The sequence below is a fragment of the Phormidesmis sp. 146-20 genome, from assembly GCF_052939475.1.
This window is the reverse complement of sequence record NZ_JBJPHT010000017.1, coordinates 23,746-81,416: the sequence shown is the minus strand read 5'-3', so window position 1 is coordinate 81,416 and position 57,671 is coordinate 23,746. Positions and strand designations below refer to the sequence as shown.

54 protein-coding genes (1 of these 54 running past the window's edge) are annotated in these 57,671 nt (G+C 49.1%); 26 read left to right on the top strand and 28 right to left on the bottom strand.

Annotated features, from left to right (window positions below; all coding sequences use genetic code 11):
• On the top strand, nt 1-29 hold the final stretch of the coding sequence (locus ACKFKH_RS15535) for a hypothetical protein (RefSeq protein WP_446859221.1). The gene continues 139 nt to the left of window position 1, outside the view; only the last 29 of its 168 coding nucleotides appear in the window; its start codon lies beyond the left edge, outside the window; its stop codon occupies nt 27-29.
• A gap of 5 nt (nt 30-34) precedes the next feature.
• On the opposite strand, the gene ACKFKH_RS15530 is transcribed toward ACKFKH_RS15535, so the two are convergent.
• The 8 genes from ACKFKH_RS15530 to ACKFKH_RS15495 form a co-directional block, all read right to left on the bottom strand.
• Entirely contained in the window at nt 35-388 is a 354-nt protein-coding gene (locus ACKFKH_RS15530; protein WP_446859220.1) for a type II toxin-antitoxin system PemK/MazF family toxin, read from the bottom strand.
• Between the two features lie 2 nt (nt 389-390).
• Nucleotides 391-624: a hypothetical protein gene (locus tag ACKFKH_RS15525; RefSeq protein WP_446859219.1), complete on the bottom strand. Its 234-nt coding sequence runs from the start codon at nt 622-624 to the stop codon at nt 391-393.
• On the bottom strand, nt 621-833 hold the full coding sequence (locus tag ACKFKH_RS15520; protein WP_446859218.1) for a hypothetical protein: 213 nt from the start codon (nt 831-833) through the stop codon (nt 621-623). The genes ACKFKH_RS15525 and ACKFKH_RS15520 overlap by 4 nt, the downstream gene beginning before the upstream one ends.
• A 4-nt stretch (nt 834-837) precedes the next feature.
• Nucleotides 838-1,113, bottom strand: coding sequence for a helix-hairpin-helix domain-containing protein (locus ACKFKH_RS15515; RefSeq protein WP_446859217.1), 276 nt, complete (start codon nt 1,111-1,113; stop codon nt 838-840).
• A gap of 5 nt (nt 1,114-1,118) precedes the next feature.
• Nucleotides 1,119-1,508 carry a VOC family protein gene (locus ACKFKH_RS15510; RefSeq protein WP_446859216.1) on the bottom strand — a complete coding sequence of 130 codons (390 nt, stop codon included), beginning with the start codon at nt 1,506-1,508 and terminating at the stop codon, nt 1,119-1,121.
• Nucleotides 1,509-1,732: 224 nt separating this feature from the next.
• Nucleotides 1,733-2,401 (bottom strand): ABC transporter ATP-binding protein, encoded by a 669-nt coding sequence (locus ACKFKH_RS15505; protein WP_446859215.1) that lies wholly within the window; start codon nt 2,399-2,401, stop codon nt 1,733-1,735.
• Between the two features lie 43 nt (nt 2,402-2,444).
• Complete coding sequence (locus ACKFKH_RS15500; RefSeq protein WP_446859214.1) at nt 2,445-3,722, bottom strand: ABC transporter permease; 1,278 nt, start codon at nt 3,720-3,722, stop codon at nt 2,445-2,447.
• Nucleotides 3,722-5,224: an efflux RND transporter periplasmic adaptor subunit gene (locus ACKFKH_RS15495; RefSeq protein ID WP_446859213.1), complete on the bottom strand. Its 1,503-nt coding sequence runs from the start codon at nt 5,222-5,224 to the stop codon at nt 3,722-3,724. Before ACKFKH_RS15495 ends, ACKFKH_RS15500 begins: the two co-directional genes overlap by 1 nt.
• A 247-nt stretch (nt 5,225-5,471) precedes the next feature.
• On the opposite strand from ACKFKH_RS15495, the gene ACKFKH_RS15490 reads away from it, so the two are divergent.
• Nucleotides 5,472-6,092: a hypothetical protein gene (locus ACKFKH_RS15490; protein WP_446859212.1), complete on the top strand. Its 621-nt coding sequence runs from the start codon at nt 5,472-5,474 to the stop codon at nt 6,090-6,092.
• 457 nt (nt 6,093-6,549) lie between these two features.
• Here the strand turns inward: ACKFKH_RS15490 and ACKFKH_RS15485 are convergent, their stop codons facing one another.
• The 6 genes from ACKFKH_RS15485 to ACKFKH_RS15460 form a co-directional block, all read right to left on the bottom strand.
• Entirely contained in the window at nt 6,550-7,773 is a 1,224-nt protein-coding gene (locus ACKFKH_RS15485) for an EAL domain-containing protein (protein WP_446859211.1), read from the bottom strand.
• A gap of 49 nt (nt 7,774-7,822) precedes the next feature.
• Complete coding sequence (locus tag ACKFKH_RS15480; protein WP_446859210.1) at nt 7,823-9,169, bottom strand: AAA-like domain-containing protein; 1,347 nt, start codon at nt 9,167-9,169, stop codon at nt 7,823-7,825.
• A 716-nt stretch (nt 9,170-9,885) separates the two neighbouring features.
• Nucleotides 9,886-11,565: a chaperonin GroEL gene (gene groL, locus ACKFKH_RS15475; RefSeq protein ID WP_446859209.1), complete on the bottom strand. Its 1,680-nt coding sequence runs from the start codon at nt 11,563-11,565 to the stop codon at nt 9,886-9,888.
• 290 nt (nt 11,566-11,855) lie between these two features.
• Nucleotides 11,856-12,266 (bottom strand): hypothetical protein, encoded by a 411-nt coding sequence (locus ACKFKH_RS15470; protein ID WP_446859208.1) that lies wholly within the window; start codon nt 12,264-12,266, stop codon nt 11,856-11,858.
• 29 nt (nt 12,267-12,295) lie between these two features.
• Nucleotides 12,296-12,460, bottom strand: a complete 165-nt coding sequence (locus ACKFKH_RS15465; RefSeq protein WP_446859207.1) for a hypothetical protein — start codon at nt 12,458-12,460, stop codon at nt 12,296-12,298.
• 276 nt (nt 12,461-12,736) lie between these two features.
• Entirely contained in the window at nt 12,737-13,459 is a 723-nt protein-coding gene (locus ACKFKH_RS15460; protein WP_446859206.1) for a substrate-binding periplasmic protein, read from the bottom strand.
• A 381-nt stretch (nt 13,460-13,840) separates the two neighbouring features.
• On the opposite strand from ACKFKH_RS15460, the gene ACKFKH_RS15455 reads away from it, so the two are divergent.
• The 7 genes from ACKFKH_RS15455 (at nt 13,841) to lpxB (ending at nt 21,633) form a co-directional block, all read left to right on the top strand.
• Nucleotides 13,841-14,143: a hypothetical protein gene (locus tag ACKFKH_RS15455; protein WP_446859205.1), complete on the top strand. Its 303-nt coding sequence runs from the start codon at nt 13,841-13,843 to the stop codon at nt 14,141-14,143.
• A gap of 444 nt (nt 14,144-14,587) precedes the next feature.
• Nucleotides 14,588-15,319 carry a phosphoribosylaminoimidazolesuccinocarboxamide synthase gene (gene purC / locus ACKFKH_RS15450; protein WP_446859204.1) on the top strand — a complete coding sequence of 244 codons (732 nt, stop codon included), beginning with the start codon at nt 14,588-14,590 and terminating at the stop codon, nt 15,317-15,319.
• A 239-nt stretch (nt 15,320-15,558) separates the two neighbouring features.
• The gene (locus tag ACKFKH_RS15445; RefSeq protein WP_446859203.1) at nt 15,559-18,036 is read left to right on the top strand and encodes a BamA/TamA family outer membrane protein; all 2,478 of its coding nucleotides are present in this window, start codon (nt 15,559-15,561) and stop codon (nt 18,034-18,036) included.
• A complete protein-coding gene (gene lpxC / locus ACKFKH_RS15440; RefSeq protein ID WP_446859202.1) occupies nt 18,036-18,899 on the top strand; it encodes a UDP-3-O-acyl-N-acetylglucosamine deacetylase in 864 nt (287 codons plus the stop codon). Before ACKFKH_RS15445 ends, lpxC begins: the two co-directional genes overlap by 1 nt.
• 24 nt (nt 18,900-18,923) lie before the next feature.
• Entirely contained in the window at nt 18,924-19,436 is a 513-nt protein-coding gene (fabZ, locus tag ACKFKH_RS15435; RefSeq protein ID WP_446859201.1) for a 3-hydroxyacyl-ACP dehydratase FabZ, read from the top strand.
• 125 nt (nt 19,437-19,561) lie between these two features.
• The gene (gene lpxA / locus ACKFKH_RS15430; protein WP_446859200.1) at nt 19,562-20,377 is read left to right on the top strand and encodes an acyl-ACP--UDP-N-acetylglucosamine O-acyltransferase; all 816 of its coding nucleotides are present in this window, start codon (nt 19,562-19,564) and stop codon (nt 20,375-20,377) included.
• Nucleotides 20,374-21,633: a lipid-A-disaccharide synthase gene (lpxB, locus tag ACKFKH_RS15425; protein WP_446859199.1), complete on the top strand. Its 1,260-nt coding sequence runs from the start codon at nt 20,374-20,376 to the stop codon at nt 21,631-21,633. Before lpxA ends, lpxB begins: the two co-directional genes overlap by 4 nt.
• A 124-nt stretch (nt 21,634-21,757) precedes the next feature.
• Here lpxB and ACKFKH_RS15420 read toward each other — a convergent pair whose 3' ends face one another.
• Complete coding sequence (locus tag ACKFKH_RS15420; protein ID WP_446859198.1) at nt 21,758-23,158, bottom strand: hypothetical protein; 1,401 nt, start codon at nt 23,156-23,158, stop codon at nt 21,758-21,760.
• A gap of 155 nt (nt 23,159-23,313) precedes the next feature.
• On the opposite strand from ACKFKH_RS15420, the gene ACKFKH_RS15415 reads away from it, so the two are divergent.
• Together ACKFKH_RS15415 and ACKFKH_RS15410 are read left to right on the top strand one after the other, a co-directional pair.
• Nucleotides 23,314-23,523, top strand: coding sequence for a hypothetical protein (locus ACKFKH_RS15415; RefSeq protein WP_446859197.1), 210 nt, complete (start codon nt 23,314-23,316; stop codon nt 23,521-23,523).
• Between the two features lie 47 nt (nt 23,524-23,570).
• Complete coding sequence (locus ACKFKH_RS15410; protein WP_446859196.1) at nt 23,571-24,239, top strand: GvpL/GvpF family gas vesicle protein; 669 nt, start codon at nt 23,571-23,573, stop codon at nt 24,237-24,239.
• A gap of 1 nt (nt 24,240) precedes the next feature.
• On the opposite strand, the gene ACKFKH_RS15405 is transcribed toward ACKFKH_RS15410, so the two are convergent.
• The gene (locus ACKFKH_RS15405) at nt 24,241-24,591 is read right to left on the bottom strand and encodes a zinc ribbon domain-containing protein (protein WP_446859195.1); all 351 of its coding nucleotides are present in this window, start codon (nt 24,589-24,591) and stop codon (nt 24,241-24,243) included.
• A gap of 149 nt (nt 24,592-24,740) precedes the next feature.
• Here ACKFKH_RS15405 and ACKFKH_RS15400 point away from each other — a divergent pair, with 149 nt between their 5' ends.
• Nucleotides 24,741-25,265 carry a GrpB family protein gene (locus ACKFKH_RS15400; protein ID WP_446859194.1) on the top strand — a complete coding sequence of 175 codons (525 nt, stop codon included), beginning with the start codon at nt 24,741-24,743 and terminating at the stop codon, nt 25,263-25,265.
• Between the two features lie 62 nt (nt 25,266-25,327).
• On the opposite strand, the gene ACKFKH_RS15395 is transcribed toward ACKFKH_RS15400, so the two are convergent.
• The gene (locus tag ACKFKH_RS15395; RefSeq protein ID WP_446859193.1) at nt 25,328-25,657 is read right to left on the bottom strand and encodes a TIGR03792 family protein; all 330 of its coding nucleotides are present in this window, start codon (nt 25,655-25,657) and stop codon (nt 25,328-25,330) included.
• A 209-nt stretch (nt 25,658-25,866) separates the two neighbouring features.
• Here ACKFKH_RS15395 and ACKFKH_RS15390 point away from each other — a divergent pair, with 209 nt between their 5' ends.
• The 5 genes from ACKFKH_RS15390 to ACKFKH_RS15370 all read left to right on the top strand — a co-directional run bounded on the left by ACKFKH_RS15390 (nt 25,867) and on the right by ACKFKH_RS15370 (nt 29,771).
• Nucleotides 25,867-26,181, top strand: a complete 315-nt coding sequence (locus tag ACKFKH_RS15390; protein ID WP_446859192.1) for a phasin family protein — start codon at nt 25,867-25,869, stop codon at nt 26,179-26,181.
• Nucleotides 26,182-26,224: 43 nt separating this feature from the next.
• Complete coding sequence (locus ACKFKH_RS15385) at nt 26,225-26,782, top strand: FKBP-type peptidyl-prolyl cis-trans isomerase (RefSeq protein WP_446859191.1); 558 nt, start codon at nt 26,225-26,227, stop codon at nt 26,780-26,782.
• Nucleotides 26,783-26,897: 115 nt separating this feature from the next.
• Nucleotides 26,898-27,746 (top strand): S-formylglutathione hydrolase, encoded by an 849-nt coding sequence (fghA, locus tag ACKFKH_RS15380; protein WP_446859190.1) that lies wholly within the window; start codon nt 26,898-26,900, stop codon nt 27,744-27,746.
• 47 nt (nt 27,747-27,793) lie between these two features.
• On the top strand, nt 27,794-29,323 hold the full coding sequence (locus ACKFKH_RS15375) for an AAA family ATPase (RefSeq protein WP_446859189.1): 1,530 nt from the start codon (nt 27,794-27,796) through the stop codon (nt 29,321-29,323).
• A 37-nt stretch (nt 29,324-29,360) separates the two neighbouring features.
• Nucleotides 29,361-29,771 carry a DUF1257 domain-containing protein gene (locus tag ACKFKH_RS15370; RefSeq protein WP_446859188.1) on the top strand — a complete coding sequence of 137 codons (411 nt, stop codon included), beginning with the start codon at nt 29,361-29,363 and terminating at the stop codon, nt 29,769-29,771.
• A gap of 222 nt (nt 29,772-29,993) precedes the next feature.
• On the opposite strand, the gene ACKFKH_RS15365 is transcribed toward ACKFKH_RS15370, so the two are convergent.
• The 5 genes from ACKFKH_RS15365 to ACKFKH_RS15345 form a co-directional block, all read right to left on the bottom strand.
• Nucleotides 29,994-30,977, bottom strand: coding sequence for an RNA polymerase sigma factor, RpoD/SigA family (locus ACKFKH_RS15365; protein WP_446859187.1), 984 nt, complete (start codon nt 30,975-30,977; stop codon nt 29,994-29,996).
• A gap of 863 nt (nt 30,978-31,840) precedes the next feature.
• Nucleotides 31,841-33,556, bottom strand: a complete 1,716-nt coding sequence (locus ACKFKH_RS15360) for a helicase HerA domain-containing protein (RefSeq protein ID WP_446859186.1) — start codon at nt 33,554-33,556, stop codon at nt 31,841-31,843.
• Between the two features lie 63 nt (nt 33,557-33,619).
• The gene (locus ACKFKH_RS15355) at nt 33,620-34,261 is read right to left on the bottom strand and encodes a retron system putative HNH endonuclease (protein ID WP_446859185.1); all 642 of its coding nucleotides are present in this window, start codon (nt 34,259-34,261) and stop codon (nt 33,620-33,622) included.
• The gene (locus ACKFKH_RS15350; protein ID WP_446859184.1) at nt 34,258-35,505 is read right to left on the bottom strand and encodes an AAA family ATPase; all 1,248 of its coding nucleotides are present in this window, start codon (nt 35,503-35,505) and stop codon (nt 34,258-34,260) included. The genes ACKFKH_RS15355 and ACKFKH_RS15350 overlap by 4 nt, the downstream gene beginning before the upstream one ends.
• Nucleotides 35,506-35,558: 53 nt before the next feature.
• The gene (locus tag ACKFKH_RS15345; protein WP_446859183.1) at nt 35,559-36,353 is read right to left on the bottom strand and encodes a glutathione S-transferase family protein; all 795 of its coding nucleotides are present in this window, start codon (nt 36,351-36,353) and stop codon (nt 35,559-35,561) included.
• A 277-nt stretch (nt 36,354-36,630) separates the two neighbouring features.
• Between ACKFKH_RS15345 and ACKFKH_RS15340 the strand changes: the two genes are divergently transcribed.
• The 5 genes from ACKFKH_RS15340 (at nt 36,631) to ACKFKH_RS15320 (ending at nt 41,337) form a co-directional block, all read left to right on the top strand.
• Complete coding sequence (locus ACKFKH_RS15340; protein WP_446859182.1) at nt 36,631-37,590, top strand: hypothetical protein; 960 nt, start codon at nt 36,631-36,633, stop codon at nt 37,588-37,590.
• A gap of 257 nt (nt 37,591-37,847) precedes the next feature.
• Complete coding sequence (locus tag ACKFKH_RS15335; RefSeq protein ID WP_446859181.1) at nt 37,848-38,765, top strand: 50S ribosomal protein L11 methyltransferase; 918 nt, start codon at nt 37,848-37,850, stop codon at nt 38,763-38,765.
• Nucleotides 38,766-39,040: 275 nt separating this feature from the next.
• Nucleotides 39,041-39,817, top strand: coding sequence for a superoxide dismutase (locus ACKFKH_RS15330; RefSeq protein WP_446859180.1), 777 nt, complete (start codon nt 39,041-39,043; stop codon nt 39,815-39,817).
• Nucleotides 39,818-40,147: 330 nt separating this feature from the next.
• A complete protein-coding gene (locus tag ACKFKH_RS15325; RefSeq protein ID WP_446859179.1) occupies nt 40,148-40,858 on the top strand; it encodes a hypothetical protein in 711 nt (236 codons plus the stop codon).
• A gap of 26 nt (nt 40,859-40,884) precedes the next feature.
• Nucleotides 40,885-41,337, top strand: a complete 453-nt coding sequence (locus tag ACKFKH_RS15320) for a surface-adhesin E family protein (RefSeq protein ID WP_446859178.1) — start codon at nt 40,885-40,887, stop codon at nt 41,335-41,337.
• A 176-nt stretch (nt 41,338-41,513) separates the two neighbouring features.
• Here the strand turns inward: ACKFKH_RS15320 and ACKFKH_RS15315 are convergent, their stop codons facing one another.
• The 3 genes from ACKFKH_RS15315 to ACKFKH_RS15305 form a co-directional block, all read right to left on the bottom strand.
• Complete coding sequence (locus tag ACKFKH_RS15315; protein ID WP_446859177.1) at nt 41,514-41,990, bottom strand: hypothetical protein; 477 nt, start codon at nt 41,988-41,990, stop codon at nt 41,514-41,516.
• Nucleotides 41,991-42,016: 26 nt separating this feature from the next.
• Nucleotides 42,017-42,409, bottom strand: a complete 393-nt coding sequence (locus ACKFKH_RS15310; protein WP_446859176.1) for a hypothetical protein — start codon at nt 42,407-42,409, stop codon at nt 42,017-42,019.
• Nucleotides 42,410-42,997: 588 nt separating this feature from the next.
• Nucleotides 42,998-44,281, bottom strand: coding sequence for an FGGY-family carbohydrate kinase (locus ACKFKH_RS15305; protein WP_446859175.1), 1,284 nt, complete (start codon nt 44,279-44,281; stop codon nt 42,998-43,000).
• Between the two features lie 104 nt (nt 44,282-44,385).
• Between ACKFKH_RS15305 and ACKFKH_RS15300 the strand changes: the two genes are divergently transcribed.
• The 3 genes from ACKFKH_RS15300 to ACKFKH_RS15290 all read left to right on the top strand — a co-directional run bounded on the left by ACKFKH_RS15300 (nt 44,386) and on the right by ACKFKH_RS15290 (nt 46,828).
• Nucleotides 44,386-45,279 (top strand): aldo/keto reductase, encoded by an 894-nt coding sequence (locus tag ACKFKH_RS15300; RefSeq protein ID WP_446859174.1) that lies wholly within the window; start codon nt 44,386-44,388, stop codon nt 45,277-45,279.
• Nucleotides 45,280-45,696: 417 nt separating this feature from the next.
• Nucleotides 45,697-46,521 carry an Npun_R2479 family HD domain-containing metalloprotein gene (locus tag ACKFKH_RS15295; protein ID WP_446859173.1) on the top strand — a complete coding sequence of 275 codons (825 nt, stop codon included), beginning with the start codon at nt 45,697-45,699 and terminating at the stop codon, nt 46,519-46,521.
• Nucleotides 46,522-46,609: 88 nt separating this feature from the next.
• Entirely contained in the window at nt 46,610-46,828 is a 219-nt protein-coding gene (locus ACKFKH_RS15290; protein WP_446859172.1) for a chlorophyll a/b-binding protein, read from the top strand.
• A 551-nt stretch (nt 46,829-47,379) separates the two neighbouring features.
• On the opposite strand, the gene ACKFKH_RS15285 is transcribed toward ACKFKH_RS15290, so the two are convergent.
• From ACKFKH_RS15285 to ACKFKH_RS15275, 3 genes are all read right to left on the bottom strand, one after another.
• Nucleotides 47,380-49,800 (bottom strand): sucrose synthase, encoded by a 2,421-nt coding sequence (locus ACKFKH_RS15285; RefSeq protein WP_446859171.1) that lies wholly within the window; start codon nt 49,798-49,800, stop codon nt 47,380-47,382.
• Between the two features lie 247 nt (nt 49,801-50,047).
• Nucleotides 50,048-51,124: a tetratricopeptide repeat protein gene (locus ACKFKH_RS15280; RefSeq protein ID WP_446859170.1), complete on the bottom strand. Its 1,077-nt coding sequence runs from the start codon at nt 51,122-51,124 to the stop codon at nt 50,048-50,050.
• Nucleotides 51,125-51,426: 302 nt separating this feature from the next.
• Nucleotides 51,427-52,305, bottom strand: a complete 879-nt coding sequence (locus ACKFKH_RS15275; RefSeq protein ID WP_446859169.1) for an alpha/beta fold hydrolase — start codon at nt 52,303-52,305, stop codon at nt 51,427-51,429.
• Between the two features lie 229 nt (nt 52,306-52,534).
• Here ACKFKH_RS15275 and ACKFKH_RS15270 point away from each other — a divergent pair.
• Nucleotides 52,535-57,671, top strand: a 5,137-nt coding sequence (locus tag ACKFKH_RS15270; protein ID WP_446859168.1) for a DUF4347 domain-containing protein, incomplete at its 3' end; no start/stop codon positions are given.

Here is a 57,671-nt window from a genome sequence, read left to right as displayed (position 1 = left end):
CATCAAGAGAAGTCTTAGCAACGTTGTAGTTATCTTACGAGTCATATCCTAAAGTTAGCAAAACCACTTCTTCCAAGGAAACAATGACTTCTAAACTCAGTTGTCCAAGCCTGCGAATCATACGAGTTTTGTCCAGCACCCGCATTTGAAAACACAGGGCAACAGAATCTTGGCTGAGTCCGCCATCACCTTGTTTGATCAGTAAGCATATGGGCAGGGCGGCGCGACGTTGGTTGGTCGTGAGGGGAATGGCAATAGTCGTGCTTGAGAATTGAGAAACAAGGTCATTTTGAAAGATGATGACGGGGCGAATGCCTGCTTGCTCAGAACCTTGAGTCGGATTGAGATCGGCCAGCCAGATTTCACCTCGTTTAAGCAGGTTGCTCATATTTAGTCTTCCTGACTGAGCATTGCTGCATAGTCATTCATGCCTGCTTCGGCAAGAGCGCGGTCTTCGTCAGAAAACTCTGTAAATAGGGCAGCCAGTTGTTTTGGGTCGAGGATGGCCTGACGGTGACGCTGATCGCGAAACTTCAGAAAAGCAATGAAATCAGCCACTTGTTGAAGTTGCTCAGGAGTCAGTTGATCTAAATCTTGTTTGAGGGCTTCAGTAGTAATAGTCATAGCCATAGGAAAAATAACCGATAAAAGATTTCTCTATTGTATGAACTCAGTCGCGATTTCAACTCACTCAAAAGCTCTTGACTGCGCTCCTGCTCAATCATGCAGGCAACAGAACGGCTCAAATCAGCGGCGGCAAGTAACCTCAAACTCAGCACCAGTGACTTTCGACCGTCCGCTGCATTTGAATTGTTGTGCCGCGCTGTTGACATTTATCTACTCTTCTAACTCCCTGTCTTTCCAATTCCACCACTTCAACAGTTCTGGGTCAGGTTCACTTGCAGAAGCATAATAAACTGCACATCGAAATACATAGAGCATACAACGATCAACGTGCTTCCGTTGATAAATACATAGTTGATTGTAAAGTTCTTCTGGTTTTTGCCCTTTTAGGTCTTGGATTGATCGAATCCCAACATCTACAAAATACTGAGCGATCGTCTTGCCAACTCCCGGAATTTTTTCTAATTCACAAATTGTATTTGGTTTCATAGCAACTACACCGGGGTACAAATCTCAATCAAAACACCATCTAAATCCCGCACATAAGCAACTGTTTGCCCCCAAGGTTTAACCTTCGGTTCTACAACAGCAATAGCACCAGCCTCTATAGCATATGCATACGCTGCTGGTACGTCATCTGCTACAAAACCAACTTCAATGCCAGCAGGTGGATTGGATCGATCGTTTTCTAAAAAGCCTTGCGGAAGATTTGACTTAGCAAGTTCATTAGCGGCAAAAGAGAGCGTCGTTCCACCTGTCTCCATCTCAGCATACTGTTTACTTTCATGAACAAAACGCTGCTTTAAGCCAAATGCCTTTTCATAAAAAGCGATGGTTTGAGGGACATCTTTAACATAGAGAATTGTGTAAGAGAACTTAACCATTTTTGTCTCTCCTCCAAGGTGACTGAAGCAAGTATAGTACACTTGTACAGAATGTTCAAGCCTTAATGGGGCGATCGTTCTATTGACAACTTTGAAAGGACTTAACCTTAAAACCAACAAATTACGTTTGAACAACTTTCCTAACCGATAACTTAAGCGGCACAACAACTTTTTGAGCAAACGATCGCTCCCATGTTCCACAAGCTCAAACAGTTGCCTCACCCCTATACCACCAGCCCATCTTTAACGTGAATGGTGCGACTTGTCTGGGCGGCGACATCGGGTTCGTGGGTGACAATGACGATCGTAATTCCTTGATTGTTCAAATCAGTGAGCAGAGACATGACTTCTTCAGACGTTTGAGTGTCGAGCGCTCCAGTCGGTTCATCTGCCAATACGAGCGCGGGACGGTTGACCAAAGCACGGGCGATCGCGACTCGTTGCTGTTGTCCTCCAGATAGTTGACTGGGACGATTGGAGAGCCGTTCTGCCAAACCGACACGAGACAGCGCTTCTTGTGCTTTACGCCGCCGCTCAGATTTGGGAATGCCTGCATACACCATTGGCAACATGACATTCTCTAAAGCCGTCGCACGCGGCAGCAAATTGAACTGTTGAAACACAAAGCCAATGCGCTGATTGCGAATGTAAGCCAACTCATCATTTTCTAGCGTCGTCAAGTTTCGGCCTTCGAGAATATAGTGGCCGTCTGTGGCGCGATCGAGACAACCAATAATATTCATCAATGTCGATTTACCTGATCCTGACATGCCCATAATCGCCACATATTCACCTTCTTGAATGTCAAGATCAATGCCCTTTAACACAGGAACATCGACTTCACCCAGTCGGTAAGTTTTGGTGATGTTCTCCATCCAAATCATTGTTGCCATCAGTTTAATTACTCTGAGAATAAGATAATGTTATTTCCCGATCCTAATCACTTCTCAGGGCGGCGATCGGGTCAAGTCGGGCCGCATTTCGAGCTGGAATTACGCCTGCAATCAGTCCAACGGTGAGTGCGAGAACAATACCTGCGACGATCGACCCCACCGAAATCACAAACGGAAAGCTAAATAGCGATGAGGCGGCGAATGCTAAACCAATTCCGATCGCCACGCCTGCCGCTCCACCCAGTAAAGAAACGAGAATGGCTTCGGTAAGAAACTGATTGAGAACAGCGCTGTTGGTGGCTCCGATCGCTTTGCGAATGCCAATTTCACGAGTTCGTTCGACGACTGAAACGAGCATGATGTTAGCAATTCCGATGCCGCCGACGACGAGAGAAATTCCGGCGATCGCACTGACCATCACGGTAAACAAGCCCACAATGTTGCTAAAAGTGTTGATGATGTCTACTTGGTTGCTGATGCGAAAGTCGTCTGGTTTGGGGGGATAGATGTTGTGGCGAATTCTCAGTAAGTTTGTCACTTGAAACTGCGCCGCTTCTAGCTGTGCCTGATCCTTGGCTTTGAGCCAAAACCCACTGATCGCTTGACCATTTACCGACGTATTGCCCACCAGTTGAGACGACATATTGGTTAAGGGAACGTACACCCGATCGTCTTGATCTTGTCCGCCCACTGATCCCTTTGCCTCCATCACGCCAACGACTGTGTAGCGACCATTTTGCACCCGCACCGTTTCTCCGATCGCAGGGGCACCCGGTGGAAACAAATCACTCCGCACTTTGCTGCCCAAAACGACGACCGAACTTGCATTGTCCAAATCTTGTTGTGTGAAAAACTGCCCTTCTTGAGGATAGATTTCTTTGACGTTGGGATAATTTAACTCCACGCCCAAAATTGAAGTCGATTCGTTTTGATCGCCGTATACGACCTGGCCGCCTCGCTGCAAATAAGCCGTCACCGACTCTGCCGCGGGAACTTGTCGGGCGATCGCTTGTGAGTCTTCCCAGGTCAACGTACTTGCAGTGCCCGACCCTTGACTAATGCCGCCCGTTCTCGCAACGCCTGCCAACACCAGCATCACATTCGTTCCCAAAGCTTGAATCTGCTGTTCGGTTGCTTTCTGCACGCCCTGCCCAACTGACGTTACTGTAATCACCGAAGCGATACCAATCACGACACCCAGCATGGTCAAACTGGTTCGTAGTCGGTTACTCCACAGCGCTTCCACTGCCATTGTCAAAACTTCCATTAAGGAAATCTTGGTCGGTCGAATCGGTGCAATTTTTTCAATCATCTTGTCCATTAGCTGCCTCCTCGTCTGCTGCCGCCCGACCCACCCGGAGAACCGCCGCCCATTCCAGGAATCACGGAAGGCGTTCGCGAGGCTGGCCGTTCGCCTTGAGGAAAGCTGAGTAGCACTTTGTCACCTGCTTTTAGCCCCGAAACGACGACGGTTTTATCTTCAAATGAGGCACCTGTCGTGATGGGTTGAAACTTCGATCGCCGTTCGTCTCCGCCCGCCAGCAAAACCCCCGTTCCCTGTTCTTGTCGCACGATCGCCACCGTGGGAATTACCAGCGCATTGTCCAAAGTGCCGACCTTGAAATTTACGCTGACATTCATCCCCGCTTGCAGTTGATTTTTGGGATCATCCAGCGACATTTTGACTTCAAAAAAGGTGACATTTTGTTCGACCGTCGATTGCGTCGCGACCTGCCTGACTTTTCCTGAAAATGACTGACCGGGGAAGGCATCGGCGGCGATCGTGACATCCATTCCCACTTTGATTTTAGAAATGCTGCTTTCGGGCACTTTAGCCACAATCTGATTGGTCGAAGCCAGAGACAAAATCGAAGAAGAAGTCGCCGACGAAACCGAACTACCCGAAGTCGTCGGAGTCACAAACGCACCCGGATCGGCAAATTTGCGCGTGATCACCCCATTGAAAGGAGCGCGAATAACGGTATCGTTTAGCTGTGACTGCACCGTTTGCAACGCGCCTTTCGCATTCATCACTTGAGCGCGGGCCGTGGCGATATCTTCCTCGCGGGAGCCAGATTTTTGTAAACTGAGCGCCTGTTTAGCCTGTTCGACTTGGGCGCGGGCGGTGGCAATATCTTCGGGACGAGACCCTACCTGCTGCAAGTTTAATCCTTGTTTGGCTTGTTCGACCTGTGCTCTGGCAGTGTTGTAGGCAGTGCGAGAGGTGTCAAATTCGCGTTGGGAAAGGGCACCTGCTGCATAAAGCTGCTGATTTTGGTTAAAGGTGAGGCTGGCTTGCTGCAAACTGGCTTGCGCCGAGGTCAATTCTGCTTGCGCCTGAGCGACTTCTTGAGGACGATTGCCCGCCAGAAGTTTGTCCAAGTTTGCCTGAGCCGATGCTAATTGAGCCTGAGCTTGCGCGACTTCTTGAGGACGATTGCCTGCTAGAAGTTTGTCCAAGTTTGCCTGAGCCGATGCTAATTGAGCCTGAGCCTGAGTCTGCTGTCCTTGAAGATTGGAGGAATCCATGTAAGCAAGCACCTGACCCGCAGTGACGCGATCGCCCTCCTTAACGAGCAGTTGTTTGAGTACGCCGGAGTTTTTGGGACTCATATTCACCGATCGTTCTGGCTGTACCGTTCCATTTGCAGAAATGGTCACAGGCACCGTAAGCCGTTCTGCTGTGGCGGTTTGCACGTTGCGTCTGGCTTGCTGCTTGTTTGCCTGAGTGATTTGCCCATAGGCGACGTAGCTGACTCCTGACAGTAGCCCCACCGCTAGAAGCCCCAGCACCCACTTTGGCACCTTAAACTTGAACTTCATGCCATTCACCCGATTTAACTCCCTATAGGGTATTGGATTTTGAACTCGTCTGAGGATCTGTCTGCTTGATCCGTTTACGTAGATCTTAGTTAGACGGGGAGGAGCGATCGCAGGTTCAATCTGTCAGCAATCAACAGGGAGAAACCTGAATGCATCACACATTCTCCTTGGTGCAGATGTCAAAGTGAAAATGATTCGCTAAACTCAAGTTTCTCAAAAGTTGAAACACTCTTTGAATATAAAGTAGATGGCTAAGAAAAAATCAAAAGACAAGGATCAGAAGTTATCAAAAGCGACTTCAGAGAGAGGCGTTCTTGGCCCAAATATGCGGCAAGTGGGAACCGCGATTGCAGGTGCGGTGATTGGGACGGTAGTCGAAGCGGCGATCGAGCGAATTGCACACAAAAGCGCTTCAAAGCATGACAAAAGTCACACCAACGTAAATTCCACTGTCCCCGTTGATCAGAGCCATTCACACGCTCACAATCACGCTATTGAGAATGCACCAGTGATAGCAACCGACAGCCTTGAGAATACTGCCACGATTGCTAAAGATGGTATTCAGTCTTTGGTACAGGACGTTGCGCCTGCAATCCCCTCTGCAATCCCCTCTGCAATCCCCATTGTGGTAGATGCGCTCAAAGAAGTGGTTCAAAACTCAACTCAACAATCTGCAACGACTGAGGAAAATCCGATCATGAAACTTGAAGATGTGAACCTTACAGGAGTGGTTGATACTGTTAAGGAGGCAGTAGACACCATCAATCCTCTCAAGTCTGACAAAAAAGACAAGAAAGATAAGAAGGATAAGAAAGGCAAGAAGGACAAAAAAGCCAAGAAGAAGGGCAAGAAGAATAAGAAATCTTGATGGGCTGAGATTTTGAATACGATCGCTGCTTTGAAGACCGTTTGAGAAGATATCCCTTTAATGTCACTCTAGGCGAAGCAAAATTACTGAAAAGCAGCGTAACCTTTTCTCAGTGAGCGTTTTAGCATTCACAGTTTGTTTCTGTTCCCTTAAGGGAGTAGAAGCGCGAATGCTGAACAGATTGCTAGAGTGACTTTTCAGCGTTTAGAGTTCAATCTAATTTGCCTAAAGTGATTCGAGAGGGATGTTGTTTACAGTTCTCTATCTACAAAAGATTTGAGAAGGCGTTGCTGATTGGAGGGATGAATCTGTGGGAAGTGTCCATCTTTTCGCCCCCTAAATCCCCCAAAAATGGGGGACTTTGAACCTTGGGGTTCCCGCCGCTTTGGGGCAATTCATCCCCTGATTTAGCAGCGCTGATTTGAGAAAAAGATCGAAGAGGCTGCCTCATCCCTCTTTACAGCCAGTCGGGAATGTCGATCGCAGGTAGAGCCGGACTCCACAAATCGCCCTGGATCACATGGCAGCCTTCTTGAAACAAGCTTTCTAGCTGCTCGATCGTCTCCACACCTTCGGCCACGAGTTCGATTTGTAGGGTTTCGGACAGGTCAATCAGGCTCTTGACGATGGCACGCGCTTCAGGAACACCGATTTGTTGGACAAAGGTTTGATCGATTTTGATCTGATCAGGAGCCATTTGCTGAATCAGCGTGAGCGAAGCATAGTCGCTGCCAAAATCATCTAGCGCAATTTTGATGCCCATCTTTTGCAGGCTGCGGATCGTGGCGATCGTCTCCTTAAGATTTTGCACAGGAGTCGTGTTGGTAATCTCTAGCACCAGACACTCTGGCTTTACACCCGTTTCTAACAACACTCGCGTAATCGTCCGCTCAAAATTGACGCTTTCCATCTGCTGAAGCGACACATTCACCGCCAGTTTTAGCGAATCAGGACGCAACGCTTGCCACTGCACAAAATCGCTACAGGACTGCATCAACACCCAGTCCCCTAACGCCCCCATCAAATTAGTCGCCTCAGCAAACGGGATAAACTGCGCGGGAAGCAGTCGCCCCTGTTGAGGATGCTGCCAGCGTACCAGCGCTTCGAGACCCACCATGCGATTGGTGACTACATTGATCTGAGGCTGATATTCAAGCTCAAATTCGGCATTGGTCAGGGCCTGTTGAAACGCCTCCACCTCATCAGGCTGTCTGATCGGTAGGGGCGCGATCGCCGTTTCTGACAGAGACATCTCAGCCACCATCTCAGCGGGGTGCGACGAAGGAATCTTTTCTCTAACAGGCGCTTGGATTCGCAACAGCGATCGTTTGACCTGCACCAAAATCGTATCGAGCAGATCCTGAAAGGCGCACGATTTGGTCAGGTATGCATCGACTCCCAGCGCCATACTCTGATTAAGCGTGGTCACACTGTAATCAGGGGCTAAAAAGATAACTGGAATCGCCTCCGTGTCTGGGTTTTGCCGCAAAATCTCCAGCACGTTGTAGCCGTTCATGTCGAGCATCCACAGACTACACAGCACCACACTGGGACGCAGGGCGATCGCTTGAGCAATTCCTACGTAGGCTCCAGCAGCCCAGGTTGACTGAAAGCCATTGATCTTTAGTCGGTCAATCAGGTCTGAAGCAAACAGATCATCGTCGTCGATCAGGAGGAGCATAGGAAATTTCGCAAAAAAATAAGTGGGCAGATGGGCGAGTGCAGCAATTTTAAGCGATCGCAAATCGACAGGGCGCTTTGACTGTCAGCACTTGAGCAAAATAGTGGCGGTAGAGCGCACAACTAGGAACAGCCTGCTGACCTTTGAGGGTGATCAGACCTTTGTCTTCTAGCTTGAGGGCAACGATCGCATCCAGCGTCACCGGAGTCTCAGACAGCACCACCCGCCGCATCGCTTCGAGCAAATCTGTATGAGGTTGGAGGCTTGCCAATTGGCGACGCACATGGCTGGCAAAAATCCCGTCGTGGGCGACTCCTTGTGGGTAGCTCGACCCAACTGCCTGAGCCAGAGAAGGCAACTGAAGCGCTTGCGCCTGGATCGAATGAAGCGACCACTGCACCAGTTGAGGATGACCCCCCACAAAAGCCATTAACGCTCGTGCTGCGTCGGGGGGGCTTTCGTGACCGTAGCGCTGAGCTAAATCTTGAACTTGCTCTTGAGTAAAGCGGGGAAGCTGAAAGGTCAGACTAGCTTCGAGGGGGGCTTGCAGATCGTGAAGTTGGAGGTAGCTCTCTGCCGAGCAGACGATCGTTCGGAGCTTTTTCCAAAGGCGACTGCGCTCATCGCCGTAGTTGGCCAGTTCATACCAGGCACGCAGCAGACAAAAGAACTGAGTCGCCATGTCGGGGTGACGCTGGAGCACGTCGAGATCGTCGATCGCCAAAATCAATGGATTGTCCACTTCGCTGAGAAGGTAATTTTCAAAGTAGTGGGTGCAGTTATAGCTGGCGCTCATCTGCGGATTCCAGACTTTTTCGACGCGCTGGGGTAGACCTAAGCGATCGGTGACCACCGCACAGAGCCATTGATAAAATCGCTGCGAAGAAAAGACCGTTGCATCCACCAGTCGCAAGCTTAAAATGGCTGTCGTCAATCCTTGAAGTCTTGCCTGATCTAACACTTTGACGACCAGAGAAGTTTTGCCAAACTGCTGAGGCGCTTTGATCTGCAAAAAGGCTCCTGGATAGGTGAGCGCTTCAGAAATTTGCTCTTCTAGGGGGGATCGATAAACATAAAAGTCAGAATTGAGAGGAACCTGCCCCATCAAAGGAATCGTGGGATGATTGGCTGGGCCAGACAGAGAATGGGTGTAGTCTGTAGGGTCGAGCGTCAGCCCAAAGGCTTGAAGATACTGTTCTAGTGTGTAGCGATCGACCGCAATTTTACGCCCTCTTACTCTGGTCAAGGTATTTTGGCTCAGACCTGTCAGTTCGCTGAGTTCTTGAAGCGTGTAGGGATTATACTGCCGCTCTTTGAGGGTCTGCCGCTCTGCTTCTTGCAGTCGCTCCCAACCTCGGTGACTAAGAATCAATCCTCTTCTGCGCTTTAAACTCATGACGGTTCTCTTATAAATGTGGTGAATAAATAAGTGAATAGAGCACGTTAGGACTTAGCTCAGTTTCTAGCTGCTCTGCGACAAGTGGGGCGGTTTCACGGCACTTTAGAGGCAGTTTGTCGCACGGAATTGCGGCAGATTTTGAACTAAATTCACCTGCTTAGAGTATGGGCAAAAGATAAGGAACTTATAAGAATCAACAATAAAAAATCTGCAATTTATTCCTCTCAAAAACGCAAATGACTAATCGTTCAAAAGCTTGATTTAGAACTGATGCACTCGGTTGAGCGTCCCCTTTTGCGGCACCCTGAAGGAACCAGTTTTTTCTTTCTAAATTTCCCTTTAAAGGTCACGAATAATAAGCGCTAAACGAACCGGAGGGATACGTTAAAATCTATACACAAAATATCTCAACCGACAATGAGACAACGTTGCCAAGCGGCTTCTAATTAAGTAGCTAATTGAATGGCTAAAACAATAAATTAGGCGGCGATTAAAATACTATCAACATCAATTCAATGAATCCCTCCACTTGACGGCAACTCCGGGAACGACTCTCCAACTTTCCACCCGTGAGGGACTTTAAGCCAAACTGCTGATTTCTGAACTTCGCCAGACTTCTAAACTTTGCCAGACTTCTAAACTTTGCCAGAATGTGACACAAAAAAGCGGATAAGTCGATCGACCCATCCGCTGCAATCAAGTAATGGCAAAAACTACATCATGCCCATGCCGCCCATACCTCCCATGCCGCCCATACCACCCATACCGCCCATGCCGCCCATGCCGCCCATGTCAGGTGCACCCGCCGCAGGTTTTTTCTCAGGCTTCTCGACGACGAGCGCTTCAGTGGTCAAGACCATGCTGGCGATCGAGGCCGCGTCTTGTAGAGCAGACCGCACCACCTTGGCGGGGTCAATGATCCCAGAAGCAATCAAGTCTTCGTAGGTATTCGTCAAAGCGTTGTAGCCAACGTTAAAGTCTAATCCGCGAACTTTTTCGACGACGACAGACCCTTCTACGCCAGCGTTGTCTGCAATTTGTTTGAGCGGTGCTTCGAGCGATCGCTTGACGATATCGGCTCCGATCTTTTCGTCACCCGTTAGCGTTTCCTTAAGTTCTTCGATCTTTTGTTCGAGGTGAATCAGAGTTGTACCACCACCGGGAACAATTCCTTCTTGCACCGCTGCTTTGGTAGCATTCAGGGCATCCTCAATGCGTAGTTTACGGTTTTTGAGTTCTGTTTCGGTTGCGGCACCGACTTTGATCACGGCAACGCCTCCAGAGAGTTTCGCGATCCGTTCTTGCAGTTTCTCGGTATCGTAATCAGAATCAGTTGCGGCTAATTCTTTACGCAGTTGCTCAATGCGTTTTTTAACGTCTTCCGTGTTGGTTGCGTCAGTGACGATCGTTGTGCTGTCTTTCGTAATCGTTACTTTGCGAGCAGTGCCCAACATATCGAGCGATACGGAATCCAAACTGAGACCAATATCTTCAGAAATCAGTTGACCATTGGTGAGAACGGCGATGTCTTGCAGCATTGACTTACGTCTTTCGCCAAACCCAGGCGCTTTGATCGCAGTTACATTCAATACGCCACGCAAACGGTTGACCACTAGCGTTGCCAGCGCTTCTCCTTCGACATCTTCGGCGATAATCAGGAGCGGTTGACCCGATCGAGCCACCTTTTCTAAAACCGGGATCAGATCTTGAATGGAGCTAATCTTTTTATCACAGAGTAGGATGACAGCGTTTTCGAGTTCGGCAATCAGCCGCTCAACGTCGGTGACAAAGTAGGGGGAGAGATAGCCGCGATCGATTTGCATCCCTTCGACTAATTCCATCTCGGTGGCGAGTGACTTGGATTCCTCGACTGAGATCACGCCATCACGACCCACTTTTTCCATTGCTTCGGCAATCATCGCGCCCACTTCTTCATCGTTGCCTGAAGAGACGGTTGCGACTTGAGCGATTTCGTTGTTTTCGACGGGCTTGGCGACGGCTTCGATTTCAACCACAATTTTGGCAATGGCTTTTTCGATACCGCGGCGCAGACTCACCGGATTTGCCCCCGCTGCCACGTTTTTCAGACCTTCTCGAATCATCGCTTGAGCGAGCACGGTTGCGGTCGTGGTGCCATCTCCAGCCAAATCCTTGGTTTTGGAAGCCACTTCGCGAATCAGAGAAGCGCCTGCATTTTCGAGCGGGTCTTCGAGTTCGATTTCTTTGGCGATCGTTACGCCGTCATTCACAATCTGAGGCGTGCCAAATTTCTTTTCTAGCAGGACATTGCGCCCTTTGGGCCCAAGGGTTACCCTTACGGCATCTGCCAGAGCGTTGACCCCTTGTTCGAGCGACTGTCTAGATTCTTCACCAAAGACAATAATTTTTGCCATATTCTTCTCCCAGTTCTCCACCTAGCAATTTAGCACTCTAAGCGATCGACTGCTAAACGAGATCTGGATCGGAAAACCGAATAGGGCAATTTGTCGCCCAACAAGCATAGAGAATCTATCTCTGGTGAAGCGTACGTCTCCTACAAAAAACTGTGACTCAAGTCGTAAGGGGGGTCATTGCTACAAATTAGTCTTCTCAATTGTCAGGGTAATCGTTGATCAAGAGCGGCGATCGAGATCTTAGAATTCGTATTCCCACTCGCGATCGCGTTCTATAACTTTCCAATTCTCTAAGGCAAACAATCCATATAGGTTTCTACGTCCCAATTGCTGGTTGTGGCTAAGAATCTTTCCCATTCATCACGCTTATACCAGTGGTAGAGAGAATACATTTCTCCTGGCATTGAGGATTTGATCACGTCGTCATCCGCTAAACGATCGAGCGCTTCACCCAAAGACATGGGTAATTTTTTCACTTGCTTTCCGGCTTCCATTGCTTCGTACAAATTTCGCTGCTCAGGCTCACCGGGGTCGAGGTTGCGCTTGATCCCGTCGTCAAAGGCTTTGAGGATTGCCCCCGCCATGAGATAAGGATTGACCATCGAATCGACCGCCCGATATTCAAACCGACCGGGAGCCGACACCCGCAGACCACAAGTACGATTTTGATAGCCCCAATCTGAATAGACGGGTGCCCACAATCCAGTGTCCCACAGCCGACGGTAGGAACTTACCGGAATGGAGGGTTCGGGAACCCTCCATTCCGGTAATAAATGTATTGAATGCCCAGATCTTTGATCTTAGCTTTGACCTGTTTGACTCGTTCTGCGCGATCGTCGTCTGCGACATACTGTTCGAGGTCAGTTAGGGCGGCTCTTGTGAGAATTCCAGTCACGGTCGAACCCCCAGAGATACGTTTTGTTTGTTGTTTAACGTGAATTCGATAAATTTCACTACGGTTGTTAATCCAGGCAGCCCCCTAAATCCCCCACGAGTGAGGGACTTTGACTAGAGATTTCGCTTTAAAGTCCCCCAGATTGGGGGGTTGGGGGGCAGAAGTACCAAACAACGAAGTGAAAATTCATCAAGCTGGCGTTGTTTAAAGCTTGTTGTGTCTAGTAAATCCAACTCGTCATAACAGGTTTGTATCTGAGAATACGGTTAGCCTAATTTAACGATTTGTTGAATTTGAAAATGGAAACGGTTTCCAGGGAATCCATTCGGCCCATATGTTTGCCATTGTGCCATCTGCGATCGTCGCGTTCAAGCTTTCATTAATCGCTGTGAGTAATTCAGCATTGCCTTTCGTAACTCCGATCCCAAACGGAACCTGTGTCGGAATGGTGAACGCAAGCCGCAAATTGGGATCTTCGTCGGCGGCCACGACTAACACTAATTCATCGTCGATCAGGGCATCGATTTGGCGCGATCGCACTGCCTCCAACATCTCTGGTAACACTTTGTCGCTACCGGGATAAGGAATCGTCTGAACGCCCGGAAAGGTCGCTGCTAAAGCAATATTAGTGCTGTCTGCCAGTCCGCCGACTTTTAGACCAGCTAGATCGGATTGAGACTGAATGGAACTGTTCGATCGCACCAAAACCGCTTCGTCAAACAATCCGTAAGGCTGGGTGAAATTGACCCATTGTTGACGTTCTGACATGATGGCTTGATTGAACCAAACTACGTCATATTTTCCAGTTTGCAGGCTGGTATAAAAATCTTTCATTGCTCGATTGTGCCAGACAGGTTTTAAGCCCAATCGTGTGCAGATCAGCCGTGCTAACTCTGGCTCGTAGCCTGCTCGAACGCCACCATTAACATAGCTCATCGGACGCGCATCAAAATCGCTGGCAACAATGTGTAGATAACCAGACATAACCGTTGGCAACATCTTATGTTCCATCCTGACGAATAGAGTGTTGAATTCAGACGCAAATCTCAGGAAACGCTGTCGTTAACGTGAATTCGATGAAGTTTTTTGCTTCGTTGTTCAACGCTTCTGCCCCCCAAGCTGCCCATTCTGGGGAACTTTTAGATCAGTTTTTTGGTTCAAAGTCCCTCACTCGTGGGAGATTTAGGGGGCTGCCCAGATTAATCACCGTAGCGAAAGATTTCATCGAATTCACGCTGTCGTTAACGGTTCTTAAATACTAAAAACTTGATCAACTCGTAGCTCAAAATACACTTTTTCAAGCCAGCAAACTTACTATAACAAGTTAATACTTACCTCAAATCATTTAACTTAGCAGGTTTAACTTAGCAAGGGTGAATCATGACTTATCAGCCGATTCAACTGACTGACGTTCAGATTCAACAGTTTCAAGAAGATGGGTTTTTGATTGTCGAAAATTTCTTGCCGATCGACTTCTCAAATCGCCTGGTCGATCGCATGGAGCCTTTGTTTCACGGCCAGTTTGAGACGGGGATTTATCCAGATGAATGGCACTGGCGACCGGGGTTGAGCCTGCCCGATGTGACGCGAGAAATCTGTAACGGTTGGAAATGTGACCTGACGATCGCCAGCCTCGTTCTCTCTGCCAAAATCGGTCGCTTGACGGCCACACTGGCAGGCTGAGAAGGCGCCCGCATCGGACAAGACAGCCTGTGGATGAAGCCGCCTGGAGCCAAAGAAATAGCCATGCATCAGGACGGAGCCTACATGGACAAAAAACGGAGGACTATCGACCTTCCTAGCCGACTATTGCGAAGATGGATTGTTGTCGCGTTCCTATTCAGTGGTTTAGTCGATTGTTTAACCCAAATTCAACAAAATCTTTTGCTACGGTTGCAAATTTGGGAGAGCAAGCTAAATCCCCCACGAGTGAGGGACTTTGAACCAAAAAACTGATCTAAAAGTCCCCTAGAATGGGGGGCTGGGGCGATCGCTACCTGACCCCAGAAAAAAAGCAAAACGACTTGCCGATCGCCTGCGTGAATTGGGCGAAGACCCCGATCAGATTTGAGTGAGCGATCGCAGAGCGATACAATGATGAGGCTTTTTTGATGAAGCTTTATCACCATGTCGGTTGGACAAAAACTCTACGAAGGCAAAGCCAAGATCCTCTACACCACAGAAGATCCAGCCATTCTTTTGACTTATTTTAAAGACGACGCGACGGCATTTAACGCCCAAAAAAAAGGCAGCATCGTCGGCAAAGGAGAAATCAACTGCGCCATTTCTGCCCATCTTTTTAATCTGATGGAATCCAACGGCGTGCCCACACATTTTATCGATCGCCCCAAACCCAATGAAATGCGGGTCAAATCGGTCAAAATCATCCCCTTAGAAGTCGTCGTCAGGAACATTGCAGCCGGGAGTCTCTGTCTACAAACAGGTCTAGAACTAGGCACAATCCTCAAACAACCTTTGGTGGAGTTTTATTACAAAAATGATCAACTGGGTGATCCTCTACTAACTCACGATCGGCTGAAACTGCTTGATCTGGCCACCGATGATCAGGTGGATCAACTAATCAAGATGGCAACGCGGATCAATGACCTGCTTTCAGACTTTTTTCAGCAGTGTGACATTACATTGGTGGACTTTAAGCTAGAGTTTGGCGTTGATGCTGACGAGCAAATCTTATTAGCAGACGAAATCAGCCCTGACACCTGCCGCCTGTGGAACCAAAACGAAACCGACCCCGATCGCCGCGTCATGGACAAAGACCGTTTTCGTCGCGACCTGGGCAACGTGGAGGAAGGCTATCGGCAAGTGTTGGAACGAGTTTTGAGAAGGGATGAAGGATGAAAGGAGCAGTTGAATTCAGATTTAGATCTTGAATGATTTCAGGCTTAACTCTGAATTTAAACCCTTGTTTTTTCATCCCTCATCCCTCCTCGCGAAGCGGAACAAAGTTCTCCTTCATCCCTGCTCCAAGTTGCGGTAAAATTTCACGGTTTGAAGGTTTGTAACCGCTTCTTGATATTGTGAATAGAGTCTGCCCTGTGCAAGACCTGGTGTGAGACGTGCCAAACAACGAGAACAAAATGCGTTTATCTCCCGTTTTGATGGCAGCTTTTGCGGCTGTTACTACTGTCAGTTGGTCAAATTCGGCGCAAGCTAAAACTCCTGGTGCTGTCAGCAAACCAGAAGCAAGTCGCGCTCAAATCGTAGATGCAAACGTCGTCGATGTTTTTAGTGGCACTTCGATCGCACCTACCCCTCGATCGACCTCAGATGTCGTCGTCAAGACCATCAGTGCGCCTGAAACAGCGCTTCCAGAGCCGCTCAAAATTAAGCCTTTTCAGAAGGGGGTTGAGAAAGTTGCTCAAGGGGTCGGCGAAGATCAAGGAACCCCCAATCGGATTCAGATCAACACCTCTCCGACTCCAACGGTTCCTTCGACCAGTCCTCCACCCACGACTCCGGTTCCAGATCAGCCTTCCACACCAGAGAATGCGGCTCCCGGTACTCAGCCCACTACGCCAGAGAACGTGACTCCGGGCACTACGCCCACCACGCCAGAAAATGCAACTCCCGGCACTACGCCCACTACGCCAGAGAACGTGACTCCGGGCACTACGCCTCCGATCGCTCCCTTTGGCACGCCCGCTCAACCTGCGGCCCCCGGCACTCCCGGCGCTCCACCCACCACGCCTCCCGAATCTGCGGAACCCGAACCCAGAGTATTAGTCGGTGAAGTTGTAGTCACCGGAGCCGAAGGCGCGACCATCACACCAGAGCTTCAGGATGAGGTGTATCGAGCCATTCGCACCACACCAGGACGGACGACGACGCGATCGCAGCTTCAAGAAGACATCAATGCCGTCTTTGCCACGGGCTTTTTCTCCAATGTAAGAGCGACACCAGAAGACACACCTGTTGGCGTAAGAGTCACCTTTGAAGTGCAGCCCAACCCGGTTTTAAAATCGGTGCAGCTTGAAGGGGCGAAAGTAGTTCCAGCAAATGTGGTCAACGATATTTTTAGCCCCCAGTACGGCACAACGTTGAATCTGCGCCAGCTTCAGACGGGCATTCAGGCGCTCAATAAGTGGTATCAAGACAACGGATTTGTTTTGGCCCAGGTCGTAGACGTTCCTAAAGTCAATTCCGATGGAACGGTGACGCTGCAAATTGCCGAGGGCGTGGTCGAAAACTTGCAGGTGCGATTTATCAACAAGCAGGGCGAAGACAAAGACGCTAAGGGCAACGTGATTCGGGGACGGACTCGTGACTTTATCATCACCCGCGAATTTGAACTCAAACCAGGCGATGTCTTTAACCGCAAAATCGCCGAACAGGATCTACAACGCGCCTTTGGGTTGGGCATTTTTGACGACATCAGACTGTCTCTTAGCCCTGGGCAAGATCCGCGTCAAGTCGTCGTCGTCGTCAACGTGGCCGAAAAAAATACGGGCAACGTCGGACTGGCAGGGGGCTTTAGTTCCGCAAGTGGCTTGTTTGGCAGCGTCAGCTATCAGCAGCAAAATGTGGGCGGCAACAACCAGAAATTTAACGCAGAAGTGCAGATTGGTCAGCGGGATCAACTGTTTGACTTGAGCTTCACCGATCCGTGGATTGCCAACGATCCCTATCGGACTTCCTACACCTTCAGTTTGTTTCGCCGCCAAACGATTTCGCTCGTCTTTGATGGGGGCGACCCAGAAGTTGATTTGCCCAATGGCGATCGTCCCCGCATTCTCCGAACGGGTGGCGGGCTAACGTTCACACGGCCGCTGTCCAAAACGCCCTTTAAGCGATCGGAATGGACGGCTTCTCTCGGTTTGCAATACCAACGGGTTTCTGTGCGCGACCAAGACGGCGAACTCAGCCCCAGAGATGCATTGGGCAATCTGTTAACGTTTAGTGACAGTGGCAAAGATGACCTGCTGACAGCAAGACTGGGCTTTGTGCGCGATCGTCGCAACAACTTTTTGACTCCAACCAGTGGCTCGGTTTTGAGCTTTAGCACTGAGCAGTCAGCCCCCCTGGGATCGGGCAGCATCTTCTTCAATAGACTCCGCGCCAACTATAGCTTCTACGTTCCGGTACGGTTTACTCGCCTGACTCCGGGCTGTCGAGACAATCAGCGTCTGAGAATTGGCGAAAAACCTCCGACAGAGGGCTGTCCTCAAGCGTTGGCCTTCAATATTCAGGGCGGCACGGTTTTGGGCGATTTGCCTCCCTACGAAGCCTTTCCGCTGGGCGGCACCAACTCAGTTCGCGGCTATGACGAGGGCGAAGTGGGTAGTGGTCGCAGCTACATTCAAGCCACCGCAGAATATCGATTCCCCATTTTCTCGATCATCTCAGGCGCTTTGTTTGTGGATGCTGCCAGCGACTTGGGGACGGGCCAAAATGTACCTGGCGACCCCGCAGGTGTGAGAGATAAACCTGGCTTTGGGTTTGGGTATGGCGTGGGTGTTCGGGTGCAGACCGGATTTTTGGGCGCAATTCGGATCGACTTTGGCCTAAACGATCAGGGAGGCAACAACATCCGCTTTGGGTTTGGAGAACGGTTCTAATGGAAGCAAGCCAGTCAGGGGCATCGACACAGATCGGATCAGCAACAGCAACCTTAGCAACAGAAGTGAGTCGATCGGGCATCGGTCTGCATACCGGAACCGCAAGTCAAGTGCGAATTTTGCCGTCTGACCCAGAAACCGGCCGCTATTTTGTGCGAGTCGATCTGCCCCATGCGCCCAAAATTCCCGCTGAGGTTGGAGCAGTTCGGCAAACGCTGCTTTCAACCGAGCTGGTGAATGGTGATGTCAGCGTCCGGACGGTCGAACATCTGCTGGCAGCCCTGGCCGGAATGGGCGTTAACAATGCGCGAATTGAGGTCGATGGGCCAGAATTGCCCCTGCTTGATGGGTCGGCTCAAGAATGGGTGGCGGCGATCGTGCAAGCAGGCCTCCTTCCCCAACCCAAACGGGTGACAGTTCCGCTTTTAGAACCGATTTATGTGCGTCAGGAAGATGCGTTTGTGGCGGCGATTCCGTCTCCCGAACTGCGCTTTACCTACGGGATTGACTTTGAGTTGGCGGCGATCGGCAACCAGTGGCACAGTTGGAACCCCGCTAAAGAATCGTTTGCCACCGACATTGCCCCCGCCCGGACGTTCGGACTCGCGCATCAGATCGATCACCTCCGCGCCAATGGCTTAATTAAAGGAGGCAGCTTAGAAAATGCTCTAGTCTGCGGGGAAGACGGCTGGATCAATCCCCCCTTGAGATTTTCTAATGAGCCAGTGCGCCATAAGCTTTTAGACTTAATAGGAGACTTGAGCTTGTTGGGTCACTTTCCCACCGCTCACTTTTTGGCTTACAAAGCCAGCCATCGTCTTCATGCTCAACTGGTTCAGCAATTAGTCAAAACTGACCCATAACCACCCTTTTATCCCACAGCTAATATGTCAACGCTGACCGATTCCAATTTAGAAAGTGTCGCTCCTCCGCTAGAAACCCTCGACCACACCCAGCCCGAACCGACTAAAAAAACATTCACGCTAGAAGAAATTCACAGCCTATTGCCGCATCGCTATCCCTTTGCGCTGGTCGATCGCATCATCGATTATGTGCCGGGTAAGCGGGCGATCGGTCTCAAAAATGTCACCTTCAATGAGCCGCACTTTCAAGGACACTTTCCGGGCAGACCGATCATGCCGGGGGTGTTGATTGTCGAAGCAATGGCCCAGGTGGGAGGCGTTGTCTTGACTCAAATGGCTGACACTCAGGAGGGGCTATTTATGTTTGCAGGCATTGATGGCGTGCGCTTTCGGCGGCCCGTCGTGCCGGGGGATCAGTTAGTGATGACGGTGGAACTGTTGTCGGTCAAGGGTCGTCGATTTGGTAAGATGCGCGGTCGGGCTGAGGTCGATGGTCAGTTGGCGTGCGAAGGCGATTTGATGTTTGCATTAGTTTAATAATGAGTTTTGAGTTTTGAGTTTTAAGTTTTGAGCGATAACCTCACACACAACTTTGTCAACTCACTGCTCATCCCTCCTCCCTCCTCGCGAAGCGGAACAAAGTTCTCCCTCATCCCTTTTATATGGCGACTCTGATTCATCCGACGGCGGTTATACATCCTGGTGCTGAGATCCATCCCACTGTGCAAATTGGAGCCTACGCTGTCATCGGAGAAAAGGTGAAGGTGGGAGCGGGGAGTATTATCAGTCACCATGTCGTGTTGGACGGATGGACAGAGATCGGAGAGCGAAATCATCTATTTCCGGGGGCGGTAATTGGCTCTGAGCCTCAAGATCTTAAATATGATGGGTCGCTAAGTCTGGTCAAGATTGGCAATGACAACCACATTCGAGAATTTGCAACCATTCATCGGGCGACTCGTGCGGGTGAAATGACGCAGATTGGCAACGGTAATTTGTTGATGGCGTATACCCATGTGGGACACAACTGCTTAATTGAAGATCAGGTGATCATCTCAAACGCGGTCGCCCTGGCGGGACACGTTCACATCGAGTCAAAAGCCAGAATTAGCGGGGTGTTGGGGGTGCATCAGTTTGTCCACATTGGCCGACACTCAATGGTTGGGGGCATGAGTCGCATCGATCGTGACGTTCCCCCTTTTATGACGGTCGAGGGCAACCCTTCACGAGTGCGATCGCTCAATCAGATTGGACTGGAGCGATCGGGCTTTGAGCCTGGTCAACTGCAACTGATCAAAAAAGCATTTAGAATTATTTATCGGTCTGGACTGACGCTAGATGCCGCTCTGGAGCAGTTGGATCTGCTGTCTGACAGCCCCCATGTTCAACATTTGCGCCAGTTTATTCGCCTCTCGCTGATGCCCGGAAGAAGAGGGCTGACACCGGGGAGAAAAGCAGGGATGAGGGATGAGGGATGAGGGATGAAAGGTTGGAGATGGGAAAGTCGGGGAGCAGGGGAGCGTCGGAGCCGATTCAAAACTTAAGTGTCAAAACTCATCGGTCGAAGCTGCGAATTTTTATTAGCACCGGGGAAGTTTCTGGTGATTTGCAGGGGGCCTTGTTGATCGAGGCGTTGCAGAAGCGGGCTGAGGCGATCGACCTGGAGTTAGAAATTTTGGCGCTGGGAGGCGATCGGATGTCAGAGGCGGGGGCGACTCTGTTGGGCAATACGACGGCGATCGGGTCGGTTGGCATTCTTGAATCGGTGCCTTATGTGTTGCCGACGCTGCGGGTTCAACGTCAGGCCAAGCAATATCTTCAGCAAAATCCCCCGGATCTGGTCGTCTTGATTGACTACATGGGGCCAAACGTGGCGTTTTGCAGCTACCTGCACAAGAATATGCCAGAGGTGCCCGTCGTCTTTTTTATTGCGCCGCAGGAATGGGTGTGGTCGCTCAATTCGTTCAATACCGATCGCATCATCGAAGCCACTCAAAAAATCCTCGCAATTTTTCCCGCAGAGGCGGACTATTATCGGCGCAAAGGCGGACGGGTTTCGCTCGTGGGTCATCCTCTGGTGGATCGGGTGCAGGCGGCTCCCAGTCGAGACAGTGCGCGATCGGCGTTGGGCATTCCTGCCGATCAGACTGCGATCGTTCTCTTACCTGCGTCTCGTCAACAAGAGTTGAAATATTTGATGCCTGTGATGTTTGAGGCGGCGAGACAGATTCAAAACCAGCGATCGGACGTGCATTTCTGGATTCCATTAGCGCTAGAGAAATATCGAGCCGCGATCGTTCAAGCCATCCAAACATACGGACTTCGCGCCACGCTGCTAGAAAGTAACAAAGGACAGACGACCTTGCAGGCGATCGCCGCCGCCGATCTGGCCATTACCAAATCAGGAACCGTCAACCTCGAAATGGCGTTGCTCAACGTGCCGCAGGTGGTGATTTATCGCGTCAATCCGATCACTGCTTGGATTGCTCAATACGTTCTCAAAGTTTCGATTCCCTTTATGTCACCGCCCAATCTCGTTGAGATGAAACCCGTCGTTCCCGAATTTCTCCAACATCACGCCACGGTTGAGAATATTGTCCAAACCTCGATCGACTTACTCAAGCCAGAAAACCGCCAGAAGATGCTAATCGCCTACCAGGAAATGCAGACCGCGATCGGTCAAGCAGGCGTGTGCGATCGCGCAGCAGACGAAATTCTAAAACTGGTGGTCTAACAGGACGTGAATTCGATGAAATCTTTCGCTGCGGTTGTGAATCCAGGCAGCCCCCCAAATCCCCCACGAGTGAGGGACTTTCAGACAAGAGAGACGGAATTTTTCATCCCTCATCCCTCCTTCGTCACTCCTCCACATAGCGATCGAGATCGCGCACTTGAGGATCAGGAAACTTCGTCAAAACGCGCCACAAAACGGTGTAACTACCATCCGATCGCCGACTCACCGGACGAAAGGCAAACAGCACATCACTGCTAGGCATCGTCAGAAGATCCTTGAGTCTCCGTCGCTCAGTGGGTAAGAGCGTGCGTCCCGAAGTGATGAGTTCGGGGACTTTGTATTGAATCGATCGCACCAGATAAGTTCGATTGGTGGCAGCAGGCGCTTGCGTCAGGAGCGGTTCGCTTAAGTTAAAGGCGGCGACCTTTCCGGTGATAAAGCGGCGGCGATCGACCTGAACGGCTTCTAACTCAGAGGGCGGACGATATGTGTAGAAAAAACGCAGCGTTTCGGGAATCGCACTAAGCTTCTCAAATGGAGTTGCGGTCAAAGACTCGATCGCCACATCTCCCAAATCGGTCATAAACCCATAATCTAAATCCGCCTGAATTAGCTGAAACAAATCACCCTCAACCCGCACCGCCAACCGGGGCGACAAGCCCTCTCGCTGGATCAACGTCGCCAACGGAAAGCGCTCTAATGCAGTAGGAAGCAGCCGATTTTGAGTATTAGAAGCGGTGCGGTAGACCTCAGTTGGCAACAAACGAGCAATTCCAGTCTCAGGTTGAGCGAGAAAGCTGGCGAAAGGCTTCGATTCAGACGGATAGAGATCGTAGGGATTGCGATCGCTCCGCGACAGCGGCACCGGAATCATAAATCGAGCCTCAGTCGGAAAAACGGACTGCACTTCAACTAACCGCTGTCGGCTTGACTGCAAAACAGACACAATATCGTCAGGAGGCACAACCGCCGGGATCACAGAGGGAGTCTGATTCGCGATCGCAGTTTTGGCAATTTTGCCGACGATCGCAGGTTCAGCAATGGGCAGCGTTGGGTCAGACGGCGCGCTCAAACTCACCTGTCGAGTCGAACCCTGCGCGAATGCCCGTTGGTCTAGTCTGGCTCTCAAAGGATTCAACGCTTGGGTCGAGGCATAGAGCGCACAGTAGACTTGAGCTTCTTCGAGGCTGGCGGCATCGGTTCCAGCGATTTGACCATTGGTGACAGCGGGCGGCGCACACATCACATTCGGTTCAGGAAAATTACTTTTGAGAAAGCGATCGACGGCTGAGGTGTAGAGAAAGATCTGCCCCCGGACGGCTCGAATGCGATTGGCATCAGGACTCACCAAAGCTTGCTCAATGCGATTTAGCAAAAACACCTGATCTTGAGCCAATTTTTGAGCCTGTATCCAATAGCTGCGGGAGGGGTCGTCAACGGTCTGAGTGGTACTTGCGGCAGCAGTTTGTCTGTAAAGCAAATTAAAGCAAGAGGCTACTAACACCAGCACAAAAAATCGACGCATATCAGGAACCCTCTTGCTACAGTCAAAACGCTGCGGTTATTTTCTCACTTCAGAGAAATTGCGGAACCACTTCTGAAAGTTTACTATTCAAGGCAATCATTGGAGTTAAGCTGGTTTAGTTGACCTGACAATCTTGTTGATTTCTTCACAACTTTATGAGTACCCAAACCTGTCCGGTGTGCGGAGTTAAGATCCTGCAAATCATTGGGGGCGATCGCGTCATCTTTTCGGCGGGAACCCCTGGCACCAGAGCAACTTTGTGGGCGAGAGTTTGTCAATATAATCAAAAGCCCGGCTGTATTAATCAAAATAAGGACGCGATCGGAGAAATCAAATCCAGCGATCGCTACCAATCTGATCAGTAACTTCTCTTAACAGTGCTCTACCTCAAAAAGGCGATTTAGTCCGACTCATGTATACGTATGCGTTCTTTAAGACTCCTGCACTGTCCTTGAATGTACTTCCTGGGATTGAGGGAGAGGTGCAAGTGGTTAATCGGGGTGAACTGTCTGCCTTAATAGAGCCAGATTTGGATCTCGAAGCGGTGCAAAGAGATGATAATCAGTTAGTCCAGGCGGTGTTGACCCACGATCGGATGATCTGCGAATTGTTTTGGCAGACGACGATTTTGCCGTTGCGGTTTGGTACATTTTTTGTCTCGCTAGACAGCTTGTTAGATCATTTAGAATCCAATCAAGCGACTTATCTAGCCAAGCTCTCTCAACTCGAAGGCAAAGCAGAATATCGGCTCAAAATCACACCTTTAGAGTTACCAGAAGATCCCCTTCCCCCGGACTTGAAGGGCAAACAGTATTTTCTCGCCAAAAAAGAGCAGTACGCAACTCAGCAGGCGCTAAAAAATCAGCAAATGTCCGAACTGCAAATTCTGATGTCGGCAATCGCTCAGTTCTATCCCGATCGCATTCTCACCGAAGCCAAAGCTGGAGTCGAGAAGCTGTATCTACTCGCCGATCGCCAGCAGGAAGCGACTTTGTACGATCGTCTACAAACCTGGCAAAACGAGTGTTCTCACTGGGAATTAATGCTAGGCGAAGCGCTGCCTCCGTACCATTTTGTTTAGGCTAACCCGCCAGCGTGATCACGACACTCAAAATAATCAAGCCAATCAGCACAATCCAGACTAGATTGCGACGAAACCAGGCTTTGCTGAGAAACTCGCCGCCGTATTTGACGGGCTGACTTACAGGAGCCGCAATGTCCTGATACAACGTGCATTCTCGCGCATCGGGTCGCTTGGGAAATGTACAAGAATCATCCGCGTCGTAAACACAGGTTTTGCACAATGGTTCGATTCCCGTTGATCGATACAGCGGAATACCGGGATGGCCGTGAGCTTTGAGCGTCGTGCGGCAGTAGGGGCAAGCGATCGCTTTCGCATCAACGGGCTGGTGACAACGAGGACAGTCAGGCATGGGATGGAAGTAAGGAGTGAGGAGGAAAATCCTAATTTATTGTTAGCTGACTTCGGTTACAGATGGCCGTAGTTTAGAGGTGGTCGGTGAAAAGTTCAGCATTAGGGTGTACTTTGTTTGAAAGCTGAGTCCACCTCATAAACAAACCAATGGATGAAGTCGTTCTTGTCGAGTACGATCCACGCTGGTCACTCATGTTTGAAGAGGAAGCAGCGCGAGTTGCCAGCGTTTTGAGTAGAGATCTTGTCGTTCGCATTGACCATATTGGCAGCACGGCAGTACCAGGATTGGTCGCGAAGCCAATTATTGATTTGTTAGTGAGCGTTCAGTCTCTCGTTGCAGCACGGCAATCAGCGGTTTCTCCATTAGAAAAGTTGGGCTACTCCTATTGGTTCGACAATCCTGATCCTCAACGAATGTTTTTTGTCAAAGGTTTACCGCCCAACAGTCCACGTACTCATCATATCCACATTGTTGAATCGGGTAGTATATTGCTGGAACGCTTGCTCTTTCGAGATTATCTCCGAGAACATCCAGACGAAGCATTACGGTATGCCCAATTAAAGCACTGTCTTGCTGAACAGTTCCCAACTGACCGAGAAGCTTACACGAGTGGTAAAACAGAGTATGTACAGTCCGTAATGAAGAAAGTGCGACAAGAGCCAGCTAGTTGAGCGTGATTCAAAGACTTGGCAGTTGCGGATTTAAGAACGCGCTGGAGAGATATTGGGTGGAATTAGTCTGAGCGGCCCAAGAATTTTCTCACTTGATATTCGCTTTCTTGAGTAAAGGGGAAGGATTGACCCATCGCTGCGGTAAATTGGCGATCGGTTTCTACCAGTTCCTCAGTTGGGATTGATTTCCAGGCATCGTGGTCGGCCCAATGAATCACCATCACAATCTCGGTCGCGTCGTTGGGATTGATCCAGACTTCTTTACCGACAAATCCAGGATACTTTGAGAGAACGGGTGTCCAAATTTCAGTGTCTTTTTGGATGTACTGCTCTCGCAACTCTGGGGGCACGTTTACCTTTAGCCACTCGATCACCACGATTGAATCACTCACAGCGACAACGATTTAGACGTTAGCAGAGAAATCTACAAAAATCTGGAATTTCTTCCATTAGGAATAGGGCTAGACAGGGTAAAGTCAGAGTCGATCGAGGGACGGTAAACCCCTCTCTCCGACCTTCGTCCGATTTGACAAAATAAGAAAGTAGGCCAAAAAGCCTGGACTGTCAAAACCGCTTCAGCGTCCGACATAGGAATGCAAATATGGATAACAATTGGTTGACACAAATACTGATGATTGGGGTGGGCACGACTTCTCTGGTTGCCGAAAAGCTAAAAGAAGTGAGCGATGAATGGGTGAGAGACGGCAAACTCAACCCCGAACAGGCCAAAGGCTTTGTCGATGATTTGATGTCCCAACTCAAGCAGGGCAACTTTGAGGCGCAAATGCAGCGTCAGATGAAAAACGTTTTGCAAGATCTGGGTGTCCCCCGTCAGGCTGAAATGGACGAACTGCGCGGACGACTCGATCGCTTAGAACGTCAAATTCGAGATTTGGAAAACAAGCTCTGGAAATAGGGATGTGAGAAAATAAACGAGACACATTTCAGGAGGTCTGGTTTTGAAAGAGATTTTAATCAGCTTCGGGGTCATGGTGGCTTGCTGCGTCGTTTTGGTGGTGGCACAGGTTACCAATCGCACGACGGCGATCGCGGGCACCTTGCCGACGACCCAGCCTGCCGAAGTTCAGCCCGTTTTGGTCGCTGAGACTCCTAAGCCGACGGCGGCCCCCGCAACCCAACCGGAGACAAAAAAAATGGTGAATCCTGACTCAAATCCGCAACCTGTGAAGACTGCATCCGGTCTGCAATATGTGGACGAGGTAGAAGGCACAGGCGCAACGCCTCAACAAGGGCAAACGGTGACAGTCCACTACACAGGAACGCTGGCAGACGGCACTAAGTTTGATAGCTCTCGCGATCGTGGCGAACCGTTCAAGTTCAAAATTGGCGTGGGTCAGGTGATCAAGGGTTGGGATGAAGGGGTTGGCACGATGAAGGTGGGCGGCCGTCGTCAGTTGACGATTCCTCCAGATTTGGGCTACGGCACTCGCGGCATTGGCCCGATTCCGCCTAATTCAACCCTATTGTTTGATGTGGAATTGCTGAAGGTCGGTTAATTAAACTGAAAAGTAATCTGAGTCCGTGGTCGGGAACGATCGCGGATTTTTTATGACCTTCTGCGATCCTTTAAGATCAAGCAGTGGTCTGCACCGTTTTTCTGTATCGCTTTTTATGTCTCAATCGCTCAACCTGATCAGCGAAAGTCGATGTTTTGAGGGAACGATCGCGTTCTATTCTCACCATTCGACGACCTGCAATAGTCTCATGAAGTTCTCGGTCTATCAGCCTCCCCAAGCTGCGTTGGCTCCCGTTCCAGTTCTCTATTTTCTCTCTGGTCTGACCTGTAGCGAAGAAAATTTTATGGTCAAATCGGGGGCACAGCGCTTTGCGGCTCAAGCTGGGTTGATGCTTGTCGCTCCGGATACGAGTCCGCGCAATACGGGCACACCTGGGGAAGATGACGATTGGGATTTTGGGACGGGTGCAGGATTTTATGTGGATGCGATCGTCGCTCCCTGGAATGCTCACTATCAGATGTATCGCTATGTCACTCAAGAATTACCAACGTTGATCGAGCAGAATTTCCCCATTCTTCCTGATAAGCAGGGGATCTTTGGGCATTCGATGGGCGGTCATGGGGCATTGGTGGCAGCATTGCGAAACCCCGATCGCTACCAATCGGTTTCGGCATTTGCTCCGATCATCACTCCCATTCAGTCTCCGTGGGGACAAAAAGCGTTTAGCCGTTATTTGGGAATGAATCAAACCGATTGGCAAGTGTATGATGCGAGTGAGTTGGTTCGGGTTGGAAGGCGCGATCGCTTGATTCTCATTGACCAGGGAACCAGTGATTCTTTTCTCAACACGCAGCTATTTCCTCAAGCGTTTGAAAAAATTTGTGCTGAGGTTGGTCAGCCGCTCACCCTGCGAATGCAATCTGGGTACGATCACAGTTACTACTTCATTGCAACTTTTGTTGAAGATCACATTCGTCACCATGCAAAGTTTTTGTGCTCTTAAGCGTTTAACTAAGTACTTTCGGTAGCGTTCTAAATTCAATAAACTCGATGATTGCTAACTTCTCGCCTCACCAAGCTCTGATCGAACAGATTGATCTGATGATTCGGGCCCGCTATCCGTTGCTCTACATTGTTGCTGTCGAAGAAGAACCCGTTGAAGCCGTTTTGCAGCAAGTTGCGACTCAATCTCAGCCCCATCGCCTCGTTCTTTTATGGGATATCGTGCGGGGTTGGAGCGACAACGCGGCCGACAAAGGAACGGTAATGGCAGCGCTCAGTCGCATTGGTAAAACTGCCTCAGAAGACAACACAATCTACGTGCTGCGCGACTTACATCCGATTCTCAAAGCCTCAACCAGCGATAAAAATGCGCCCGTCGTGCGCGAACTCAAGAATCTGATGCGAGAACTCAAGCGCAGCCGAAGCACGATCGTTCTCCTCAGTCCCACGTTAGAACTGCCTGCCGAGCTTGCTGAACAGGTGACGGTGATTGACTTTCCCTTTCCGATCGCCGCTGAGATCGATCATCTAATTGCCAAGTTGGTGGCCCCCGAAAAACTCAAACTGACGGGACTGGCACGAGAACAACTAGTCAAAGCTTGTCAGGGATTGAGTCGATCGCGAATTCAGCAAGTTTTGGCCAAAGCGATCGCCGCCAAACAACAGGTGAATGAATCCGACATCGCAGGCGTATTAGATGCCAAAAAACAAGCCATTCGCCAAACGGGAATTCTGGAATTTTTTACCCCTCAAGACTCGCTCAAAAGTGTGGGCGGATTGGACAATCTCAAACAGTGGGTGAGAATGCGTCAGGATGTGTTTACCGAAGAAGCGCGTCGCTATGGCATTCCCAATCCCAAAGGTGTCCTGCTGGTGGGCATTCAGGGCACGGGAAAATCACTCTCGGCTAAAACGATCGCCCACGAATGGCGGCTTCCTTTGGTGCGGTTGGACAGCGGCCGACTGTTTGGCGGAATGGTTGGTGAAAGTGAAAGTCGAGTCAGGCAGATGATTCAGTTAGTGGAAGCGATCGCTCCCTGCGTGTTGTGGATTGACGAAATCGATAAGGCGTTTGGCAATATCACCAGTGGCCGAGATGGCGATTCGGGGACGAGTCGGCGCGTGTTTGGCAGTCTGATTACGTGGATGCAGGAAAAAACGAGTCCGGTCTTCATTGTGGCAACGGCGAATAATGTCCAGATTTTGCCTGCCGAACTGATGCGAAAAGGGCGATTTGACGAAGTGTTTTTCTTAAATTTGCCAACTCAAGCAGAACGTCAGGAAATCTTCAAAGTACATCTACAACGGTTGCGCCCCAATCGCTTGAGAGAATTTGACTTAGAAAAATTAGCCTGGACATCTCGAAATTTTAGCGGTGCCGAAATCGAACAGGTGATCATTGATGGAATGCACCGGGCCTTCGGAAAAAGTTGCACGGGAGAACGCCAAGATTTCACGACGATCGACATTCTAGACGCAATTCAAGAAACCGTTCCGTTAGCCTCAATCTCCAACGAACAGATAGAATCGTTACAACGCTGGGCAGAACAGGCAGGCGCAAGAAGTGCATCAGTTTGAGGTCTAAAGTTTAATCAGATTAGATACCAGGAGATTTATGTCACACTTCACATCGATTAGAACGCAAATCAAAAATCTGGATGCCTTAAAAAAAGCGCTGTCTGATCTGGGATTCAAACAGGTTGAGATTCACAACACGGCTAGAAATCTGTATGGCTATCAGGGAGACGTGCGATCGCAAACCGCAGAAGTAATCATTCGTCGTCAGTTTGTTGGAGCGCTGAGTAACGATATTGGCTTCAAACAACAGCCTGACGGAACCTATGAGGCGGTGATTTCTGAATACGATCGCAAACACTATTCTCAACAATGGCTCAATCACTTAATGCAACGCTACGGTTATCACACCTTGATCAGTAGTGCATCGGAACAGGGATTTGCGATCGAAGAACAGGAGACCCTGGAAGACGGTACGATCCGCGTCGTCGTTGCTAAATGGAATGGCTGAGTAGGAGGGATGAGGGATGAAAGCAATTAGTTTATTTATACTTCAAAGTCCCCCAGAATGGAGGTTTGGGGTAGAAGCGCTCAATACCGCAGCGAAAAATCTCCTCAAACTCAAAGTGAAATCCCCAACCTCTCATCAAAGTCAGGGATCTCGCAGGCTTATGTTTTTGGAAGCTTATTTTTTAAAGGAAGCGGACTCCTGTAAAACTCACTTCCCTCAGTCCTAGCTGGCCACGTACTCGCGCACACTGGCCTTGCGACGACGCAGATTATCTAACGCTTGGCGCTCAAGCTGCCGAACGCGCTCACGGCTTAGATTCAACCGCTCACCGACCTTGGCTAGAGAAAGCTCGTGACCATCAGCTAACCCATATCGCAGATTGAGAACTTCTCGCTGCTGAGGAGTCAACTCTGTCATTAGATTCTCTAGATCGTGACGCAGAAATTCTTGCGCCAGATACGTCTCCGGAGAAGGGCCGTCGTCTTCGAGCAGATCTTGTAGCTCGGTGTCTTGATTGTCGCCCACGCGCAGATCGAGTGAGACAGGCTGACGAGACATCAACAAAAACTCGCGAATCTGCTCTGGCTCTAGCTCAAGCTTTTTGGCAATCTCACCTGCCGTCGCACTCCGACCCAGTTCTTGAGCCAGTTCGCGCTGGACTTTCTTGATCTTGTTGAGCTTCTCAGTAATGTGAATCGGTAGACGAATCGTGCGGGCTTGTTGAGCGATCGCTCTCGTAATCGCCTGACGAATCCACCAGTAAGCGTAGGTCGAGAACTTGTAGCCGCGAGTCGGATCAAACTTCTCAACGCCGCGCTCTAAACCGAGAGAACCTTCCTGAATCAGATCTAGAAACTCAAGGTTGCGCTTTTGGTACTTTTTGGCGATCGACACCACGAGGCGCAGGTTGGCTTCGATCATCTTTTGCTTGGCACGACGACCGCGCTGGAAAATGCCATTGAGTTCTGGTTCGCTAATCGAAACATGCTCGGCAAACTCTTCTGAGGTCGGTTCGTGATCCAACGTCTTGGCAAGGGCTTCTTTCTTTTCTTGCAGCGCCATCATCTGCTGCACCTGCTTGCCATAAACAATTTCTTGCTCGTGGGTCAGCATCGGTACGCGACCAATCTCGTGCAAGTAAGTCCGAACCATATCTGCCGAAAAGGTGGACTTAGTAGTCTTTGATTTGGAATTGGCAGTGGCCATGGTTGCAGTGAACTCCGTAAACGAAAATCTGTGGGGCGATCTGAAATCTGTGGCGGACAAGCTTAACCATGCAGGTTAGCGAGGAGAAAGGTAGAGGTCATCTCTCCATGTAAAGAGGTCGAGAGACGGAACTTAAAAGCTACAAGGGTGAATGAGGATGTGGAGAAAGCTCAAACTCTGGATTCAACTGACCTTAAAAATGTGACGATCGCAGGTGAAGCTATATGTCGAAGTCAGTATGAGTTCATCTTTTATATAGTATTACAAATTTTAGCTGGAGTAAAGGGGAATGAATTCACCCGACAGGATGAACCTGGAAACAATTTTCTAGCGATGAAACTAGACGGATTTGCAGTCAACAAACTGGACTTGGCGCTGAACGAGTGAGAAATTGGAGGGGAGGAACTGGACATTGGTGACTCTCTCTATAATGCCGTAGCAATCCATTCTTGAATAGTCTCGCCACATGAGGAAAACCGAACCTTTTCTTTGATAACTTGGAGGGGTAGCCGAACAAATATGAAAAAATAATGAAATGAGCCTGAGTCCTTGTGATCTCTAGCTTTGAGCGATTTTGTTAGAGTGCGAAAGGTATCATTGAGGGGTTGAGTAAATTGGTTAAATAATTCTGCTATTTTCTACTAATACAGCAACAATATGACATGAGTATGTCACCAACCGATTTGGTCAGTTTGGTTCACAAGTTTTAAGCTAAAAAAGCTGTAGAATCCTGTACTTTCAACGGATCAGACTGATTTTGACCTGACGAACAATCAACGGGCGATCGTACTTCAGAGCAACCCACCGCGGCTAGTGACGATCGTCATGAATCTCAAAGTTGTAACCAAAACGTACTACAAGATTTAGAATCCCAGATCAGCTTTAGCCGCTTCGGCCGCTTTAAACAAGGGGACATCGGGCATTTCTTCCCATGCAGTGTCACCCACGGCGGCGTAGAAGGCATCGTCATAGGGACGGGTACGAATCACGACAGGCATCGGGACGGCATGACCGAGAATCAGCGCTTGCTGTTTGGAGTCGAGTTTGGCTAAAACTGATCGCAGACTTTGCCCGCCCGAAACTCCGGTAAAAATTGCGTCGATGTCTTTTTCGTCATTCAGTAGGGCGGTGATGCGGGTGCCGATTTGAGACATGACTTCGTTATCGATGCCAGAAGGCCGCTGATCGACGACCAAAAGCGTGACGAAATATTTCCGCATTTCACGGGCGATCGTGCCAAAAATGGTTTGTCCCACCGTGGCGGGGTCGAGAAATCGGTGTGCTTCCTCAATCGTGACGACGAGTTGACGAGGGCGATCGCTGACGTTCTTGGTTTGCAAAAATTTCTCAGCTTTGCGGACATACGCCTGGTGAATGCGTCGAGCGATAATGTTAGTCGCCAGCATATAAGAGAGCAAATTGGACTGAGATCCAAATTCCACAACGACATGCTGACCGCTTTCGAGGCATTCCAGCACTTGATCGACGTAGTTATGCGGGCAGCTATTGCGAATATATTTCAGATCATCCAATCGCGTCAGTTTGCGCTGGAGTGCCATGATCGACGATTTGCTGCCCATCTTGGTTTCACAAAATTCTTGAATCTCACCGTTGCTCATGGTCAAAAGGCGATTGATCCAGGCTTTGCCAAACTCGTTTCTCAGAATCACCGCATTTTCTAAACTGGCTTCCGAAAGGTTCAATTCGCCGCGCACCAGCATCAGATCTTCAACTTCTAGCTGGTCGTAGCCGATGTAGAGTTCTTGAGCATCTTTAACGCCGCGCCGCTTGGTCGAATCGGGATCAAGGGTAAACATTTTCACCTGTCCCGGAAAGAGTTGTCGCAGTCCTTTGACGGTACTGAACTGTTTGCCTTCGCGAGTCGCCTCCCAGCCGTATTCTGAGTGCATGTCAAAAATCAGATTCACCGCTGCCTGTTTACGGATGATTCCCGACAAAAGCAGCCGAGTTAGAAACGATTTCCCGGTGCCAGACTTGCCAAAAACGCCGTTGCTGCGTTCAACAAAGCGATCGAGATCCAGACAAATCGGCACATCCATATCGATCGGCATTCCGATAGCAAAATTTCGCCGCGTCGGGTCATCTTCCCAGCCAAACACCGCCCGAAAATCTCGCTCACTGGCATCAAACACCTGACTAAAGTGACTGGGAATCGTCTTCACCGGAAGCAATTCGATATCTGCGCTGGAATTCGCTTCATAAGAGGCAAGTTTTGAGTCTTGAGTTTTGCGCTTTGAGGTTGCTTTCTTCGGCTCTCCTTCAGTTGGAGTAAACATCAACATGGGGGTGAGGTCGATCGTCCCATACGTCCCACTTCCGGCGAGAACTTCTTGCAAAAATGTGTTGCTCGGATCGGGGGGATTGGCGACAATGCGAGGGCTAGAAGTGCCGAGTGAAACGTCGGTGAGCATACAAAAAAAGCGCGATCGCACCCCTTGCACCACCAAAAATTTGCCCACGCGCATCTCTTCAACCGACACGTCAGCATGGAGGCGCACTTCTAGCCCCTGACTCAAAGAACCCTGAATCACGGAGCCTAATGGTTTTTCTGGAATCATGCGAATCACCGATCGACCTTCTGCCTGATCGTACCGCGATTCTTGTGAGTCAATACAAGCGTTCTACAAAATCATGTTTTGCTTGAGAACAAACGTGATTGCACTACAAAAAGGTTCGTACTGATTGTTTGAATTCAGCCGATCAAGCTGATACAAAAGCTTTTGCTGAACTTCTAACGAAAGTGTGTCGAAATCCTCACCCAGAAACCCTTGAATCGCAGCACTTCTCTGTCTCTTGAGTGCGGTGACATTTAGACCCAAAATCTCGATCGTTTGCTCCACAGCTTCCTTATTCCCTGATTGATCTTTAGCAAAGACCTCACCATTTTCACGAAAGCCAAACGCCTGAATACACTCTTCCTGTAATGGTGAAACTGGCAGCAGTCGATTGCCTCTTTGTTGTTCACAGAAAACAGGTTTTTTCTCTACTTCGTCTTCTCCTGGGCATGAAGCTAGAAGATTGTAGTAATCGAACCACAAAGATCTATCAACACTTCTGGGAACAAGATGATCAATACGGCAAGTCAGGGTTCCAATTCTCATTTCACAGTAGCAGCAGATGTATCCTTGCTCCTGTAGTAAAGATTGACGAACAGCCTGTTTAACGGGTGGGTTAAAATTTTTCCAGGTCTTATTTCTATTTTTTCTATCTTGTCTCCACTTTGTTAAAACTTCCGGTTCTTGCTGCTTCTGAATGTGTCTCACCGACTTAAAATTTCCTTTCGTCGAATTGATGCCTGTGCCCTAACTAATTCTTCATCATCAGCACGAATCTCCTGAACAAGTTCCTCATACTTTTGCTTTGCTTTATCAATATCGTCTCCACTAATTAGACGAAATAGTTCTTGAAGTTTGTTTTGAATTTCTTGTGGACGCGCCGAGACATCCATAAGATCTTCAAGAAGACTACCGCTATTCCGACCGTATGAATATTTAGGATGAATGGCTCTGATGCCTTCTGGTGTGGATTCAAGACTGTAAATTTGATCTGGCTTAACGTGACTCAAAATTTGAGGTGAATGAGTCGTGACGATAAATTGACAGTTTGGAAAGGTTCTGACGAGTGCGGGAATAATCTCACGCTGCCATTTGGGATGAAGGTGTAACTCGATTTCATCGATCAAAACAACGCCTTCGCCTTGTAAAGGATCGGGTAAACCTGGGTTAGCGATCGCCAGTCTCCGCGCCAAATCTCCCACCATCGCTAACAGACATTTCTCACCATCTGAAAGTTGATTAATAATCAGTTCTTGACCCTGTTTTTGAACGGTCATTCTGAGGGGCGATCGCCGCACTCTCAAATTTGAGAACCCAGGAAGAAACTCAGGAATTGCTTTTCGGACGGCTTCTAATTGGCGATCGCGGTAAGTAGAATCATCATTCAACCGCAATTCATTTTCTAAATCTTCTAGTTTTTTGAACCATCTAAAAAGTTCTTGAAAGTCAGCTTTTTTGTTAAAGATTTGATCCCAGTGCGAGGATAGTAAAGGGATGTTTCTTTGCACTTCCTCTAAATTACTAGCAACAACTTCACGCAGAGAAGGATAGTAAACTGTTGAAGAATTGCTTACTTCAAGTTCATGAGCAAATATTTTTTTATTTAATTCAATTAACTCTGTTTGTTCTGATGTTTCTGGGGAACCTACTTCCTCTTCTTTTGCCCGAAACTGCACCTCAGACCAAGTTACATCTCCATAATTTCTGAGCGTAATTGTAATTTTATTGATTGTTTGATTGGCTCTCTCGTTGATATCATTATCATCAAATAAACTTACTGGATTGTAGAAAGATTTAGCCGCAATCTGAGATAGCAGCATAGCTAGACAATCAAGGATTCCGGACTTACCAACGCCGTTATTGCCGATCAGGACGGTGACTTTTGGGTCAAAATTTAGGGTTAGATTGTCGATGCCACGGAACGATCGCAGGGTCAAACTTTTGACTTTCATACTTCTCCAAGTGGGACAGACAACTTGCCCATCCCACAAACTTACCAGATCACTTAGTCGATGTTGATCGAAGTCGGAGCCGCACCCACAGGAGCCGCCGCAAACGGAGAAGCCTTGCGGAAATCAGCATAGAGCTTGTCACGCCACGCAAAAAACGGCTCAAACGTCCCAATATCCGCAATCCCCGAAACACCCTGACCCTTGAGCGACTCCGGAATCGTCAAATACGGGCCCGTCGGAAACTTGAGATACATCGACAGCCCAGCCACCGCAAAATCAGCCAGCGTCGGCGCATCTCCTTGCAAATAGGGTTGTTCCATCAAGATAAAGCACAGAGCCGTTAGATCCCGCTTGAGCGCTTCTTTAGCTGACTTAACCGCATCGGGGCCCATGCCCACACCCAACCCCAACACACTCAAAAACTCACCCGGAATCGCCCCCACTACATTCTTGACCACATCCGGAACAGAATTGGGCAACAACGCCGTCCGAAAGGTCTGATTGGTGCTGAGAGACCCCACGAGCGCTTTACGAGCATTGAGACCGATCGACTCATCCGCCCACTGCTCCATCAGCAAGCACAGTCCTTTTTGTTTGGGATCAGCCGGAATGATTGGTTTTTCGGGATACTTTTTATCGAGGTAATCAGCGATCGCCGTTGAGTCTGCAATGACTTCGCTACCGTCTTTCAAAACCGGAACTTGACGCTGCCCCGACAGTTGGAAAAGCTCAATTTGTCCAACTCCTGGGGTCACTTCGATCTTGCGGTACTCTAAGCCCTTGTAGTCCAAGATTAGCCGCACTTTTTCGGCATAGTGGGACATCTCAAATTGGTATAACTCCAGCATAGTCAGCCTCCAAATTTTGGGTTGAGAGTATCACCGTTTATCTATATGTGCAGAAGACAATGTGATCCGTCTGCAAGAAGAATATACCTTAACGCTACGGATCAGAAGATTACATTGAGCCTAAGAGCGAATTTTTTAACTAGCTCTGCTAATTTTTCTAGCAACATTAGATCCCACCAGGGATAGACATTGACTAATCCCTATTGATAGAGAAGCGAAAGCTACTGATTTTTTAATCTTTTCAGTATACAGAATTACATCTTGCCTGGAGATTTTTATGAACTTACTGAATCACAACGGTTTAGCAAAACGCTTGTCTGCTTTGGTGGGAGCTGTAGGAACAGCCGCTTTGTTAGGCTTGCCCGCTCTGGCACAGGTCAACCCAAACCCCAGCATTTTTAATGAACCGCCTTACAATCGCAGTCAGACTGGGCTAAGGCAAACCGGGACAAATCAAACTGGGACAAATCAAACTGGAATTAGTGCAGTTCAATGTCCTCCAGGCTATACGTCAGGTGGCGTTGGTGGCCCGATCGACTCCACTTCCAACCAGACTCAAACAAGGGGTAGCGCACCTTCTAACAGCAATTCGAGCCTATCAAGCGACGACGTGGCTTCTCAAGGCATTAACTCTCCTGCAAACTCTAACGCAAACCAGTTCCCCAACAGTGCAAATGCAGGCACTATCAATGGGAGCGTCAATGGGAGCGTCAATGAGCAGACCGCAAGCAGTGCCAACTCCAGCACAACGAATTCGACGATGAATTCAACCAGCGATCGCTCCTCCAGCACGTCTGATCAATTTTCAGCTAACAATCCCAGACCAGCGATTCCTTATCGCGCTAATGGGCCTGCGGGTACGGCTGGAAGAGAAGCCAGTTCTAACTTAGATGCCGCCAACTCTTCTAGAGTGACGAATTCTGGAGCAATGAACAACTCAACCTCGATCGACAACCAGCGATCGAGCCGCTCGATTCTAGACGGGCAGTTTTCAGGAAGAAACCCCAGTGCAGCCTTAGCCTTCCGCGCCAATGGGCCTGCGGGTACAGCCGGAAAAGAAGCCAGCATGTCCTTGGATGCGTTTAACCGGGGTGGCGAACAGTCAATGATGCAGACTTCTGGAATGGGCGGTTCTTACAATTCCAGCAGCGCACAAACCAACCAAAGTGCAATGGCTGTCCCCGTTGAATGTGTTCCCAGTAGCGGGGTTAACAACCAATCTGCCCCTTCGAGATAGCCCTAAACCGAGGCTCTGATCTAGCGTAAGATGCTTGAGAAAAGGTAGGGAACCGACAATTTGCTTTCTAGTTGGGGCGTTGCTGAATCAGGGGATGAATTGCCCCAAAGCGGCGAGAAACCCAAGGTTCAAAGTCCCCCAATTTTGGGGGATTTAGGGGGCGAAAAGATGGACACTTCCCACAGATTCATCCCTCCAATCAGCAACGCCCTAGTTGGCTCTGCCTTTTCCTTCATCTTCACGTTGAGAAAAAAGTTATGTCCTGGATAGAATTGAGCCTCCATGCAACTTATGAAGCAGTTGATTGGGTGTGTACTCTGCTATCTACGGCTGACTTTACAGGGGACATTCAGATCACAAACTACACCACGGGAGAAGATTGGGCTTTTACACTTTGCTTGTATCTGCCCAACGATCGTCCCGTCGGCGATCGAGCGGATGCGATCGCCAATCTGCTTTCTTCCCTGCATCGCACTCACATGACTACCACCCTCGAAATCGCCATCGTTGAGGAGAAACCCGCTCCATGTAACCCGTTTGTCTATCGAATTGGACAACGGTTTGTGATGGTCAACTCTGCTCAACCTGTGCTTTTGCAGACAGGAGACATCTCCCTTCAAATCGAGACCAGTTTGAGCTTTGGCAGTGGGTTTCATCCTGCGACAAGACTAAGTTTGCAGCTACTTGAGCAGTTTGTTTCGCCCAACATAAACGCTCTCGATTTGGGATCGGGATCAGGAATTTTGAGTGTGGCAATGGCCAAGCTAGGAGCCAAGGTTTTAGCACTGGACAATGATGCGATCGCCGTCGAATCCACTCAATCGACCGTCAATCTCAACCAGGTTACCGAGCAAGTCACCGTCAAAGCAGGCAGCCTGGGTATGGGAAGTGGGCTAGGTCACTGGATGGGTGGAGAAACTGACGAGACAACAGCTACTTTCACGCCTGAAGCTAGGTTTGATCTGATTGCCGCCAACATTTTTGCACGGGTACACATCGCTCTCGCTTCAGACTTTCAGAAGGCATTGCGTCCAGCGGGCTTGTTGATTGCGGCGGGCTTTACAGACGATCGCACAACAGACGTTTCTCAGGCTTTGGAGAAAGTAGGGTTTGAGGCGATCGAGACTCAACGGCTGGATGAATGGGTTGCGTTGGCTTATCGATTGAAGGGGTGAGGGATGAGGGATGAGGGATGGCTGCGATCGACGGGTTAACGTGACTTCTCATTTCTTGCTTGATATTTGAGTGCTTCTAATCCTTTAGTGAGATTTAGTCTTATTAGAGCCAGGCGAGAAATTTTCGCGAAAATTCTGAAAGTTCCTGATTTCTGGGAGTTTGAGAACTGCTTGCTTAAATTAATGTTTGATTTATGGGCAAAAACTTGAATTTGTTGATGCAATTCAAAATCATAACGACTATGATCTAAGAAGAGAGAACAAGCATCGAAGATTTGGTTTCTGCTCCTCAAATTTCTGCCCCTCGATTTCTGCCGCTCAAACGTGCGACTGATTGGATAGCAGAACGGCTTGCTTCATCTCAAAACTTTCTCACCCTCCTCTCAACTCAACTTGCCTCTCAACTCAACTTGTCCTGTTTAGGAGACTCCAACATGGCTTACGAATTAGCTCCACTTCCTTATGACTACGCTGCTTTAGAGCCTTACATCGACGCTCAGACCATGCAGATTCACCACGACAAGCACCATGCTGCCTATGTCAACAACCTCAACGCTGCTCTGCAAAACCATTCTGATCTGCAAAGCAAAAGTGTCGAAGAGTTGGTCAAAATGCTAGACACCATTCCTGAAGAGGTGCGAGGTGCTGTGCGTAACAATGCAGGTGGACACGTCAACCACACCATGTTTTGGCAAATCATGAAGCCCAACGGCGGCGGCGAACCGACCGGAGATTTGGCGGGCGCGATCGACCAGACTTTTGGCAATTTCGACAATTTTCGTCAACAGTTCAACGATGCGGGGGTCAAGCGATTTGGAAGCGGCTGGGTGTGGCTCGTCACCAATTCTCAAGGCAATCTGCAAATCACCTCAACGCCTAACCAGGACAGTCCGCTCACTGAAGGTCACTACCCCATTTTTGGTAACGACGTTTGGGAACACGCTTACTATCTCAAATATCAAAACCGCCGTCCCGACTACCTCAACGCCTGGTGGAACGTACTCAACTGGGATGAGATCAATCGTCGATTTGCAGATAGATCGGTCGCTTAAAACCCCATGAGTTTGATGAAGCCTTTGTGCTTTGCTGCTTTCTTCTGCCTCCCAAGCTGCCAATTCTAGGGGACTGTATGAAACCCCTTGCGGGTATTCTGAAGCGCGAAGCAAAGAATTTTATCGATGACTTTATCAACTGGCCTGGTCTTGCGATCGGGCTTTTTTTGCGTTTAAACCAATCTCTCCTGATTCTGATCAAGTCCAGATGTTATTTGATCCACGATCCTTAGCGTTTAAACTAGAACAGATTCTAGAAGGTCAAGATCGAAACCTTGATTTATGGTCTACGTCGGATAATTAATCGCTTTTAGCATCACAAGGCATGTTATGAAATCTTTCAGATTTTTGCGGGGCAACTTGCACTCGATCGCAATTATCGGCAGCTTGTTAAGCGTGGGGCCAGGCGTTTTGCCCGTTCAGGCCCAGCTTTCAGATATTCAGGTCGGTAAGGTCGTCGAAGCGCTGCGTCAGGCTGCACCCGATACCGGGAAAAAGAACGACGGGTTGTATAGCGATTGGCAAGTCAAACCTGACAATATTCCTCGCTGGTCAAAAAACTGCACCGGGCGAGAACTGTCACCCACAGAGTTTGAAGCCAACCCAACGGCGGCTCGATCGGTCGTCACCTGTATCATTCGGGATGTTTTGAGAGACGAATATCGAGTGGTGGGCAACAATGAATTGGTGGCAGTGCGGCGGGTTGCGGCCTGGTGGATGACGGGAGATGCTGGGCGCTATCGGAGCGCTGACATTTCGCCCTACATTGAAAAGGTGGTGAGTTTTTATCAACAACCTGCGGGCAGAGCGCCGCTTCCTGCTACAAATTCTTCAACGAATTCTAAAGGAACGCTCTACGATCGCTACATGCAGGCAGCCTACACCGCGACTCAGCAAAAAGACAACCAAACTGCATTGCTCTACTTTAGACGGGCACTGGATGAGCGACCCAACGACACCTTTGCAACGCAGGCAATCCGCAATGTCGAAGCCAACCGACCCAACAAGCCCAAGCCAGCCGCAGAAAAACCGATCCGTTAGATGTTGTAGTAAACTTTGAGACTGTCATGAAAAAGTTAGTGTCCTTGATGATGATTGCGGGAGCTTTTTTTGCGTATGCTCCGATCGGGTTGGCGGCTGAATGGACAAAAGTCACTGAGAACTCAGTTAACGATAAGTTTTTTATTGACACCAGTTCGATCCAGCGCAATGGGTCGGTCGTTTGGTATTGGGAATATCGTGAATTTCCTCAAGCCAACAATGCTTTTGTCGATGAGAAAGTGACTCAGCCTGTACATGGTGCGGTGATCCGCTGGTCAGTCGATTGCACAAATAAATCACAACGCTTGAGAAAGTTAAACGCTTACACCAAAAATAGAAAATTGATTCAAAAATTTGAATACGGCGACACGGGAGCGTTAACACAACCAAAACCAGGAAGTAGCGCTTATTTAGTAGTCGATCGAGCCTGTAACTCAAAGGATAGTCAATCTCCAAACGAAGACCAAAAGCCTTCGTGAGTGACTGCTTGAAGAAATGCGAATTCGTCGCTTCGTTGTTGAGATCTTCTGCCCTCCAACCCCTCAATTCTGGGGGACTTTAAGAGAAGAATCCTAGTTCAAAGTCCTCTACTCAAGGGGGATTTGGGGGGCTGCCTAAATTAACAACCGCCGCGAAAGATTTCGTCGAATTTGCGCTAGTTTAACTCGTTTGCGTCTCTTGATTTGGGTTTGTTGAGTTCTTTGCTTTTGGCTTCGGCAGCTTGGTGAGCGGTGAGGTAGTCTTTGCCTCCTAGCATCAGGTCGCCGTAATATTCGTAGGGCATTTTGCCATAGACTGGCAGCGCATCATCATCGGGGTAGTCTTCTTCAGCTTCCTCGATCGCTTTTTTCAACTGTTTCACCGTCAAGCGCTGGGCTGGGAAGTAAAAAAGCTCGTCCGCTTTGCGGCTTAGATGCTGAAAATTGGGATCGATGAGGCGATCGTCTAACTCTAGCCACGCATGTTCGACTGGCTTAAAGGGCGACCCCGCAAAGACGACAAACCCCTGCACATAGGTTGCTCCTTCGATGACAAGGGCGGCTTTGTGGGCGTTTTCAAAAATTGATTTTGCTTTGCTTTTGACAGTTTGGGCGACCTCTAGCGATCGCTCTACATCTAACGGTTTATCCATGCTGGTCGTCTGTTCTTACCCTCCATTTAAGAGTAGTTCACAGAGAGCAATTGTTGATTAAGAAAAACGACAAGTGCCTGAAGCGTTGAAAAGCGGCTAAGGTCAAATTCTTCGCTCACATCAATTCCAAATTGACCGCCAAAGGCTTCGCAAAATGAGATTTCCCAGTCAAACCAGCAGACTAGCGGCAGGTGCAAATCTTCGGTGAGGCGATCGCTTGGTAAGACATTGGCAAAATGCAGCCCTGAATAGTCTTCTAACTGCTGGTAGACAAAATCTGAGACTTCTTGAGAAATGCCTAAAGGCTGCCAAAACAATTCGTACCACTCATCCGCTGTCCGGGAGGGGCGATCGCGCAAAGTTTGATTGATACGCTTTCTCAGTGCCAAATCGGGACTCATGTCAGCGTATGTATTCAAACTGTCAAAGAGGTTTTTTAGCCTTCGCCACATGCTCTACTGTTAAATTCTGTAGGGGTGAGTTTCCTCAACTTTTTTCAGTGTTCCCACTAATGTATTGATCTTTCGGTTGCTTGGAATTTAGGGATAAGGGAGAACTTTGTTCCGCTGCGCGAGGAGAGATGAGGAATGAAGTTTTTGCTTTGGTTGCAGATCTGATTGTGTTCTAACTTCCGTTAGATAGAAGGCTTTGAACGGGAAGTTTTGTCTAAAAGTCCCCAGAGTTGGCAGCTTCTACGGTGTCACACAAGTCGTTGTTGCTTCGTTTCAGGCGGCTTCAGCCCCCTAAATCCCCCAGTCTGGGGGACTTTGACAAAGGAAGGATTTCCTCCAAAGTTCAAAGCCATGACGACGGCTCAAAGTCCCCCATTCTTGGGGGATTTAGGGGGCGCAGGATCTCAGCAATGACAGATTGATCGACGTGTGTGTACACGGCAGGTTGGCAGCTTGGGGGCAAAAGCACTCAGTAACGAAGCGGCAGACTCTAATCGGATTGATGTTCGTAGTCGTGTTCATTCAATTCATCGGTTAACGTTCCTTATTTTGTTGTTAACCTCTACTTTTGAGGGCAAGGGTTGCGGTTCCGTAGGCGGCTTCTGTTTGAGACGATCGCACCACCGGAACGCCTAACTGACGCATCCGAATGGCTTGCCACGCTTGATTGTTTGCTCCACCTCCAGCCGAATAAACGCTTGTCAAGGCATTTGTTCCCAAGGATTGTAGCAGTCTGTAGCCCTTGGCTTCAATGCGAGCGATACTTTCGAGCAGCCCGTGTAGAAAAATGACAGGATCATCGGGCCGAGGGTCTAATTGTGGAGGCAGATGAGGATCGTTAATGGGAAAGCGATCGCCCGGTTTCAGCAATGGGTAATAGTCCAGCAAGCTCTCTTGATCGGTAGGAATGCGATCGCTGAGTTGGGCGAGTTGTCGATCGCTAAAGAAATGCTTTAATACGGCTCCTCCGGTGTTAGAAGCGCCTCCAACCAGCCACAGATCGCCCAATCGATGGCTATAAATTCCGTATTGTCCGGCTTCGATCCGGGTTTCGCTGAGAAGTTTGAGTACCAGTGTTGATCCTAACGAAGTGACCGCTTCTCCGGGTGTGCTGACTCCACTAGCCAAAAAAGCGGCGATGCTGTCTGTGGTTCCGGCACAAATCAGGCAGTCCGATCGCAGGTTCCATTCAGCCGCGACGGTGGGATGAATCGCTGAAACTACAGTGCCGGGAGCGACGACGTTGGGCAATCGTTTTCTGAACGGTAAAGCTTCTAACCAATCGGGATAACAGAGATGCTCAACGTCATAGCCCAACTTCAAACTGTTGTGATAGTCGCTGATTCCTAACTGTCGGTGTAGCAAAAATGCCAGCCAGTCTGCTTGATGCAAAAAATAACGCGCGTTAGAAAAGTCAGGCTGTTGGCTCCACCACAGGAGTTTGGCAAAGCTAGAAGTTGCGCTAACGACCGTGTGATTGAGGGGAGCGATCGCCTTCACATCATCCAATACCGTCGCGGCGCGATCGTCGTTGTAGAGCAGCGGTTCTGCGATCGGATCGCCTGTTTGGTCACACAGCAAAACCGTTGAAGAAGTTCCATTGATAGCAATGGCGCGAATCTGCGATCGTAACGCTTTGGGAATCTGGTCGATGAGATGAAACAGGGTGTTTTGCCAAAGGGCAGGCAAATTGTCAGATTGAGTAAACGAGCGACTGGCTTGAAACTGAATTTCTGCAAGATCGTTTTCTAAAGGCGAGACGGCGACCCCTTGTGGGTAACTCAAAGAGATCGCTCTTGCGCCCGATGTGCCAAAATCGATACCCAGATACAAATCCATAACGGTTAGGTTTGAACGGCTGTTTTTGAAATCTAACTTGAGTGTGAAGATTGACGCACGACACATTCAACTAAGATTCAAGCAATCCATTCTAAGCAAGCCTCATGGAAACCACGGTTAGAGAACTGCGACCCCTCGGCAACACAGACATTCAACTTTTTGCGATCGCCCTGGGTGGAATGCCGATGTCTCTGAGCAACAGACCACCCGAATCGCAGGCGATCGCCACCATTCACAAAGCGCTAGATCTGGGCGTAAATTTGATCGATACCGCCGACGCTTATTGTCAAGACGAATCCGATAAGCACCACAACGAAACGCTAATCCACAAAGCACTTGAGCAATATGCAGGTGACACCAGCCAGGTTTTAGTCGCGACCAAAGGCGGGTTGATGCGTCCTAATGGCTCCTGGACTCGCAACGGCAATCCGCAGCATTTACGCGAAACCATTCGAGCCAGCTATGAAGCGCTGGGAGGCCACCAGCCGATCGACCTGTGGCAATACCATTCACCTGACCCAGAGTATACGATCGCTGACTCGCTAACGCCTGCCAAAGAAGCCGTTCAAGCCGGACTCATCCGCTTTGTGGGCGTATCAAATTTTTCGGTCGAGCAGATCAAACAAGCCCGCGAAGTCGTCGAAATCGTCTCAGTCCAAAATCAATACAACCTCTGGCACCGTCAGCCCGAAACCGATGGCGTGTTGGAATACTGCGAAGCTGAAGGATTGACCTTTTTGCCCTGGAGTCCGCTCGGTGGAAGTCGTCGAGTGAATGAACTAAAGACTGTGAAAGCGATCGCTGACCTTGCCCACCAAAAAGGCGTTTCTGTTTATACGCTAGTTCTCGCCTGGATGTTAGCCAAGTCGCAATGCATTTTGCCCATTCCAGGAGCCAGCAAGCCTGATAGCATTGAAGACTCGGTACGAGCAACTCAAATCAAGCTAACCGACGCAGAATTCAGTACGATCGACGAGGCAACCACAGCGTCACCATGATTTCTATCACTCAAACAGGCCGTATTTATCACCGATTCCTCTAGATTTCGTCACCCAAATTGTTGGACGATTACCTCATAGTAGAAAGTGTGCAACCTTGCGATCGTAGATGAATCAGAATTAGGGGATTGGGGAGCAAAAGCGCTGAACACCGAAGCAAAAAACGTTCATTCAATCCACACCAATCTCTAACGTAAGGTCGTATCAGGTCTCATCTACTCCACGTCTCAAAGCTCAAAGCCAAACCACAGAAACTGCATTCTACCCTCCTCCCTCTTCCCTCTTCCCTCCTCCCTGTCTCAACTGCTACACCCAAACGAAGGCGATCGAGCGGATAATACTTCAAACTAGGCTGTGAGGAACGCAACGAACAGAAGTCTAACTAACAACCTCCAAAAAGCACTCTCAAGAACAGCAATGTTTAACGCCACCGAAATTTTTATTGATGCGTTTGTGGATCAGCTTCAGCAAGGCTATCACCGCACCTACGGCAACATGAAGTCCAATTATGCGGACATTTTAGGGTGGGCGGGCAGCATGGCTTTAGAGAATATTGCCAACAGTGACGCGCTTTACCACGATGTCGAACACACGATTCTCGTGACCCTCGTCGGACAGGAAATGCTGCGAGGTCGTCATATTCGGGATGGTGGAGTGTCTTGTGAAGACTGGCTACACTGCATTATTTCGCTCACCTGTCACGATATTGGCTATGTCAAAGGGGTTTGCCGCGACGATCGCATCGGTTCTTACGCGACGGGTCTGGACAATACGATGATTGAGTTGGCGTTGGGGGCGAGTGATGCGAGTCTGACTCCTTATCATGTCGATCGCGGCAAGCTATTTATCGAAGAACGCTTTGGCGGACATAAACTAATCGATGCCGAAATCATCAAGCGCAATATTGAGCTAACTCGCTTTCCCGTTCCTAATGCTGAAGACCATCAAGACACCATTAATTATCCTGGATTAATTCGGGCGGCGGACTTGATCGGACAACTCAGCGACCCGCGCTATCTGAGAAAAATCAATGCGCTGTATTACGAATTTGAGGAAACAGGCGTTAACAAAGCGCTCGGTTACGAACATCCAGGAGACCTGCGAAAAAACTATCCAAAATTTTTCTGGAATGGAGTACATCCCTTTATTCAAGACGCTTTGCGCTATTTAAATCTGACCCAACAAGGACAGCAGATCGTCGCCAACCTTTACGCAAATGTCTTTGTCGTGGAGCATGAATAAACTGAGTTTGTAACAAATTCTTTACAATCTCCCTCAAACACGTTAAGCTTTGTAAAGAAACTGAAACACTTTACACGAGCAAAAAATCATGAGAAGCGGATCTATCACAGACGATCAGGGCAAGCTAAACAACTTTGCGATCGAGCCTCAAATGTATGTCACCGAGGAGCCTCAAACAGGCTTTACTCCTTACGCAGAACTGCTCAACGGTCGCCTCGCTATGATTGGATTCGTTTCTCTGCTGGCCCTCGAAATTTTGACAGGTCACGGACTGCTGGGTTTCTTCCAAACCTTGTCTGAACTGTAGCTTGAATGAGTTTATAGAAGTGGGAGGGTTCGGGAACCCACAAAACCCATGTGGTTCACCCGTGGGATGTAGTTAGGGTTCGGGCGTGGCTGGCAAGCCACAGAGTCAATGTTTGGTACAATAACACTTGTCAAGGTGAAACTCCTTTGCCATCGTGAAACAGTTAAGACACACTTTCAGGCATCAATGAGTAGGGCAAAGAGCGGCGAACACTCTTAAAACAGTCAGGGATAGCCACGTCTTCCCACCACCAGAGCACCGAATATTGTTTGAGAGTCCGAAAACGTAAGGCGGGGCACGCCTAAACGCTAGGTTCGTATCCTAGTACGCTTGGGGAGATCGACTCTCTGGGATTGACTAAGTTAAGCTCGTCAATTGGCGCGATGGCGCGGTTGAAAGGTTTAAGCATTGCCGCAAGGATAGTGAATTTTAAGGTCATTCGTAGAGCCAAGAATCCCACTCTCTTTAGAGGTGGGAGTGTCAATAAATCGATCCCCCTGAGCTTGAAGAATAGACAGGGGGATTCTTTTATTCAGCCGTTTCTAAAGAAGTCATCGGTGTTGATGTTCCTCTAATAATTGTTGCGCTCTGGGTTTGTAGAGCAAGTGAAACAACGACTCAATATATCGCAGCATATCTTCTCGATTTTCTTGGGAGGTGTAGTTCCAAAAACCGTAGATTTTAGCGAGAGAAATCAGTCGAGTCGTGTGAATTTTCCAGGTGTAAGTGCTGTAGACTCGATCGATACTTTTCTCAGAAATTCCGTCCCAATAGTTCGGGTTTTGGTCACACTTAGAAAGGAATTCTAGAATGATCGCGGCCACTTGTTCTTGCTCGGTTGGATTGATATAAAACCCATTCACTCGGTCTTGAATAATCTCTAATGGGCCGCCAAATCGAGTCGCAAAGGTAGGCAATCCTGTGATCATGGATTCCAGAATGGTTAAACCAAACGCTTCAAATAAAGCGGGCTGCACAAAAATGCCTTGGCGATCGGCAATCACGCGATAGATTTCACCCGTATCTCCTTTAGAAAGCCTCACGCCTAGCCAGCGAATTTTTCCATGTAGATCGTATTCATCGATCGTTTGATACATCTTCTGAATTTCGCTGATTTCTTCGTGATCGGTCGAGTCTTCAGTTCGCAGTTTTCCGGCGACCAAAATTAGATTGCAGCGCTCTTGTAGCTCTTTGTTCTTGCCGAAAAGTTCGACCAACCCTGTGAGATTTTTAATCCGATCTAACCGTGCCATTGAGAAGATTGGGCGCTTTTTAGGGTCTTCTAATTTGCCAAAAACTTGAGCCGGATCTTCTAAATTGAACATGAGTTCTTCAAGGCGGTCGCGATTCCTCAACAGCCGCTCTTGGGTGCGAGTATAGGGAAAGAACGCTTGCTCATTGACTCCCGGCGGCACCACATTAAACTTGGGACTAAATAACTCAATCCCGCTGACCACATGATATAGCTCCGGCATCGTGAACGATTTGTAAGACTCATACTGTCCCACACTATCAGGCGTGCCAACAATTTCTTGATAAGTGCTACTGATGATAAAGTTGGCGGCATTCATCGCAATCAAATCGGCCGTAAACTGAAGCGAAAAGTGATATTTATCCTCCAGATCTTGCCAATAAAGATTGCTGAATAAATACTTAGACTTTTCGAGCGCATGAGCAACATTACACTGAGTAACTTTGAGCCGTCTTGCTAATAGAAACGCGACCAGATTTCCGTCTGAATAGTTGCCCACAATCAAGTCAGGAACACCCTGCAACTCTGCTCTTAATTCTTTCTCAGCATCGATCGCAAAAGTTTCCAAATAGGGCCAGATTTCAAAGCGAGAAATCCAGTTTTGTGTCAGGTTGGGATTAAATTCTCGAAAGGGAACTCGTAGAATCCAGGCATCAACTGTCTCATGAATTTTTTCTAATCGCTGGTTACAAAGCGTCCCATCACTTTGAGGAATCAAGCGCGTCAAAACAATCACTTTTGGATGCACATCCAGAACTTCTAAGCCTGCCAGATTGATGTCTTCTTGAAGCTGTTGTTCGAGACTTTTGACCTGATCGAGAATGTAAACAACCTGCCCCCCTGTATCGGGTCTGCCTAATACGCCTTCTTGCCCAAACCACCCATGAGGCGATACCAGCACAATCTTGAAAATCATGGGAATGCGTGAAATGAAAGCTTCTAATGATTGGTGATCGGGTGAATCGAGCAGTTGATCCAGGATTTCTAATGTTTCTTGAACTCGATGGGCGATGTTACCCCAACCTGGCTCAAAACCCAAATTTTGCAGGTCAAATCGAAAGTTTTGGTAAGCAGTATCAGAGGGTAAATCGCTAACAAATGTAATTGCCTGTTTGACTCGATCGCTCAACTCTTTTTGAGTTTGAATTCGCTCATTAATTAACAGTTGAGATCCACTACATTTATGCAGTCGCATGAAATTGAATAGCGAATCTTGCCACTCTTGCGGATCTTGAAATAGTTTACTCGACAAATAGCGATTGAGAAATTCTACCCCTTTGCCAATATTTTTAGGGTCTCGAATTGTCGGAGAATAGTCATAAAATGGCTGAAAATCAATCTCAAACGTCTCACCTTCTTGAGGGTGAAATCGATTGACAAAGCGATCGCGCAGATCCAACAGTTCCTCTACGGAGATTGGTTCGACTGTCAGATTTTCTAGGACTCGATACGCCTCCTGTCGCGCAATTTTAGGGCGAATAATCATGCACAGACTTTCATCGTCCAGAATGATTTCTTGAATGTAATAAACTAGCTTGCTCAGACGAGATGAGGTGTGAAACTGCTCAGATTTCTCATAGTTTCGGCAGTACTCTCCAAACAAATGTAAAATCTCATTTCTCAGTAAATACTTCTGCTCAGACGATTGTAAAAGACTGGCAAACTGTCGTAAATTGGTTTTCTCATCACTATTCAAAACAGCTTGAATTAAGTCAGACATTGCAACTTCCTCTTATAGCGGTTAGACAAAGATACAGATCTCAATCTTCGATTGCAAATTAATCTTTCTGTGGGCAATCTTTTCCACAGTTTGGAACACAACGAACCCCTCACTTGTCTTGACAATTGGACAAAGTGAGAAAATATAGCAGACTTGATACTAAGCCAACGTCACACAGGGCGTATCTTCCGCAAGTCTAGAAAATTCTTAAAAGACTTGTTCAAAATTTTTTGATCTTTACCAAATCTTATTCAGATTGCTGAAGTCCATCGTAGTGATAAGTCGCCCGAACTTGCGGGCCAAATACAACCAGATCACCCGTTTTTAACGGTGAAAATAATAGACGCTGACCATTGATCAGGAGTCCATTGGTGCTAGGTTTGCCATCTACATTGCCGTCGTCGATCGTATAAACCAGCATTCCATCTTCGCGATCGACTCGGCGCAAAACCGCATGATATCGAGAGGCAAACTGCGATCGCAGACAAATATCATTTTTGGGATCTCTGCCGATCGTATACTGCGCCTTCTCCAAAGAAATCTCACGCTGCCCTGCATCATCTTCAACCACCAGCCGGGGAAAAGGATGCCCTGCAAACGGTCGAACCTCCTTACCCTCAACCGCCTTGTGAGGAGCCGCCTCATGCTCGACCAGGGTTGCGTCACAACCATCCTCATACCAGACAGGCTTTGTCGTCGGTTGCTTGAGTCCAGATAGCCCACACTGCTGAGAAGCGAGGAGTCGAGCCTGCCAGGAAACCTGATCGTCGGGCTGGAGAGACAAAGCCCGATCGTAGCTGGCGATCGCTTCTGAATAGCGTTTTAACTCGACCAGCGCATTGCCGCGATTTCGCCAAGTCAAATAATTGTTAGCGTCCAGTTCTATCGCGTGATTGTAGCTCTCGATCGCATCGTCGTACTGATTTAACCCATACAGCAAGGCATTGCCGCGATTAAACCAGGCGAGTGGGTAGGCCTCATTAATCTGCAATGTGTGGTTATAGCAAATAAGAGCCGCCTCATAGTCCCCCAACCCGTACTGCATGGCGTTGCCGCGATCGTGCCAGATTTCACCTTCGGCTTCTCGGCTAGGACGCGATTGCAGGGCCCGATCGTAGCTGGCGATCGCTTCTGTAAAAAATCCCAAACTTTCTAAAGAGAGTCCCCGTTCGTACCAAGCTTCCCAAAAGTCCGGTCGAGTCCTCAGCACTTGATTGTAAGAAGCAACTGCCTTTTCGTGATCCTCGGCGGCAGCGTGACCTAACCCTTGTCTAAACCAAGAGAGCGCATTGCCAGTGAGGGGAAGACGAGCGGTGTCAAGCATAGATGGATACTACTTTCCCTAGCCTGTTCTTTTCGAGCCTAGCACAGGAACAAACCCCGATGAAATCCGTCTTTACGGAGATTGCTGGACTTCCATAAAAACCGCATGAAGATCCGTTGCAATGATCCGTATTTCCTGGGGCTTGAATTGATCTCCGGAGAGAATTCTTGAAGTTTAGTAACGTTTCGCTGTGTGGTTTGGGTCGGTGCTGCTGCACGATGAAAAGAACTTGCCCCCCAAGCTGCCAATTTTGGGAAACTTCCGGCCTTCCATCAGCGATTTAGAGTTGGCAAGGCCAAAATTCAACCCGTCAGAATGTGTTGGGCGGTTAATTGGGGTTGTTCTAGATGGGGAACGTGACCGCAGTTTTGAATCCAGATTAGTTGACTGTGGACGATCGCTCGCTCAAACCGTTGAGCATCCGCTGTTCCTAAAATTTTGTCCTGGTCGCCCCAGAGAATCAGCGTGGGCTGTTTGAGGTTAGCAATCCGATCGCTCAAAAAATTGTAGCCACCGCTTTGGGTAAAGGCGATCAGCGCTTGACTCCATCGGGGCTGTTTGAGATGTAGAGCAGCACAGCATTCTGCATCCAGGGTGACAAAGCTGCGATCGTAGTAGGCGTTGAGGCTGACCTGCTGACGGACTTTGGGCTGACGCAAAAATTCGGTCGCCAGATAGCCCAGCGGCGGAATGAGAAATCGCCCGATCGCCGGGCCGGCCGCAAACCCCGCACTGTCGATCAAAACTAACTGAGAAACCGCTTCGGGATAGGTGAGCGCAAAATCGATCGCAGCCGCCCCGCCCATTGAGGCCCCCACTAAAATCACGGGCTGACCAATCAGCGTTTGCCAAACATGATAAAGGTGCGTCTTGATCGCATCGGGTGTAAAAGCAACGCCCACCGGACGATCGGTAAAGCCAAACCCCAGTAAATCGATCGCCCAGACGGATCGAGCTTGAGCCAACAGAGGCAGCAGACGACGAAATTCTAAAACTGAGCTATCGAAACCGTGCAGTAGCAAAATGGGAACCCCTCCCGACCCTTGATGCACATAGGTCGTTTGGATCGGGTCAGCCCTGAGCGGTGTGGCGATCGCTTGAGCGGTGATTTGTTGAGCAAGCGCGATAGAAGTCACTTCGGTGAGTTGAGCAACTTCGGGGGGTAAAAAGTTGGCAAACATAGAACCTAGTCTACTGTAAAACGCCTCGCCGCCCCTGTTTAGCGTTCTTTATAAAACGCTGGTGACTGTGATTTTGGCTAAATTCTGACTAGAGTTTTATAAAGGCTTGTGCTACTTGCTCTACAAACATCCGTACTTCCCCTGAGAACCGTATGTAGAATCCACCAGATCTCCAGGGAAGAATAGGCTCGTTTCTGTCCTGACCCTAGTCCCCTTGAGAAGTATGAGCATGGAATCTGCCCAGTCATCTACCTGGAATCGTCACCCGTTGTCTGTGGAGCAGTCTGTTCTGCTCGCGTCTGATCTTTTGACTACAAATCCGTTGTCTTCCTGGAGATCTGGGACGGCAGTGGCTTTTATTGATACCCGTGTGAAGGATTATCAAAGTCTGATCACAGGAGTCAACGCCGGGACGGAGGTGCATGTTCTCGATCCGCTTCAGGATGCGGTGGCGCAGATTACTCAGACGCTGATGGGTCGCTCAGGTATCGCCAGTCTACATATTTTGGCTCACGGGACATCAGGAAGCCTGAATTTGGGCAGCACCTCGCTCAGTTTAGAAACGTTGAACCGCAATGTCGATCGCTTAAAGTCGTGGGGCAGTGCGTTAACAGAAGATGCGGATATCTTGCTCTATGGCTGCGATGTGGCAGCGGGCGATCGCGGATTGAAGTTTCTTCAACAGTTTAGTCAACTAACGGGGGCGGATGTTGCCGCGTCTAACGATCGCACAGGAGCGGCTGACTTAGGGGGCGATTGGACACTAGAAGTCAACACGGGAGAGATTGCGGCGGGTCTGGTCTTTAAGGCAACAACGCTGGCAACTTATCAGCATTTACTGCCTGTCGAGTTGCTTTCGTCGGCGAATGTTACGTCGGTCAATAATGCGGGTGGTTCGATCGGAAGTGCTTCGACCAGCGGCGACGGAAAATATGTGGTGTTTAGCAGCCTCGCCAATGATTTGACGGCTGACGATCGCAACCCTGGTCAGGATGTATTTTTGCTCGATCGCTCCAATCCGCTCGCCCCGATCGTCACCTTGATCAGCCGCAATACGACCAATCCAGCGACCAGCACTTCATTCAATGCAGTGATCAGCGCGGATGGAAGCTATGTGGCTTTTGTCAGCAATTCTGTCACCCTGGATGCTGAAGTTTCCTACACAGATACCCGACCGAACAATGATGTGTTTGTGTGGGAGCGATCAACCGGAAAGATCAATCTCGTGAGCCGGACAACTGATCTCACGCCGACGGCAGGTGATTTTGATTCGGTTACTCCTGTAATCAGCGACAACGGGGACTATATCGCATTTGTCAGTCGCGCCAACAACTTAAGTACGATTCCTAGCAGAAATAATGGACGAACCCTCCCGGATGTCTTTTTGTACGATCGCACCGCTCAAACCGTCAGCTTGGTCAGCAGCAATATCGACAACACTGCCGGAGGGCGTTTAGGCTCATTGACTCCGGCGATTAGTGGCGATGGTAACTATGTGGCATTTGCCAGTAACGCGATCGATCTAGAACCCACTGCGAGTCAAGGAACCTTTGTCTGGAATCGGGCAACGGATGAAATGACCGTTGTGGCCGCTGGGACAGGGCTAACGAATCCTGTGATTAACCAAACGGGTAGCCGCATCGCCTTTAGTACAACTGCGTCCCTCGTGGCAGAAGACACCAATGGGGTTGATGATGTCTATCTGTGGGATCGCACAACCGGGATAGAACTGGTTAGCTTTAACGCCACCGGAACGACTAGCGGCAACGGAGCGGGTGTCGGGTCAGGATCTTCTGCGCCTGTGATCAGCAGTGATGGCAATTTTGTAGCGTTTGTCAGCCTTTCGAGTGATCTGGTGGCGGGGGTTACCGATGACAATGCCGTGACAGATGTGTTTGTGCGCGATTTGAGCAATCCGACGCGGCAGACGTTTTTGGTGAGTCAAAGTCAAGCAGGGGCGATCGGTAATGGGTCATCTTCTAATGTCAGCATCAGCGCCAATGGGAAGCAAATTGCCTTTACCAGTCTATCGAGCAATCTCGTGGCCAACGACACCAATGCAAAACGAGATGGGTTTGTGCAGGATCTCAGTAACCTGTCGGCTCCGACAACGATCTTGGTCAGTCGTGACACTACTGGAGCAGCCGGAAACGATGAATCCGCGACTTCGGGAACAGGCGACTCGACGACGCCGATCGTCAGCAGAGATGGCAGATTTGTTGTTTTCTCTAGTCGCGCCTCCAATTTGATTAACAATGATGGCAACGGGGCAGAAGATAGCTTCATCAATGAGGTGCAGACGGGGACGACGACGATCGTTTCGTTCCGCAATGCTGACCCTGCGCTGGCATCCCTGACAGGCAATGGGGATTCTAATACGGCGTTGGGGGCGGTTAGTGCCGATGGGCGCTATGTGGTGTTTGTTAGCAAAGCTCCTGAGCTAGTAGCCAATGACAACAATGCGGCTCAGGATGTGTTTTTGCGGGATGTACAGACGGGCACGGTGACGCTGGTCAGTCGCAGCGGGGCAGGTAGTGGAAATGGAGTTTCTGGCAATCCCGTGATCAGTCGTGATGGGCGCTATGTGGTCTTTGTCAGCAGCGCTTCTAATCTGGTGGCAGGTGATGCGAATGGTGGTCAGGACGTGTTTTTGTGGGATCGACTGGATGGCTCGACTCGATTAGTGAGTGGCGTAAATGGCGGTAGCGATGATGTTGCGCCGAGTATTAGCAGTGATGGTCGCTATGTCGTATTTGTTAGCAGTGTGAGTAATCTCGTTGCTAATGATGCTAATAATCAAGCGGACGTGTTTTTGTGGGATCGGCAAGACGGTTCGATCCGGTTAATTAGCGGCGTAGATGCAACTACTAGCAGCAATGGAAGTTCCGATCGCGCCACGATCAGCCGTGATGGTCGCTATGTTGCCTTTACCAGTAACGCCAGTAATCTTCCAGATAATGCGGCTGGACGACAAAATGTGTTTGTGTGGGATCGTCAAGATGGGTCGATCAAACTGATTAACCGCAATGGAGCTACGATCGGAGATGGAACTTCTGCAACGCCTGTAATCAGCGGCAATGGGCGGTTTGTGGCTTTTGTCAGCACGTCAAGTAATCTAGGCAGCGGCACAGATGCAAACAATGCTCAAGATGTGTTTGTCTATGATTTGCAGTTGGGCACGACGACTCCGGTTAGTTTGTCTACAAGTGGGGCTTATAGTGCTGGGGCAAGCGGCATGAGTGCGACTCGATCGGACTCTCCTGTTATCAGTGACGATGGGCGATTTGTGGCTTTTGTCAGCAGCTTCAGCGATCTGGTTGCGAATGATGCGAACGATGCTAGAGATGTGTTTGTGCGCGACTTGGTGAGCAATCGAACACTGTTGGTTAGCTCTAACAAAGAGGGGACGGCAAGCAGCACCGGAACTGGGTCTGGTGGCATGTCGGGAGGATCTGGCTCGTTTAATCCGGTGATTAGCAGTGACGGGCGATTTGTGGCTTTTGTTAGCTTCTCAAACAATCTTGTAGACAATGACACCAACAATGCTCAGGATGTGTTTGTGCGCGATTTGTTGGCTGATAGCGGCAATGGTAAAACTCGATTAGTCAGCCAAAATCTAGCAGGCACCAGTAGCGGCAATGGAGCTTCTTTTGACCCGACGATCGATGCGATTGGCAGCTACGTTACATTCACAAGTGAAGCGTCTGATCTGGTGGATCGCGATCGCAATAACAAGACCGATGGGTTTGGGTTGCAGCTTGCTAACACCGTAAGAATCGAGAGTCTGGACGGAGCAGCGATCGAGGCAACCAAAGCGGCTACTTACAAAATCACGCGCAGCGGCACTCAAGGGAATTTGACGGTTAAGTTGGCGATCGATGCCTTGAATACGGCTTCTGTCTCAGATTACACGCTGTCAGTAGGAGCCACTGCAATCACGCCGATTAACTCAGAGCTAACGATCGTCATTCCAGATGGGGCGAGTGAAGTGATTTTGACCTTGGCTCCCACTGATAATGAGGCTGCGGAAGCGGATGAAACAATCAAGCTCAATCTGTTGGCGGGAGAAGGCTATGTGATTCCGATGGGGACTGAGAGTGCAACGGTTGCGATCGCTGCCAATGATACGACTGTGACGAATACCAATGATGCAGGAGAAGGATCACTCAGACAAGCGATTCTCAACGCTAATGCCTTTGGTGGAGTGAATACGATCGACTTCAAAATTGGTTCCGTTAGTAAAACGATCAATCTGGCTTCTGCGTTACCGACGATCACCGATGCTGCGATCATAGATGGAACAACGCAGGCTGGCTATGTAGCAGTTACAGACGCTCCAGGAACGCCGATCGTTGAATTGAATGGGACAGGTGCAGGAGATGCGAATGGATTGGTGATCAGTGCGGGGAATAGCACTGTAACAGGTCTGGCAATCAATCGCTTTACGCAAGACGGAATTCGGATTACCGCAGGCACCAACCAAATTCAGAAAAACCTGATTACTGAAAATGGGGGCGCAGGCATTGCGATCGTTGGACTGACAAACAATCGGATTGGGCTAAACACAATCACGGCCAACACGGGTCTAGGAATCGATTTGGGAGGCGATGGGGTTACGGCAAACGATCTGGGAGATGCGGACGCGGGCGCAAATAATCTGCAAAACTATCCGCTCTTGGTGACGGCGGAACCTGTGGGAGGAAATACGATCGTTTCCGGAACCCTCAACAGCACAGCGAGCAAACCGTTTCGAGTAAAATTTTTTAGCAACGATAGTGCTGACGCATCAGGGAATGGAGAAGGACAGACTTATCTTGGTTTCAGCGATGTGACGACAGATGCCAGCGGCAATGCAATTATCACATTCTCGGCAACGGGAGCGCTCACCGGAAAATTTATTAGCGCTACTGCTACAGATATCGCAACAGGAGACACCTCTGAGTTTTCAACAGCACGAGTAGTTGTTGCTCCAAAAGTCTCGATCGCGTCCTCAATTGCAACGCTTGCTGAAGGCAACAGTGATACAAAGCTTTACACTTTTGTAGTCACATTAGATCAAGCTAGTAGTCAAATCGTTAAAGTCAATTACACTACAGAAGATAGATTAGCGACAGCAGGCAGCGATTATACAGCCGTGATGAATGGCGAAGTAGAATTTGCACCGGGAGAAACCACAAAAACGATTGCAATTGATATCACTGGCGATATTCTTCAGGAAATAAACGAAGACTTTAAAGTGACGCTGAGTACGCCTACCAATGCGACGATTAATAGCGCGATCGCAACGGGCATTATTCAAAACGATGACACGCCGCCCACAATTTCAGTCGCCAACGTCACGAAACAAGAAGGTCAAACTGGCGATA

Coding starts and splice junctions, on each gene's coding strand:
- ACKFKH_RS15530 (WP_446859220.1), bottom strand. CDS start 388: ATGAGCAACCTGCTTAAACGAGGTGAAATCTGGCTGGCCGATCTCAAT.
- ACKFKH_RS15525 (WP_446859219.1), bottom strand. CDS start 624: ATGACTATTACTACTGAAGCCCTCAAACAAGATTTAGATCAACTGACT.
- ACKFKH_RS15520 (WP_446859218.1), bottom strand. CDS start 833: ATGTCAACAGCGCGGCACAACAATTCAAATGCAGCGGACGGTCGAAAG.
- ACKFKH_RS15515 (WP_446859217.1), bottom strand. CDS start 1,113: ATGAAACCAAATACAATTTGTGAATTAGAAAAAATTCCGGGAGTTGGC.
- ACKFKH_RS15510 (WP_446859216.1), bottom strand. CDS start 1,508: ATGGTTAAGTTCTCTTACACAATTCTCTATGTTAAAGATGTCCCTCAA.
- ACKFKH_RS15505 (WP_446859215.1), bottom strand. CDS start 2,401: ATGGCAACAATGATTTGGATGGAGAACATCACCAAAACTTACCGACTG.
- ACKFKH_RS15500 (WP_446859214.1), bottom strand. CDS start 3,722: ATGGACAAGATGATTGAAAAAATTGCACCGATTCGACCGACCAAGATT.
- ACKFKH_RS15495 (WP_446859213.1), bottom strand. CDS start 5,224: ATGAAGTTCAAGTTTAAGGTGCCAAAGTGGGTGCTGGGGCTTCTAGCG.
- ACKFKH_RS15490 (WP_446859212.1), top strand. CDS start 5,472: ATGGCTAAGAAAAAATCAAAAGACAAGGATCAGAAGTTATCAAAAGCG.
- ACKFKH_RS15485 (WP_446859211.1), bottom strand. CDS start 7,773: ATGCTCCTCCTGATCGACGACGATGATCTGTTTGCTTCAGACCTGATT.
- ACKFKH_RS15480 (WP_446859210.1), bottom strand. CDS start 9,169: ATGAGTTTAAAGCGCAGAAGAGGATTGATTCTTAGTCACCGAGGTTGG.
- groL (WP_446859209.1), bottom strand. CDS start 11,565: ATGGCAAAAATTATTGTCTTTGGTGAAGAATCTAGACAGTCGCTCGAA.
- ACKFKH_RS15460 (WP_446859206.1), bottom strand. CDS start 13,459: ATGTTGCCAACGGTTATGTCTGGTTATCTACACATTGTTGCCAGCGAT.
- ACKFKH_RS15455 (WP_446859205.1), top strand. CDS start 13,841: ATGACTTATCAGCCGATTCAACTGACTGACGTTCAGATTCAACAGTTT.
- purC (WP_446859204.1), top strand. CDS start 14,588: ATGTCGGTTGGACAAAAACTCTACGAAGGCAAAGCCAAGATCCTCTAC.
- ACKFKH_RS15445 (WP_446859203.1), top strand. CDS start 15,559: ATGCGTTTATCTCCCGTTTTGATGGCAGCTTTTGCGGCTGTTACTACT.
- lpxC (WP_446859202.1), top strand. CDS start 18,036: ATGGAAGCAAGCCAGTCAGGGGCATCGACACAGATCGGATCAGCAACA.
- fabZ (WP_446859201.1), top strand. CDS start 18,924: ATGTCAACGCTGACCGATTCCAATTTAGAAAGTGTCGCTCCTCCGCTA.
- lpxA (WP_446859200.1), top strand. CDS start 19,562: ATGGCGACTCTGATTCATCCGACGGCGGTTATACATCCTGGTGCTGAG.
- lpxB (WP_446859199.1), top strand. CDS start 20,374: ATGAGGGATGAAAGGTTGGAGATGGGAAAGTCGGGGAGCAGGGGAGCG.
- ACKFKH_RS15420 (WP_446859198.1), bottom strand. CDS start 23,158: ATGCGTCGATTTTTTGTGCTGGTGTTAGTAGCCTCTTGCTTTAATTTG.
- ACKFKH_RS15415 (WP_446859197.1), top strand. CDS start 23,314: ATGAGTACCCAAACCTGTCCGGTGTGCGGAGTTAAGATCCTGCAAATC.
- ACKFKH_RS15410 (WP_446859196.1), top strand. CDS start 23,571: ATGTATACGTATGCGTTCTTTAAGACTCCTGCACTGTCCTTGAATGTA.
- ACKFKH_RS15405 (WP_446859195.1), bottom strand. CDS start 24,591: ATGCCTGACTGTCCTCGTTGTCACCAGCCCGTTGATGCGAAAGCGATC.
- ACKFKH_RS15400 (WP_446859194.1), top strand. CDS start 24,741: ATGGATGAAGTCGTTCTTGTCGAGTACGATCCACGCTGGTCACTCATG.
- ACKFKH_RS15390 (WP_446859192.1), top strand. CDS start 25,867: ATGGATAACAATTGGTTGACACAAATACTGATGATTGGGGTGGGCACG.
- fghA (WP_446859190.1), top strand. CDS start 26,898: ATGTCTCAATCGCTCAACCTGATCAGCGAAAGTCGATGTTTTGAGGGA.
- ACKFKH_RS15375 (WP_446859189.1), top strand. CDS start 27,794: ATGATTGCTAACTTCTCGCCTCACCAAGCTCTGATCGAACAGATTGAT.
- ACKFKH_RS15370 (WP_446859188.1), top strand. CDS start 29,361: ATGTCACACTTCACATCGATTAGAACGCAAATCAAAAATCTGGATGCC.
- ACKFKH_RS15365 (WP_446859187.1), bottom strand. CDS start 30,977: ATGGCCACTGCCAATTCCAAATCAAAGACTACTAAGTCCACCTTTTCG.
- ACKFKH_RS15360 (WP_446859186.1), bottom strand. CDS start 33,556: ATGATTCCAGAAAAACCATTAGGCTCCGTGATTCAGGGTTCTTTGAGT.
- ACKFKH_RS15350 (WP_446859184.1), bottom strand. CDS start 35,505: ATGAAAGTCAAAAGTTTGACCCTGCGATCGTTCCGTGGCATCGACAAT.
- ACKFKH_RS15345 (WP_446859183.1), bottom strand. CDS start 36,353: ATGCTGGAGTTATACCAATTTGAGATGTCCCACTATGCCGAAAAAGTG.
- ACKFKH_RS15340 (WP_446859182.1), top strand. CDS start 36,631: ATGAACTTACTGAATCACAACGGTTTAGCAAAACGCTTGTCTGCTTTG.
- ACKFKH_RS15335 (WP_446859181.1), top strand. CDS start 37,848: ATGTCCTGGATAGAATTGAGCCTCCATGCAACTTATGAAGCAGTTGAT.
- ACKFKH_RS15325 (WP_446859179.1), top strand. CDS start 40,148: ATGAAATCTTTCAGATTTTTGCGGGGCAACTTGCACTCGATCGCAATT.
- ACKFKH_RS15320 (WP_446859178.1), top strand. CDS start 40,885: ATGAAAAAGTTAGTGTCCTTGATGATGATTGCGGGAGCTTTTTTTGCG.
- ACKFKH_RS15315 (WP_446859177.1), bottom strand. CDS start 41,990: ATGGATAAACCGTTAGATGTAGAGCGATCGCTAGAGGTCGCCCAAACT.
- ACKFKH_RS15305 (WP_446859175.1), bottom strand. CDS start 44,281: ATGGATTTGTATCTGGGTATCGATTTTGGCACATCGGGCGCAAGAGCG.
- ACKFKH_RS15300 (WP_446859174.1), top strand. CDS start 44,386: ATGGAAACCACGGTTAGAGAACTGCGACCCCTCGGCAACACAGACATT.
- ACKFKH_RS15295 (WP_446859173.1), top strand. CDS start 45,697: ATGTTTAACGCCACCGAAATTTTTATTGATGCGTTTGTGGATCAGCTT.
- ACKFKH_RS15290 (WP_446859172.1), top strand. CDS start 46,610: ATGAGAAGCGGATCTATCACAGACGATCAGGGCAAGCTAAACAACTTT.
- ACKFKH_RS15285 (WP_446859171.1), bottom strand. CDS start 49,800: ATGTCTGACTTAATTCAAGCTGTTTTGAATAGTGATGAGAAAACCAAT.
- ACKFKH_RS15280 (WP_446859170.1), bottom strand. CDS start 51,124: ATGCTTGACACCGCTCGTCTTCCCCTCACTGGCAATGCGCTCTCTTGG.
- ACKFKH_RS15275 (WP_446859169.1), bottom strand. CDS start 52,305: ATGTTTGCCAACTTTTTACCCCCCGAAGTTGCTCAACTCACCGAAGTG.